Annotated in this window: 51 protein-coding genes (2 of these 51 cut by a window edge); 26 read left to right on the top strand and 25 right to left on the bottom strand. The window is 40.5% G+C overall.

Translation table 11 applies throughout. The features are described 5' to 3' along the window. The 4 genes from N477_RS16615 to N477_RS16600 all read left to right on the top strand — a co-directional run. Nucleotides 1-29, top strand: partial view of an ABC transporter ATP-binding protein gene (locus N477_RS16615; protein WP_063362591.1) — the 3' end only. It extends 679 nt beyond the left edge of the window; 29 of the gene's 708 nt are visible here — the last part of the coding sequence; its start codon lies off the left edge, out of view; the stop codon is at nucleotides 27-29. Beyond that, nucleotides 26-2476, top strand: coding sequence for an ABC transporter permease (locus N477_RS16610; RefSeq protein WP_063362592.1), 2451 nt, complete (start codon nucleotides 26-28; stop codon nucleotides 2474-2476). The genes N477_RS16615 and N477_RS16610 overlap by 4 nt, the downstream gene beginning before the upstream one ends. 264 nt (nucleotides 2477-2740) lie before the next feature. Further along, nucleotides 2741-3442 carry a hypothetical protein gene (locus tag N477_RS16605; protein ID WP_155731934.1) on the top strand — a complete coding sequence of 234 codons (702 nt, stop codon included), beginning with the start codon at nucleotides 2741-2743 and terminating at the stop codon, nucleotides 3440-3442. Between the two features lie 236 nt (nucleotides 3443-3678). Continuing rightward, nucleotides 3679-4920 carry a PLP-dependent aminotransferase family protein gene (locus N477_RS16600; protein WP_063362594.1) on the top strand — a complete coding sequence of 414 codons (1242 nt, stop codon included), beginning with the start codon at nucleotides 3679-3681 and terminating at the stop codon, nucleotides 4918-4920. Between the two features lie 428 nt (nucleotides 4921-5348). On the opposite strand, the gene N477_RS16595 is transcribed toward N477_RS16600, so the two are convergent. Then, nucleotides 5349-6374 (bottom strand): TauD/TfdA family dioxygenase, encoded by a 1026-nt coding sequence (locus tag N477_RS16595; RefSeq protein WP_231098121.1) that lies wholly within the window; start codon nucleotides 6372-6374, stop codon nucleotides 5349-5351. 778 nt (nucleotides 6375-7152) lie between these two features. On the opposite strand from N477_RS16595, the gene N477_RS16590 reads away from it, so the two are divergent. Continuing rightward, complete coding sequence (locus tag N477_RS16590) at nucleotides 7153-8058, top strand: DUF1444 family protein (protein ID WP_063362595.1); 906 nt, start codon at nucleotides 7153-7155, stop codon at nucleotides 8056-8058. A 555-nt stretch (nucleotides 8059-8613) separates the two neighbouring features. Here the strand turns inward: N477_RS16590 and N477_RS16585 are convergent. Continuing rightward, nucleotides 8614-9366: a hypothetical protein gene (locus N477_RS16585; protein ID WP_063362596.1), complete on the bottom strand. Its 753-nt coding sequence runs from the start codon at nucleotides 9364-9366 to the stop codon at nucleotides 8614-8616. Between the two features lie 334 nt (nucleotides 9367-9700). Beyond that, on the bottom strand, nucleotides 9701-9973 hold the full coding sequence (locus N477_RS16580) for a helix-turn-helix transcriptional regulator (RefSeq protein ID WP_063362597.1): 273 nt from the start codon (nucleotides 9971-9973) through the stop codon (nucleotides 9701-9703). A gap of 234 nt (nucleotides 9974-10207) precedes the next feature. On the opposite strand from N477_RS16580, the gene N477_RS16575 reads away from it, so the two are divergent. From N477_RS16575 to N477_RS16565, 3 genes are all read left to right on the top strand, one after another. Further along, nucleotides 10208-10471, top strand: coding sequence for a helix-turn-helix domain-containing protein (locus N477_RS16575; RefSeq protein ID WP_063362598.1), 264 nt, complete (start codon nucleotides 10208-10210; stop codon nucleotides 10469-10471). A gap of 380 nt (nucleotides 10472-10851) precedes the next feature. Next, nucleotides 10852-11109 carry a hypothetical protein gene (locus tag N477_RS16570; RefSeq protein WP_063362599.1) on the top strand — a complete coding sequence of 86 codons (258 nt, stop codon included), beginning with the start codon at nucleotides 10852-10854 and terminating at the stop codon, nucleotides 11107-11109. Between the two features lie 179 nt (nucleotides 11110-11288). Further along, nucleotides 11289-11519 carry a hypothetical protein gene (locus N477_RS16565; RefSeq protein ID WP_063362600.1) on the top strand — a complete coding sequence of 77 codons (231 nt, stop codon included), beginning with the start codon at nucleotides 11289-11291 and terminating at the stop codon, nucleotides 11517-11519. A 55-nt stretch (nucleotides 11520-11574) separates the two neighbouring features. On the opposite strand, the gene N477_RS16560 is transcribed toward N477_RS16565, so the two are convergent. Then, nucleotides 11575-15483, bottom strand: coding sequence for a response regulator (locus N477_RS16560; protein WP_196760640.1), 3909 nt, complete (start codon nucleotides 15481-15483; stop codon nucleotides 11575-11577). Nucleotides 15484-15854: 371 nt separating this feature from the next. Between N477_RS16560 and N477_RS16555 the strand changes: the two genes are divergently transcribed. The 3 genes from N477_RS16555 to N477_RS16545 all read left to right on the top strand — a co-directional run bounded on the left by N477_RS16555 (nucleotide 15855) and on the right by N477_RS16545 (nucleotide 19341). After that, entirely contained in the window at nucleotides 15855-17423 is a 1569-nt protein-coding gene (locus N477_RS16555; protein ID WP_063362602.1) for a hypothetical protein, read from the top strand. 1046 nt (nucleotides 17424-18469) lie between these two features. Beyond that, entirely contained in the window at nucleotides 18470-18751 is a 282-nt protein-coding gene (locus N477_RS16550; protein ID WP_155731933.1) for a helix-turn-helix domain-containing protein, read from the top strand. Nucleotides 18752-18771: 20 nt separating this feature from the next. Further along, a complete protein-coding gene (locus N477_RS16545; protein ID WP_063362604.1) occupies nucleotides 18772-19341 on the top strand; it encodes a hypothetical protein in 570 nt (189 codons plus the stop codon). A 434-nt stretch (nucleotides 19342-19775) separates the two neighbouring features. Here N477_RS16545 and N477_RS16540 read toward each other — a convergent pair whose 3' ends face one another. Continuing rightward, a complete protein-coding gene (locus tag N477_RS16540) occupies nucleotides 19776-20600 on the bottom strand; it encodes a substrate-binding periplasmic protein (protein ID WP_063379454.1) in 825 nt (274 codons plus the stop codon). Between the two features lie 42 nt (nucleotides 20601-20642). Continuing rightward, a complete protein-coding gene (locus tag N477_RS16535; RefSeq protein ID WP_063362606.1) occupies nucleotides 20643-22145 on the bottom strand; it encodes a DUF3612 domain-containing protein in 1503 nt (500 codons plus the stop codon). A 265-nt stretch (nucleotides 22146-22410) separates the two neighbouring features. On the opposite strand from N477_RS16535, the gene N477_RS16530 reads away from it, so the two are divergent. Then, a complete protein-coding gene (locus N477_RS16530) occupies nucleotides 22411-22896 on the top strand; it encodes a malate synthase (protein ID WP_063362607.1) in 486 nt (161 codons plus the stop codon). A 247-nt stretch (nucleotides 22897-23143) separates the two neighbouring features. Continuing rightward, nucleotides 23144-25261, top strand: coding sequence for a cation:dicarboxylate symporter family transporter (locus tag N477_RS16525; RefSeq protein ID WP_419555245.1), 2118 nt, complete (start codon nucleotides 23144-23146; stop codon nucleotides 25259-25261). 94 nt (nucleotides 25262-25355) lie between these two features. Here N477_RS16525 and N477_RS16520 read toward each other — a convergent pair whose 3' ends face one another. From N477_RS16520 to norR, 9 genes are all read right to left on the bottom strand, one after another. Beyond that, a complete protein-coding gene (locus N477_RS16520; protein WP_155731932.1) occupies nucleotides 25356-25733 on the bottom strand; it encodes a DUF1294 domain-containing protein in 378 nt (125 codons plus the stop codon). A 49-nt stretch (nucleotides 25734-25782) separates the two neighbouring features. Next, nucleotides 25783-27951 carry an exonuclease domain-containing protein gene (locus tag N477_RS16515; protein ID WP_081216506.1) on the bottom strand — a complete coding sequence of 723 codons (2169 nt, stop codon included), beginning with the start codon at nucleotides 27949-27951 and terminating at the stop codon, nucleotides 25783-25785. Nucleotides 27952-28018: 67 nt separating this feature from the next. Further along, entirely contained in the window at nucleotides 28019-31309 is a 3291-nt protein-coding gene (locus N477_RS16510) for a response regulator (protein WP_231098122.1), read from the bottom strand. A 26-nt stretch (nucleotides 31310-31335) separates the two neighbouring features. Continuing rightward, the gene (locus N477_RS16505) at nucleotides 31336-32553 is read right to left on the bottom strand and encodes an ABC transporter substrate-binding protein (RefSeq protein WP_063362612.1); all 1218 of its coding nucleotides are present in this window, start codon (nucleotides 32551-32553) and stop codon (nucleotides 31336-31338) included. A gap of 74 nt (nucleotides 32554-32627) precedes the next feature. After that, on the bottom strand, nucleotides 32628-33470 hold the full coding sequence (locus N477_RS16500; RefSeq protein ID WP_063362613.1) for an alpha/beta hydrolase family protein: 843 nt from the start codon (nucleotides 33468-33470) through the stop codon (nucleotides 32628-32630). After that, a complete protein-coding gene (locus N477_RS16495) occupies nucleotides 33460-34059 on the bottom strand; it encodes a TetR/AcrR family transcriptional regulator (protein ID WP_063362614.1) in 600 nt (199 codons plus the stop codon). The genes N477_RS16500 and N477_RS16495 overlap by 11 nt, the downstream gene beginning before the upstream one ends. A gap of 191 nt (nucleotides 34060-34250) precedes the next feature. After that, entirely contained in the window at nucleotides 34251-34742 is a 492-nt protein-coding gene (bfr, locus tag N477_RS16490; protein WP_063362615.1) for a bacterioferritin, read from the bottom strand. 3 nt (nucleotides 34743-34745) lie between these two features. Beyond that, nucleotides 34746-35216, bottom strand: coding sequence for a bacterioferritin (bfr, locus tag N477_RS16485; protein WP_063362616.1), 471 nt, complete (start codon nucleotides 35214-35216; stop codon nucleotides 34746-34748). Nucleotides 35217-35429: 213 nt separating this feature from the next. Beyond that, nucleotides 35430-37001 (bottom strand): nitric oxide reductase transcriptional regulator NorR, encoded by a 1572-nt coding sequence (gene norR, locus N477_RS16480; RefSeq protein WP_063362617.1) that lies wholly within the window; start codon nucleotides 36999-37001, stop codon nucleotides 35430-35432. Between the two features lie 162 nt (nucleotides 37002-37163). Here norR and N477_RS16475 point away from each other — a divergent pair, with 162 nt between their 5' ends. The 6 genes from N477_RS16475 (at nucleotide 37164) to N477_RS16450 (ending at nucleotide 42389) form a co-directional block, all read left to right on the top strand. Further along, complete coding sequence (locus N477_RS16475) at nucleotides 37164-37412, top strand: hypothetical protein (protein ID WP_063362618.1); 249 nt, start codon at nucleotides 37164-37166, stop codon at nucleotides 37410-37412. A gap of 5 nt (nucleotides 37413-37417) precedes the next feature. Further along, entirely contained in the window at nucleotides 37418-38626 is a 1209-nt protein-coding gene (locus N477_RS16470; RefSeq protein ID WP_063362680.1) for an NnrS family protein, read from the top strand. A 13-nt stretch (nucleotides 38627-38639) separates the two neighbouring features. Then, nucleotides 38640-39803, top strand: a complete 1164-nt coding sequence (gene hmpA / locus N477_RS16465; protein ID WP_063362619.1) for an NO-inducible flavohemoprotein — start codon at nucleotides 38640-38642, stop codon at nucleotides 39801-39803. Between the two features lie 98 nt (nucleotides 39804-39901). Further along, a complete protein-coding gene (locus N477_RS16460) occupies nucleotides 39902-40333 on the top strand; it encodes a hypothetical protein (protein ID WP_155731931.1) in 432 nt (143 codons plus the stop codon). A 254-nt stretch (nucleotides 40334-40587) separates the two neighbouring features. Beyond that, on the top strand, nucleotides 40588-41505 hold the full coding sequence (locus tag N477_RS16455) for an esterase/lipase family protein (RefSeq protein ID WP_063362621.1): 918 nt from the start codon (nucleotides 40588-40590) through the stop codon (nucleotides 41503-41505). Beyond that, nucleotides 41502-42389, top strand: a complete 888-nt coding sequence (locus N477_RS16450) for a lipase chaperone family protein (RefSeq protein WP_063362622.1) — start codon at nucleotides 41502-41504, stop codon at nucleotides 42387-42389. Before N477_RS16455 ends, N477_RS16450 begins: the two co-directional genes overlap by 4 nt. A 26-nt stretch (nucleotides 42390-42415) precedes the next feature. Here the strand turns inward: N477_RS16450 and N477_RS16445 are convergent, their stop codons facing one another. The 4 genes from N477_RS16445 to N477_RS16430 all read right to left on the bottom strand — a co-directional run bounded on the left by N477_RS16445 (nucleotide 42416) and on the right by N477_RS16430 (nucleotide 46243). Further along, the gene (locus tag N477_RS16445) at nucleotides 42416-42877 is read right to left on the bottom strand and encodes a hypothetical protein (RefSeq protein WP_155731930.1); all 462 of its coding nucleotides are present in this window, start codon (nucleotides 42875-42877) and stop codon (nucleotides 42416-42418) included. 66 nt (nucleotides 42878-42943) lie between these two features. Next, nucleotides 42944-44071 (bottom strand): YHYH protein, encoded by a 1128-nt coding sequence (locus tag N477_RS16440; RefSeq protein WP_063362624.1) that lies wholly within the window; start codon nucleotides 44069-44071, stop codon nucleotides 42944-42946. Nucleotides 44072-44193: 122 nt separating this feature from the next. After that, entirely contained in the window at nucleotides 44194-44628 is a 435-nt protein-coding gene (locus N477_RS16435; RefSeq protein WP_063362625.1) for a nucleotide triphosphate diphosphatase NUDT15, read from the bottom strand. 130 nt (nucleotides 44629-44758) lie between these two features. After that, nucleotides 44759-46243, bottom strand: a complete 1485-nt coding sequence (locus tag N477_RS16430; protein WP_063362626.1) for a bifunctional 2-methylcitrate dehydratase/aconitate hydratase — start codon at nucleotides 46241-46243, stop codon at nucleotides 44759-44761. Nucleotides 46244-46460: 217 nt separating this feature from the next. On the opposite strand from N477_RS16430, the gene N477_RS16425 reads away from it, so the two are divergent. Beyond that, nucleotides 46461-46934, top strand: coding sequence for a hypothetical protein (locus N477_RS16425; protein WP_063362627.1), 474 nt, complete (start codon nucleotides 46461-46463; stop codon nucleotides 46932-46934). 47 nt (nucleotides 46935-46981) lie between these two features. Here the strand turns inward: N477_RS16425 and N477_RS16420 are convergent, their stop codons facing one another. After that, the gene (locus N477_RS16420; RefSeq protein ID WP_155731929.1) at nucleotides 46982-47461 is read right to left on the bottom strand and encodes a hypothetical protein; all 480 of its coding nucleotides are present in this window, start codon (nucleotides 47459-47461) and stop codon (nucleotides 46982-46984) included. 152 nt (nucleotides 47462-47613) lie between these two features. Further along, nucleotides 47614-48531, bottom strand: coding sequence for a LysR family transcriptional regulator (locus tag N477_RS16415; RefSeq protein ID WP_063362629.1), 918 nt, complete (start codon nucleotides 48529-48531; stop codon nucleotides 47614-47616). Nucleotides 48532-48616: 85 nt separating this feature from the next. Here N477_RS16415 and N477_RS16410 point away from each other — a divergent pair, with 85 nt between their 5' ends. After that, nucleotides 48617-49390 carry an SDR family NAD(P)-dependent oxidoreductase gene (locus N477_RS16410; protein WP_063362630.1) on the top strand — a complete coding sequence of 258 codons (774 nt, stop codon included), beginning with the start codon at nucleotides 48617-48619 and terminating at the stop codon, nucleotides 49388-49390. 12 nt (nucleotides 49391-49402) lie between these two features. Continuing rightward, nucleotides 49403-50143, top strand: coding sequence for a carboxymuconolactone decarboxylase family protein (locus N477_RS16405; RefSeq protein WP_063362631.1), 741 nt, complete (start codon nucleotides 49403-49405; stop codon nucleotides 50141-50143). Nucleotides 50144-50195: 52 nt separating this feature from the next. Here N477_RS16405 and N477_RS16400 read toward each other — a convergent pair whose 3' ends face one another. Continuing rightward, nucleotides 50196-51059 carry a serine hydrolase domain-containing protein gene (locus tag N477_RS16400; RefSeq protein ID WP_063362632.1) on the bottom strand — a complete coding sequence of 288 codons (864 nt, stop codon included), beginning with the start codon at nucleotides 51057-51059 and terminating at the stop codon, nucleotides 50196-50198. Between the two features lie 266 nt (nucleotides 51060-51325). Between N477_RS16400 and N477_RS16395 the strand changes: the two genes are divergently transcribed. The 4 genes from N477_RS16395 (at nucleotide 51326) to N477_RS16380 (ending at nucleotide 53859) form a co-directional block, all read left to right on the top strand. Next, entirely contained in the window at nucleotides 51326-51802 is a 477-nt protein-coding gene (locus N477_RS16395) for a low molecular weight protein-tyrosine-phosphatase (RefSeq protein WP_063362633.1), read from the top strand. Between the two features lie 134 nt (nucleotides 51803-51936). Further along, nucleotides 51937-52638 carry a CTP synthase gene (locus tag N477_RS16390; protein WP_063362634.1) on the top strand — a complete coding sequence of 234 codons (702 nt, stop codon included), beginning with the start codon at nucleotides 51937-51939 and terminating at the stop codon, nucleotides 52636-52638. A 74-nt stretch (nucleotides 52639-52712) separates the two neighbouring features. Further along, entirely contained in the window at nucleotides 52713-53357 is a 645-nt protein-coding gene (locus N477_RS16385) for a 2OG-Fe(II) oxygenase (protein ID WP_063362635.1), read from the top strand. Nucleotides 53358-53535: 178 nt separating this feature from the next. Next, nucleotides 53536-53859, top strand: coding sequence for a hypothetical protein (locus N477_RS16380; RefSeq protein WP_063362636.1), 324 nt, complete (start codon nucleotides 53536-53538; stop codon nucleotides 53857-53859). Here the strand turns inward: N477_RS16380 and N477_RS16375 are convergent. The 3 genes in view from N477_RS16375 to N477_RS16365 are tightly spaced (at most 60 nt apart) and all read right to left on the bottom strand, a layout consistent with a single transcriptional unit that may run on beyond the window. After that, entirely contained in the window at nucleotides 53856-55148 is a 1293-nt protein-coding gene (locus N477_RS16375; RefSeq protein WP_063362637.1) for a sensor histidine kinase, read from the bottom strand. The genes N477_RS16380 and N477_RS16375 overlap by 4 nt on opposite strands. Then, nucleotides 55148-56479, bottom strand: a complete 1332-nt coding sequence (locus N477_RS16370) for a sigma-54-dependent transcriptional regulator (protein WP_063362638.1) — start codon at nucleotides 56477-56479, stop codon at nucleotides 55148-55150. The genes N477_RS16375 and N477_RS16370 overlap by 1 nt, the downstream gene beginning before the upstream one ends. 60 nt (nucleotides 56480-56539) lie before the next feature. After that, a protein-coding gene (locus tag N477_RS16365) for an ABC transporter permease (protein WP_063362639.1) crosses the window boundary here: on the bottom strand, nucleotides 56540-57671 show its 3' portion. 71 nt of this gene lie beyond the right edge of the window; only the last 1132 of its 1203 coding nucleotides appear in the window; its start codon lies beyond the right edge, outside the window; the stop codon is at nucleotides 56540-56542.

Genomic DNA, 57671 nt, shown 5'->3' with positions numbered 1-57671 from the left:
CACCTATAGTAGAGCAGGTTGTTGCATGAGCATATTCAGGGAATTTCGACTCGCCCTGAGCTCGTTATCTCAGGTAAAAGGCTACAGTTCCGCTATCATTTTAACTTTAGGGGTAACTCTTGGTGCTTTAGTTGCTATTTTTATGGTTAATTACCAGTTACTTTCGGCACCCTTACCTTATGATAATCAGGATAGATTGTTCATCTCCAAGGGTAATTCACTTAAGGATGGCGAAATAAGATTCAGCGACTCTTCACCATACCCGGCACTTATGAATGCTTATAGCTTTAGCGATTCGGACTTCGAACAAAAAGCCTTAATTAATTTTAATGTCGATATTATTCGCAACCTTCCAGCCTCTCCCAGAGTTAATCTGAGCTATATCACACCGGAATACCTAGATATGCTCCAAACCCCTTTTGCCCTTGGCCGGAATTTCAATGCCCGGGAAGGACTGGAAGCAAAAGCGCCGGTTGCCATCATCAGCTATGACGCATGGGATAAATTATTTGGTAAACGCCAAGACGCTGTTGGCAAAACTTTGCGCTTTGGTGAGACCAATTTCAAAATAATCGGTATCACCGCAAAAGAGTTTGTTGAACCCGAGCTTGTGTCCATTGGTCGGTTAACCGATGTATGGCTATCTTGGGATTTTAACTTGACCGAAGAAGGCTGGCGCCACTCCTGGGGTGGGCAACTATCAAACCATCACCTAATCGGACTATTAAAGCCGGGAGTCAATCCTCAGCAAGTATCCCATAAATTAACCAGCCGATTAAACAACCAATATCGTAAAGAGTTGGCCGGACGCTCATTTTTTAAATCATCAAGCATAGAATTCAAGTTAACTTCTTTTCGGGAAAAAATTATTGGTGACAGTTATCAGCAAACCCTACTGCTTTTTACCGGTGTATTTCTATTGCTGATGATCGCTGTCGCAAATACCATGAATCTTATCCTAGCAAGAACGGCAAACAGGCAGCGGATCATGGCCATTCAAGCCGCTTTAGGCGCACAAAAAAGCGATTTATTTCGCTCAACTTTAATTGAAATGTCCTTGTTAATGACTGCCACCGTTTTATTTTCCTTGGCTTTTTCTTATATGGGCATAGATTATATTAAACAGCTGCAACTTGATTGGCTGCCCAGAGCCAATGAGCTAAGCTTTAATTGGCTTTCCGTTGCCTTTTCGGCTTTAGTCTCGAGTCTCATCGCATTACTAACTTCTCTATTGGTTAACAGGCAAATTGATTATCGTAAGCTGAGCCAGATGATGTTAAGCGGTGGTAAAGGCACAGCCTTACAGGTGTCGAAAAAAGTGCGTAACATCTTAATTTTAAGTCAAGTGGCCCTTACTGCGACTATGCTTTGCGTCAGTATCCAGGTTTTTCATCAGTCAATGAGCAATATCATTCAGCCTTCCGGACTAGCGACAAATAACGTCTATCAGGTTAAAGTTGATATTGGCATCGCCAGGCTTGCTTCCACCAAAGTCCTAGGAGAGAATTTAAAAGCCCTTCGCAACCAGTTTACCGAAAACCCAAAAATTAAAAATGCCAGTATCGCCATGGGCTTCCCACTTTCGGAATCAACCGATGAACATTTTTTCAGCTATTTATCTGAAGATGCTGAATTCCAAAAGCAACAGCAAGGCGTGGTTTCGTTAGTCGATGAAAACTACCTGGATATTTTGAAATTTGAGCTGATTAAAGGCAAAACCTTTTCTGCCAGTGATTATGATAATGCCAAAAACGTTATCATTATCAACGAGACTTTCGCCGACAAACTGGCGCTCGAAGAAGAGATAATAAACAAGCGCTATTTTTGGATCAATGCCCCGGGAGATAGCCCTTATGAAGTGGTTGGTGTCGTCAGAGATCTGACTTTACCCGGCAAAGAAGAACTGCCGCGAGTGTTTATTCCTTATATGGCATTTGATTTTCCGGAGATCTTAATAGAAGTAATGCCCAATCAGAACTTATCAGCCATTGAGTTAAATCAAATGATGGCGCGGGTTAATAAGGAATTTAAAGTATCAAAATTAATTGATATTACAGATGCCCATGACAGGCTTGTTCATCATGATAAGTTTCTCGCAGGTGCTGCGGCGGTATTAACTTTGCTAACACTATTTTTAGCCTCTGTTGGAGTTTACGGCATATTAGCATACAGTATCCAGCTGCGTCGCTCTGAGTTAGGTATTCGTATGGCAATTGGTGCCACGCCAGCAACTATTTATCTGGAAATCATTCGTGAGAATTTTACCACCGTTTTAGCCGGATTTGTTGCAGCAGGCGTCATAGTTACCGGGCTCTGGTTATGGCTGGAAAACACTTCGTTTGTTGACGAAATAAGTCTCTGGGGCGCACTATTTCCCGTGCTGCTCATCGTGATATTAACGGCTCTGGCGAGCTTATTTTCAGCCTGGCGAATAATTAGTAAACCTGCTATTCATTCATTACAAAATGCACAATAGCAGGTTGATGACGTAGCCAGGTACTCTGGTTACTCTTTCGCTACCATAGAGGTCGTGACAAACGCCGATAATAAAGGAGATTTCGGGACAGGTAAATTAACTGTACATATATCTTTGACCCTGACCCGATTTTAAACATATTAAATAAAACTATATTTGCATAAATTAATCCGATAACATTTATTTAAAATAATCACAGCCTATCGGTTGTTTTATTTTTAATAGGACAAACACAAGAGTTTTTTTGAAGGAAGAAATATCATTATGCCGAAGATTTTGATGAAATTTCACGCATTTTTTTTCATATTAGTTTTAACTGGTTGCGCCCCTAGCACCGTTCACCTTCATAGTTATAAAGTGCCTGAAGCAGAGAAAAATGAAATAGTGACTGCTTTAGAAGCAACAGGCCTGAAAGTCTTAATAAGCGAACGTAAGCCGCCGTTGGTGAATATGGGCAGCTTCATTATTTACCCTAAAGATGATGGCGATAATGATGATTTAGTTAAAATTCTTAATATTATAAATGAAAAAGGTTACACGACAGGATTAATTGCCAAAAACCGAGTAAAAAATCACGAATATAGGAATAGTAACAATATTGGTCTTTATCTGGTAAATTCCGACGGTCTGATGTCCATGCGAGAACAATTAGCTGCAGAGTTTGCTGTCGATATTACTGAAGTCGAATTTAGCAGCACTAATTGTACCGAAGCCTACAAACTCTCTTTTGATAAAGACGGAAGTGCAAGAATTAATGATATATCTCTGCTTTGGTCAAAAAACGAGGATACGGTTGTCCTTTCACACCAAAACCAAAGTCAAAAATTTACCTATTCGAACAAATATGAAAGAAATGGCGCCACAAGAGAGCTCGTTATGCAATTGGTGCCTTATAGAAACAACACACTTGACAGTATTAAATACTTTAATTGCAAATATCAAAGCCGCACACCGCTGATTGAATAAGGGGCAACAAGCCCCGACTTTACACTATAAGATTGCCAGCCCCCAATTCAGGTAAAGGCACTATCAAAAAGAAGGTAAGCAAACGATTAACTGACAGCAGCCGGTTTTCAGACCAATTGCCTACTGCATGAACCGTCAAAGTTTCGGGCCTGGGAGATTACAGTAGCTTTAAAAGCAAACCCCAATATTTTGACAATTTTTAATATACACATGTTTTTCAACTGTAAGGAAGTGGTATGTCCCAAGCTCAAGTCATGAACTTTTTGAATGAAGTTGCCATGCAATTCCCCGACGCGATATCTTTTGCCTCGGGCAGACCCCATGCAAAATTTTTAAATCACTCCAACTGGGAAAGGCATCAGGCCGTTTTCACTGAATATTTTGCTGAACAAAGGGGAATTAATACCACAAAAGCAGCTAATCAAATTTGTCATTATGGGCCAAGCACAGGGATCATTAACGGTATTTTACAAAAATATCTGGCAACCGATGAAAACATTCACGTGGACACTGCTAACATAGTCATCACTAATGGCTGCCAAGAAGCCTTGCTATTAGCTTGTCTGAATGAACTTAAAGAGCCTTCGGATTGCGCCCTGACAATAGACCCAAGTTATGTGGGTTTCTCCGGTATGGTGAATACCCTAGGCAAGCGTGTAGAGCCTGTAGAACTGCACAGATTGACCGACATTGAGCAAAAGACTTATCAATTTAACTGGGACTATTTGAGAGAGAAAGTTGAGCAGTTAAAACATCAAAATATTAACGCAAAGATCATTTATATCAATCCTGATTTTAATAATCCCCTCGCCTACCAGTTATCGATAAATGAACGCCAGGAGCTACTCAAGATCTGCCAGGAATTGAACTTACGTATCATAGAAGATGACCCCTATTCTAGGTTCAAGTTCACCGACAGTGAACAACCGTCTTTAAAAGCCCTGGATAAATTTGGCCTTGTATACCATATAGGATCTTTTTCCAAAACCTTCTGCCCAGGGGTACGTGTCGGTTATATTGTGGCTCCTAATGGAGCCATAGCACATGCATTGGGGACCATAAAAAGCTTGACCTCCGTAAATACCAGTTCGATATCACAAAGTGTGATCGGTGGCTGGCTGATAGAGCAACAATATTCCCTGAACAATTGGATGGAGCCAATAAACCAACAATATTTAAGTCAATGCCATGCCATGAATAATGCCCTAACAGAAAACTTCCAACATAAAGAAGGAGTTCAGTGGAATAACCCTAACGGTGGCTTCTTTTATGTCATTAAAGTGCCGTTTAACTTTACCAAAGAACATATCACAGCTTGTGCTAATGAAAATAAGGTCATCTGCATGCCAGTCAGTTTCTTTTCCCTATCCCCACAGATTTGGGCTCGCTATGTACGGCTTTCATTTAGTTACTATGAGCCAGAAAAAATTCATGAGGGAGTCAAGAGCTTCAGCCAGTATATAGTAAGGAATAGCTAAAGCCTCAAAACACAGGAGTGCTAGGTAACAACAAAAGGCCTGACACTCTGAGCGATCACCACTTCCAAGCGAATAAAGAGCCTGAAGGAAGTTGCTCGACGTAAGTAAAGCCGGTGCTCGAAACAGCGCCTTTAAGAGAGCTTGAGTTTAGCCTAATTGCATAATAAACAAGATCAGCACAACAAAAATGCTAATCCCTCACCTTTTTAATCTACAAATACCCCTAACTTTACACGAAAGGTATTAACGGTTGTGGAACTAAGTGAGATGCAATATTCTTCAAAAAAACGTTACTTTAATCGTATCAATTACCTTACAAGTATTATTTAAAAATGAACTGGCATGCCAAGCAACGTTTAATTGAGATATATTACTATTTCAGCAATTGTGCATTTCCATGTTGGTAAAAACATACCAGCCATGTAGCTTTATGCTGGCATTGACAGTTTAACTTCAGCTAAAAGACAAGGCTCAGACATACCTGTGAGTACTAAGCGTTCTCCCGAAAAAGACTCTCGGCCATGAGCAACGAGCATGTTATCCACCATCAGGACATCTCCAACTTGCCACTGAAAAGTTACTTTTTCAGCTTCATAAGCTTGGATTAAAGTTTCAATGACTTCTGGCTCTATCTGTGAACCGTCTCCATAAAAAGTATGATTGGGCAACTCTTGATTACTATAAGACTCTCGTAGGAAATTTTGCATTTCAGTATCTAACGTGGCCAAATTAAAAAAGGTGCAATGGTTAAACCAGCAATTTTCATTGGTTGCAGGGTGCTTAGATACCATTGGCCTTACCTGACGAGTAGTTAAGGTAATATCATCATCTCCCCATAAAAAATCAATTTTATTATTACGACAGTAATTCTCGACTTGCTCTTTGTCTTCAGTTTGATAGCAATTCTGCCAGCTAACATACATATATTTCATAAAGTTTCGCTGGTATAAATAGCCTTTCTCAATAAACTTATTTCTGATATCTTCGGGAATACGCTGGAAAATTTTCCGAGTGTCGGCTAATGGAGTACAGCCACCAGATTCGGCCTCAATGTGGCAATTAAAATAGATATGTAACGGGAAGGTTAAATTAAATGATTGTTCTGTATGAAGAAAAATTTCATTTTCCTTAGGCTGCGAAGTCGATGTATAAATATTTCCAGAAACAGTATCCCTTGGTGAAGAACGCTCCATGTACTTAATCGCTTGTGAGCTGGTAGCTTTAATAACCTGCTCAAATACTTCTGCCGAGTCGACATCAAAGCCTCGAAATAACACAGCGCCATATTGTTCTTTTTTTGCTGTTATATAGGTTTTGTTTTTTTCAGCCCACTCTACCAAGTTTATAGAAGTATTTTTTGCTGTAATAACAAGTGGTAAGCTTTGCTCCGGTGAAATAAAGCTTGTTGTTATGGAACGCTCGGCTTCTTCTGCAATAACGTTGTTTATGTTCAAAATATTTTTCCTTAACAAATTAAAAAACTTTTAGTAATTGAATCCTACCAATATATTGGGTGGAAAATTTATTGAAGTTATAATGCTTTATCATCAAACAGTTGAATATTTTTCCCATATTCGACTGACAACATATTGGTTCGACACAGACTGGCTAGACTATCACTGTGCAGCTGCTTTTAGAGCTTCTACCTAGGCTAAGGCATCTAAATATCGTAGTTATTCATTTTTGGTCACGAATCCCCTTGGTATCAAGTTATATATTAACCTTACAACAAGCAAATTTAGCCCCTTCACGTTTTAGTTGCTCAAACTCCACAAAATCGGTGGCTTTCTTACCAAACACGCTTAATTTCAGGCTTAATCTTTTTATCAATGTGATACCAATTACTGCGAAGTTTCATATTCTTCTCAAGTGTTTTATAACGATAAAACTTTGATGGTGCAATGTATTTTTCTTCTCCTAGTAAAATTACCTCAAATACTCTAGGGAGCTATCACCTATATTAATAAACGTCGCTTTTCTACTGATTTTTTTAAATTATCGACTCCAAAACCGAACAAATCATAAAGTTGAGCTGTTTCTTTAAGGAGTTGCGTTATAGTATTTAGATTGAATCCACTTTCTCTACCCTACTCCGCAGTCTTATTTTTTCGCTCACTCATGAGCTTGATTTTCTTGCTAAATTGTTAAAAATATAATAAAAACAATAACTAAAGATATAGAAGATAATTACCGTTATTATGTGCTAGAAGTATTTTTATATGGATTTAAATAATGAAAAAAGCCCTGCTTTTCTCTGTGGTGATGGGATTATCGTCTTCGTTTTATGCGCTCTCGTCACCAAGCTCTAATTCTCTACTATCTGAACAGGCATTTACACAGGCCTACTTGAAAGAGACACAAAAACACTTTAAAGATACAAAACTCGAAGTAACCGGTGACTTATTACTTGAGATCACTTATGACAAAGGCATCGCCCTTTCTACAGATTTAACCAATGCGTATTTGAGGTACTCTCAGGAGAAAGATTTACTTACAGATATATTTGCAGATCATATCAATTCAAGTAAAAGTGTTAACTTATTAACTGATGAGTCTAAATTACAAATTAGTCAATTAAAGCCTGTCACAAAGCCGACCTCTTATATTGAAGGACTCACCGCTAAAATTAATCAATCCGGTGATAAAAATGTTCCTTTTCCTTTTTACTATGAGCCCATTAATGATGAGATCGTACTAATGTTAGCCATAGATACCCCCACAAGTATTCAGTATGTTGGTAAGGAAAAGTTAGATGAATTCAACTTACCCCCAGAGCAATTAAAGCAGATTGCTCAAGCTAATTTGGATTCATACTTAGAAAAGATAGGTGCAAAATTTCAAAAGATTGATCAAAAAGACGAAAGCTGCAATTTATATATGTTTGTTGCAGATGAAATCTACGAAGCAAGTGCCGTGTTTACTGATTACTTTAAGCAACAAGTTAAAGCGACCTTTAAGGGACCTATCGCAGTTGTATTACCCAATAGAAGCAGTGTTCTAGTTGTTCCAATGGATGACGAAGCTGGTCTTTATCAAATTGCTATGCTCGCTTACTCTGAGTGTCCAAACCTATCATACAACGTGTCACCATTTGCTTATGAATATCATGATGGTGAGCTGAAACGCATCCTGTTTTAAGCTTATCGATGGCGTGCCTGTAATGATACAGGTAACGCCATTCGCTTTTTTACAAAGTCAATGCAACTCCTCTCATTGGTGGTGGTGGCTACACAACAAATTCGGCCCAATGTGATCAAGGAGATTTGCCAACTCATTTTAATGTGTGTCACCCTCAAACTCACACCATTACTTGCTAGTCGATAAAACTGAAAGAGCCTATTAGATCCTCTTTTTTAACACTTTGAACACCATCTAATACACTAATCAATTCACCATCACTGTTGTTTGGTATCTGATTAAGAAGCATACCCAGAGTGCTAATATGCTCTCTGTTACCTCGCATGGATACTTGCGTCTGTACCTTATTTGAACTGCAGCGATATGGCACACCAACGCTGAGTATTAGTATTGTGGTTATTACCGAGCAGATCCCCCAACCCCTTTAGTCATCGCCAAAAAAACTTATGGAATTTTTTTAATTCGATACACCACAAAGACCTGAAGGATTTCAGTCTGAATTAGAATAAGTAGAGGCTTTATAAAAACCTCTACATACCATCTAAAACTTAGTGGTTAGTATGAATACACTGTATAATCTCTATCTGGCGCTGGGCTATGATCATAACCTAAGTCCCAAGCTTCCACAGCACGTGTCGTACCACCTGCATTTTTGCAAATAATTTCAGATACAACGTATCTATATACATATTGTCCATCCGCCAAGGCTGCGCCTTCTGTACTAAAATGCGCACTGTTAAAAGCCAGCCCTTGTTTGCTTTCAATAACATTTGGGGCTTGCCCGACTAAATTCGAAAAAGTGCACTGGCCATCTGGTGCATTATTATTTACGAAGGCAGCTGATACATAATTTATATTTTCATAATACCCTGCATGACTACCATTTACCCAATCTGATACTGTCACCTGACTCTCCCAATTAATGGCTGGTGCAGCGGGGATTTTGTGATATACCGTAGAGGTTTTTCTACCACTATGACAAGTGATTTGCAAAGACTTCGGCGTGCTCTCAACACCACTGGGTAATGTGCCAGTAATAGCAGTATTCCCTTGTACAGGTAACTCTGCCAACACTTGCCATGTATTTTCATTTATTACCTGCGCATTGGAGCAGTTTACACCAGCATCCGTAACAAAAAACCGCGCGGAGAAGTGCAATGCACTGCGGCTTTGTACTTCAATTTCAGTAATTGGACCATGTGTATATTGCGTAGTAATACCAGCTTGTGCATCTGTATCGTAGATCACTTCATTAGAAACGGCTGACATAGAGACTACAGCACATATTACAGCTATTTTATTAATCATAATAATTCCTTTTTAATTTTGGGTGGAAGCGGCGCCAAAACTGCCTATAAAATAGACGCTGCGTTCCTACTATATTTCCAAGTCATCGCCTGTCAATATAGGCAGTATTGATAATTTCAATTTCTGCCAATAGATGCTATGCAATGAAACACAAATTGGCTTTATACCACCCGTAGTAGCACCTGTTGCCATCTGTAAACTGTATGTATATGTTAAAAGTTATTACTGCGAAGCGCATACAGCTTGCTCAATCATAAATTACTCATGCGAGGTATTAGCCTTAATACACATCACTTTCATAAACGCCACGCAAGCTCGCTGAAAACAATGTCCGCTATTTATCACCTAAGTACCTGATACAAGGCAACGAAAAATCATCACCAAATATTAAGTACATTTCATAAACCAGCTCTATGGTCATATAGGTTTTTCCGTTCTCAAAGTTACTGATTGTCGCCTGATCTACACAAAGCTTATCGCCTAGCTGCTTTTGCGTTAAGTTATTGCGTTTCCTAATGAACTTTAAGTTATGCTGCATCTCTAACATTAACTTATTAACGACTAATCTGCGTCTCACAGCGTCATGTCTCATAAATCTACTAACCATACATTTTCCCTATAGAATTGGTTGTCGATATCAAGCAAAATTTGATTCTTAGTACTTACAATTTCTAATCCCTACTGTTTAGACGATTTACAAATAGCTTTTGCTTTTGTGTCAAAGCTATGTTTAAGTCGATAAAACATTCAAATGTTTACTTATGAAAAATCAATGTTAATATTATGAAACTTAGTATGCGGAAAAATCTCCGAAAAAATAAAATGGAAGAGGATAAGGAAAGTGATAAGTGGTGATGACCTAAAAAGCATGAGAGTCAATGCAGGTTTAACCCAAAAAGAGATGGCTGATAAGCTCGGTATCTCGAGAGAAACCGTTAGTAACTATGAGTTAGACGTGGGTCAACCCAAAATGAGGGACTTCTTGAAATGGCTTTTATTTTGCAAAATCGATACTCGCTCTTTAGTGAATCAGATCGATCAAATTCAAAATCAAGTAAATGGAAGTGTTAAAAGAGCTCACCACACGAAGAAAAAAGTAAAGTAGCGGCAAAACCTTATAAATTGAGTTATTAAAGTTACAAAGTGCCGCCATTTTATTTTAAAAAACATGTAATTACTTTTTTTAGATAAAATATTCACTATTCTGCACTACCGCCAAACCTTAACTGTTGCCTTTAAAACTTAGCGAATATGAAACGTTTTATTTTTAAGCAATACCTTACAAGCAACTCTATTAACATCTCATCTCTTGTGCAGTATAAGCTATAAAAATCACAAGTTAATTAATACAAACCGTTTAACTAAAATAGTTTAGGATAGCTAGTTTATAAGTAACTCGTGGTACTTTTATTGCTCATTTTGATGTTTTTTTATACCTGACACTCGTTGTATATAGGATAGTTAATCAACATTAAGGAAAATAATATGAAGTTATCTTATTTCGTAATAGGCGCAGCGCTAGCAATATCTACTGCATACTCAAACACAGCAAAGTCCAATGGGCTAACAACTACACCTATAAAAGGGTATTTGATCACATGCTATATTGCTGGGGGCATAGATAACCCAGGCATAGTGTTGTGGCGTGGTTTGGCAGTCGGCGAAGCTCAACTTAGTTATATGAAGCAAAGTTGCTATATGAATAGAGGCACTCCTGACGTAACAGAACTCCCTTTACGCTAATATTTTGAATTATTGATATTTAGCTTTGTGTCGGGTATTGCTTACTCAACCAGCTTGGTAAAACACACTCACAATGCTGTTTTAAATGAAAAATCTCATTTCAGGTACAAACTACTTATTTTTTTCTTGTTAATAACGTCGTAAAGAGGAAATAAACGCTAATCAATAAGGAATGTAAAATGAAATTAGCATCTATTATCTCGGGAACCGTCATGGCTTTTACATGTGTAGTATCTTTGAGTAATCAAGCAAATGCCGCTAACTCGCCAGTAATCATGTTTACCTGTGAAGATCCGTACTCTTCTCTTCACCCGATTTGGCAAGAAATTGTATACAATGAGAGAGATGTCAGAACACTATATTATGAATGTCGTATGGAAGGCGGGATTTCTAATATCAGATACTTGTAAAAGTAGCTGAACCGAGCAAAAAGAGGTGTATACACCTCTTTTAAAAGCTATCTCATTATATGACCGTTTTATGCTTCTCTCTTTGCTTTTGGACATACGTTTTAGCTGTCATCCCGTAGTGCTTTTTAAAGCAGGCACTAAAATAAGACGAAGAGTTAAACCCTGCTAAATCCGCGACCTCAGCAACACTTTTACCATGTAGCAATGGCGTAATAGACTGATACAAACGATAGGTTCGTAGATATTCATTGGCTCCCATCGATAGTACCGCTGTTAACTTACGATGCAGCTGACGCTCACTCAAAGCCATTTCTTTTGCAATCTGAGTAACCGTTGTATCTGGTTGTTGATAACACTGATGAATCACTTTATCTAACTTATCTAAAAAGTCATAAATATGCGGCTCATCTTTAAACTTAAGCTTCGGTAGCATGGGTAAATCTATACTTTTGATATCTTTGTTATCAATACGAGCATGCCACTTAGCTAAATTAGCGGCTTGATGTAAAAAGACATTACGCACTTTTAATTCTAAAGCCTGAATACTGAACGGCTTGGTAATGTAGTCATCCGCTTGGCGGCTCAAACCTTCGAGCTCTTTTTGCTCATTGAGGTTTGCAGTCAATAAAATTACTGGAATATGCGCTGTTAGCGCATCACGCTTTACTCTGCTTAACAAACCAAATCCATCTAAGTTTGGCATCATCACATCTGAGATAATCAAATCAGGTAGTATTTCAGTTGCTATATCAACGCCTTGCAAACCATCCTCTGCTTGTACCACTTTATAATGAGACTCAAATACGCTGTTTAAAAGCACTAACATGTCCGGAGTATCATCGACAATCAGCAGCGTTTTCTCGCTCGTTTGTTCTGGCGTATTTGTGGCTGATATTGGTGGGGCTAAATCTTCTTTATTAGGTAAAGTATCGAAAATAATGCAAAATTCACTGCCTTTTCCTAATGCTGACTTTACATTGATAACACCACCCAATTCATCTACTACCGCTTTAACCACACTTAAACCAATGCCTAGACCGACACCTGTTTCGCGCCCGCTTCTCGTTCGATATTCAGGTGTAAAAATCGCTTTGTGCTCTGTTTCATCAATGCCAATTCCTTGATCTTTAACTCGCAAGCAACACTTTTGATCAGACTTAGTTTCCAAAACTTGGAGCTCAACCAGAACTTCACTGCCCATATGGCTATATTTAATGGCGTTACTGATAAGATTGCTGACGCATTTTTCGAGCTGATCGGCGAGTGCTTCAACTGCAATGTCTTTATCAATATTAGCAACAAGTGTTATTTGTTTTTTTTCCGCCAAAGGAGTAAACGCGGCAACCTGCTCGGCACATATTTGAGACAAGCCAAAACACATTGTTGGTAACTCAGCTCGCTTGTCTATCTGAGAAAGCGGTTTTTCGGAATTAGACACCTGCATCAACTGCTCAATCAATATTTTAAGTCTCTTGGCGTTGCTGATCACAATATTAGCCATCTGACTACGCTCATCAGCATGTTGAAGCCTCACCAGTTGCTCTGCTGGGCCTTGAATGAGTGAAACCGGTGTCATGAGTTCGTGTGACAATGTTCGTAAAAGTGTAGTTCGCTGCGCTTGTGCCAACGCCAATGCATCACTCTTTTGTGTAAGTAATGTATTTTGCTGGCTGATCTCTTTAGTTTGGGCGGCAACTTCAGCTTCCAACGCCAACTGAATGCGTCTAAGTGCATTAATTCTGGCTCGATAAATCGCTAATAAACCCAGCACAATCAGACACAAATACGCACAATATGCCCAATAAGTTGCATACCAAGGTGTTTGAATAACAAATGAAAACTGCGTCGTATTTGTTGACCAATTACCATTACTATCTGTGCTTTGTAGTAATAATTTATATGTACCGTGTTTAAGCTTGGGGATCATCAAGATACGGCCCTTGCCTAGCTCAATCCAAGTATTTGAAACCCCCTCGAGCTTGTACTTAAATCTCTGTTTAGATGGACTTGAGAAATTTGTATTTGCTAATACAAACCGCATACTGGCATGGTCATAAGGTAAGTCTGTTAAGCTAGACTGATTAAAATACTTTAATGTCTTTCCATCGGGTAGCGTCAACTCAAATTCGCTGACTTTTGGCGATGCATCCGAAAATGTTAGCTGGTCAGGGGTTAAAATGCTTAAGCCATCTGCACTTGCAAATACAACCTGCTCACTTAAACCTGCCCCAGCACTCGCTAAATAACCTTGCGCATATAACCCATCTCCCTTATCAAAATAGCGAATTTCATTTCGGTTAGTGTGAGGTGACCAGCTGAGCATGCCATGGCTATTGGCAAACCAAGCATCACCTTTATTATCAAATGCGATGCTCGTATCCGTCAGTGAACTTATTTTATCAGGCAAGGTACGCCATCGCTTTGAATTTAAATCAAACACATGTAAACCAACGTTAGTCTGCACAAACAAGTCAGCGTTTGGACTAATAATAAGGTCATACACAGCATTTTGAATATTTAGAGCATACTCTTCTTTTTCTACTAGCTTATCAGAGGCGATATCAAAAACTTGTAAGCCATTGCTTGTTGCGACCCACAAAGTGTCTTGAAAAAGTACAATATCGTGCACTTCATCACTAACCAAAGCTGAATTATCTGTATGAAAACGAGATACTTGGTATGTTTTACTATTCAATCGTGTCAAGCCATCAAAGCTATGAGCTAACCATAATGTATGATCGTTTTGAATCGCTATGGAGTATATTGCATCAGGTATTTTAGATTTTGCTAAGTCAAACTGCTGAATAACTGACATTGAAGTTGAGTCAATTTGCACAACACTTTTATACAAACTAGCCCAAACGCTTCCATCCGACGAGAACGCCAATGCCTGCGCTGATAAATCTTGTGTTTCAAGGCAAGACTTAAAATCCCCCTCAATGGAATAACGACAAACCCCAGCCAGTTGATCTGCAAGCCATAAATCACTTTTTACGGCAAGAATATCGTTTATTTCATATTGTTCAGTTTCACTAGGGTGAACAAATCGACGATTTTTTGTCGCTTGCTTATTGGCAGTATCGAGCGTTGCCCCTTCACTATAACTGCCAAACACAGTGACTTGCTTATCTTGAAATAACGTCAGTAAAGGAGGCAAGCCTTTACTTGTCTCAACCTCGCCACCTTTTAATTTGAGCAACCCCGTATTTAAAGATGCAGCCAATATTTGGCCATTCCCCTGGAGTAAATCAAATACATATCCAACGGTATCAAACTCATTTTGGTCTATATAACGTAATTTAACGATGTGGGAGTTCAAATCATAAGTCGCGAGCCCCACACCGTGCATCGCAAGCCATATAGAGCCATCGGCTAAGCGCCAAATTCTATCTGCAAAAATTATTTCTCCGCTTTCATCGGTGACATATTTTACACCTTGAGTATTCTTATCAACCAACATGATACCTGTATTGGTAGCAAGCAAGAGCTTATCATCTTCGGTATCAACAATTGATAAAACATGAGGGACTATCGCAGAACCATTAAATTTTAGTTCTACGTGAGCAAGCACTGTATTGGAGGCTTTATACAGCCCTTCTTTTGTCCCGACCCAAATCACTTTGTCATTTGATTCAAATAAACTGTATACATTAAATGCATCGCTTTTCTGGGAGGGCATGATTGGCTCAAACCGCTCACTGCGAGACTTAAGTACTTCCAAACCCTGATTGCCTGCAACCCAAAGCTGCCCACTTGAGTCAAATAATAAGTCACGGACTTTCAGAGATAAACTCAGCTCAGGTGTTTCATGTGCGGAGAAACGTATTACTTGCGTACCATCAAAACGCGCAATGCCCTGCTCTGTTGCCAACCACATATATCCAAGCTCATCGCGCTCTATATCGAATATACGATTACTGGGTAAACCATCCCCTACACCTAGTACGGGTGATAAGTTAGGCACAGCGATGCCTTTAGCACAAAAAAAGGCGCTAATAATAACTAAGTAAATAAAGAACACACGCAATAGATAATTGAAAATCATAATGACAGATTATTGTTATATATACTTATTTTTATAACTTCAGGTTGCAAACCCCTGTTCCTAGTTGACATAATAGCAACAACATAATAAATATTAAACAAGAATCTAAACACTAAATTTAGGCAGATAATCATACTTTTTTGTCTGTTTTGAGCTACCACCAACTCGCCCATATTACGTAAAATTATGCGCATTCATCAGTGCGTTGCGAACCAGATAATTTTGCAAGGCAATACTAAAAATAAATGATTAAGCAGTTACTTAATAAACCTGCGTAACAAGGAACATGCATGTTTACACCTCAATTAAAATCACTCACAGTAGCACTTTTATGTAGCTCTCTTTTCACTGCATGTGGTGGAAACGGCGGTACAAGCGGCCCATCTATACAATTAGATAGCAAGACATCAAATAACATACCAAGTAGTGATAACAAAAGCCAAGCTGATACAGGCTCTGACCAATCAAATAACAACGTAGATAATACAAAGCCGCCAGTCACAACTGAAGAAAATCGATATGCTAGACGCGGCAGAGTTATTGATGGCTACGTTTCGGGGGCTACGGTATGGCTAGACTTAAATAGCAACGCACAACAAGATAAAGATGAGCCATTCGCAATCTCCACAGATAAAGGGAGTTATCAGCTTGAATTAACACAGGAGCAAGAAAAGTGTGCAGCGTACGTACCAACGTATGTGGACGTTCCAGTAGGTGCGATTGATGAAGATTTAGGCGAGGTCACTAAAGCGTATAAAATGGTATTACCTCCAACGCTAAACAGTATTGAAAACTCAGAGATGCTGCACATCACGCCGCTCACGACTGTACTTTGGCAATCGCTGGATAAAACAGATGAATTTAATAATTCAACTTGTGCCGAAATCATTGCAAACAATCAACTTAAAGAGCAACTACAAATAGTTATGCAAGAAAGTACTGCTCAAGTTATCGAGCATTACAATATCTCTGAAGAGCAGCTGTTTAGCGATTACATTGAAAATGGTGATGAAAGCTTACAAAAATTAGCCGAGGATATCGTAAAAGGGTTACAAGCTAGCATCGAAAAACACTTGGCGTTAGCAAAAGAATATCTAGACGCCCATGAGATACGTGTACTTCATTATCAAGATACGCCATCAGAACAATCACAAAGCAACCAACTAGTTTGGTATCGACGTGTGCTTATTTTTGGCGAGGGCGATCAAACCATAGTGGATGAAACTGTACGCATGGATGACGATTTAGAGGATGTTTTGTTTGTCCATTACGATCGTAAAATTGAGCAAAGCCCGTGGGGAGAAGGCCATTCATACAGTCGAACGGTTGATATGGTCAAAAATAGTTCTGAAGACCTCGGTCTTTGCCATTACTCAGAAAAGCTCAGTTTCACAATTGATGGAATTACCTATTCACTAGATAACTACAAATCTGTTGATCGGACTTCACAGCAACAACTTTGTGATAACGATGTCGACTTTAGTGATGCCGTGTATCGAGGCTTGTCGGTCGACTACAGCAAAGGTTCTATCAACTATTTAGCTGAGTTTACACAAGACAGTAATACAAAAACTGATTTAGATGACTGGATCAACTTAGGTGACAAACCCAATATATTAGATATATTAATTCTAGTGCTGTACTTTGCACAATCCGGCTTTGAATTTGACAATGATGTCACTATCCCATTTTTCTCTTGGCATAAGCGTATCACAGATGATTCTGGCGACAATCGCGTCACAACATCTAAACACAGTGATGGCACATGGACTCGTCATACATATGAAGATGACGGCACATATGTCATGCACTGCAGTACCGATGGTGAGACTTGGAAGAGCTGTGAAAAACAAAATTAAGTAAAACTAAAATATATAGCCTCCCTTTAAACGGTGTAAAACATAGCGTGTTACACCGTTTTATACTTATATAAAACATTCAGGTTATTTCGTTCCCACCTTTCCTCGCTCTATCACATACTAAGCTTTACTTTCGTCAATTAAAATGCTCAACTGCCATAGTATTTAAAATAAAAAATGTAGGGAAATACAATATGGTAGAATTAAATGCAAATGATTTACTTAAAGTAGCGGGTGGCATATCTGGTGGAATAGAAAGGCCTGTAGTTATTCCTAGATAGCTCGATACTTTTGTCACCTAAACCAAACACTAGGGTTTTAAATTCTTTTTATTGCTCTAGTTTACGCTTTACGCGAACACAACTATTTGGTTACGCTACAAACCCCAAAACTTATCATTACACAATGCTTTTGCCATATAAACTCATTCTCAAATTTGCGTTTAAAAACAGGGCCATTCTAAAGAAAAGTTTATTGTTGAGGCACTGACTCTGCATCAGAAAACAAGTTTACAGACACATGGAGACGTGAAACAGCATCAAAAAATCAACAAAACTAATACCTATATGTGTGAGCAAAGAATCAACAACACCGCTATTTAGCCTACTTTTTCTTGAAATTAAAACCAGTTAAGGCTCTGAACTAAGCTATGAAGTCTAATTACCCCCCATTACTGCAACACTCTGACCAATTAAGTAAATAGCGCCTTTTAAATAAAGAAAAAACTATCCACAACCCCAATTCCCATAACAAAAAATAAGACCTGGAGGGAAGGTATCACGACTTTTTCATTACCAAGAAGCTATAAAATATTTAATTAATTTCATCCGCAAGGTTTATTTATAAAAAACACCTTGATATGATAAGAGAAGTAAATGAAAATTTTAATATAACAAACACATCAAAATCTAAGGAAATCTTTAATTTAAAAGTCAAAACATGATTATATTAATATAGGCTATTAGTCGTCTCTAAATGCTTGCAATAACAGTGTTTTAAGTGATAGCTTTTGTTAAATTTGTTATGAAAAGGTAATGTTGGGACGTATGAAATTTAAGATTCGACAACTAGGATTGTTTAATGGCTTATGGGGAGAGGCAGCCAAGTCGATAAGATCGATGAGAAAAGATGCAGGCCTCACCCAAAGTCAGTTAGGGCAAAAACTTATTCCAGCAGTAGATCAGGCAACTATATCTAATTGGGAAACAGGCAAAACCCCTGTACCATTAACGAGCTACTTTTTAATATGCTTTATATGTGGTTTTAGTCCAGAAGAAAAAACGAAGCAACTACTCGATAGTCAACAACCTGAAAATAAAAGAAGCTAGAGAGATTAAGGATATACCTGATGTTTGCCTACGAAAATTTTTCTGAAATATATGATGCGATAGCATACATGCTAGTACCTTTATATATCATCGCGCTTGTATTGGCATGGAAAAGTATAAATGTCCGTTATTTAATAAGCGTGATCTTGGTCATTGAAACACTAGATGCATTAACCATAGACTTCGCCTTCAGCTTAGGTAACTACTATTATTTATGGGTGACGTTTGTAAGTATTTTATTCCTAATACCTGTACTAGGAAGAAGGCTAATAGCGGCTAGTTTAAGTTCAAGAATTAAAGTGTTTAAAAAAATACAGTCTCAGTATGTCTTTACGAGACAAGAAGGAGGACTCATATTTCTTTATGCCTTGGCAACTTTAATTAGCTTTATCGCTTTTATAGAAGCATCTCTATATACAGCTGCAATAATACAATCACCCCCGATTATAAATAATGTTTATGGTCCTACACTATCGTTAATTCATCTTTTGGAAGCTTTTTTGGTATTGAGTTTAGCAGCTAAAGGCAACTGGGTGTTTACAGTTAATAAATCAAAAAAGGCAAAGAAAAGCAGAAGCTATTCAACTTAAGAAAGATTAAATCGCTCAAAAAAATGAACAGCCCTTACTCCATTTAAAGTTTTCTTAGATTAAATAGTTACTGTAATCATTAAAATTTAATTTATAGACCTAAAAAGGCAACATACAGTCATCGTTTAAGACTAACTTTACAATAGAGGAATAGTATGAAACTTGTTGTTAAAAAGCTTAAAGAGCTTTCACTTTCTGATGCTAAAAGAGTTGTAGGGGCAGCCGGTGGTGGGACGAGTGGACCGCAACCGGAAGAACCAAAATAATCGGTGTTGGTACTCCATAAAAATTAAGTGCTAGGTATATCAACTACCTAGCACTCAAAGACTCCCGAATATAAGTTTGTATCCTGTAAAGGATGCAATTTATGAACTTGAAGTCACCAAATTTGTTTTTCCACATGCACCTTTTTACTCAAACCTCTGAATGCGTTATCACTTTAATCCATATTGGTTTTGATAGTCATCAATGAGGAGTTCAATTTGTTCAATGCTTTTTATAATTGCTAAATTGAGACGTTGGAGTTGTTTTTCATTCAACATGCCTGGCCGCAACATATAATGGATGGGGTTTTCGTATATTCGTATCGAAGTGGACTTAACCATGCCTTCGTATTCAGGTTTTTGTAGTAAATACGCCCCCGTTAAATAATCTTCCACAGCATACTCAACGCGCTCTTTTTTAACTAGATTAAAGCGCTCATCCGCAAAATTCGTTTCAACAACGCAGTCTTCACATAACCGACGAAAATTAGCAAAGTGCTCTCCATACACACTGCCTCGACTTACAGCAATGAGGTTATCACCAAAGTTCAAAAGCAAAGCGGGCGTACTTACATTTTTTGAAGTATTAAATTCACGTTTATTTTTGGTATGCGCGAACAATTGCATCACTTCCTGTCGGTAAGGAAGGCTGAACTCAGCATATTTACGCCTAGGCTGCGTAAAGCTTGCGGCAGGAATAATATCTACTAGGTTCTCTTGAAACTGTTTAAATGCGCGACTTGAGGAGGGTAATTCCACATATTGCCAACAAAAACCAGCCTCACGTAATACAAGCTCGACAATCTCAACTTCAAGACCAACATATTGCCCATCAATGCGCTGAGAGTATGGCGGCCAATTACCGCTGGTGCTCACTCGTAGCGTCTTATCACATTCTGATTGCGCATAGCTTATACTGCTTATCATTAAAGTATGTAAATACATACATACAATATGAAACTTAATACCACGTTTATTCAGTGATGTTCTGTTCAATCTTTTATTGCTCTATTATCGCTTTCAATAACAGTATATACATTAATTAGTCTCATAACAGCTTGGCTGCCTTGGACATGCTGTCCCTCGTGTGCAAATTACCCTTACATCATTATTAATGCCACGCTCTATCCAGTTAATATTGAGGATTTTTGCCACGCTCATAAGTTGTTTTTTCAAATGCCATGGCACCACACTCGCCCCTCCTTGCTTGATACACAACGCCTGAAGTTCTTGAACAACCTCGTCAGCATTCATACCTTGCGCGTCTATCGCGGGGTTCAAATCTATACCTGCACACAACACATGTGCATTTTCAACCAGATCATTGACCTTGAGAGACTCGCAGCAATATAAGTGAGGCTTACCATTAACGTTTAGAATTGATAATTGTGCACTTGAGTGATGAGATTGCGCTACAAACTTTCTAAACACAGCCCAGTGTTGACAGGGGTCTTCCACACTGCGCATATTCCCCCAAGGCAATGGAATACCGTTTCCTCGATACACAGCCTTTAACTTGCCTGGTAAGTAAGCATCAAAATAATGCCAGTGTGGATAAGGTGACACCACTGTCATGCGACGCATGGCGACTGATGGCGATATATTCAATTGCTGATGAATATCAATTTCATAACCATAAGAATCTAATAACTGTCGATACGCAACCTTCGGGCAAAGCAGCGCCCCAGCAAAGAAACTAGATTCAAAGTCATGCCAAGCCGTCAAAATATCTTGTGCGTTTGGCGTGGTGTCAGTAGCTGGTAATACTGCCGTATTAAACCCACCTGTACGTAAAACGCAGCGCAAGCCTTCCAGCTCGTGCAATACACTATGTCCTATATGCACGGCTAAGTCGTATTTTAATCGGGCCGGATTTTTCTCTAACGCTCTATTCAGATGAACCACATTCGGTTCGCTAAAATAAGATGTAATGAGGTGATTGAATACATGGCCGCTATCATCCATCACTTCGTTAGGTACTTTATCAAACCATTTAATCTCTAGACCGTGTTTTTTTATCAATTGCAAAAGGTCATCAACCGTTAAATATAGATTTTTACCACCCACTTCATCTGCTGCACGCTCAAGGTCCGGAAAGTGATTTTGATGATGTTCTTGATGCGCTCGGATTAATAAATGCGCAAACTGTCTGCCACTGATCCCTGTCTGAGATAACATCTCTGGTATCGCTATTTGTAAAATATCATTAGAAAATAAGAAATTAGGCTCTAGTGCCATCCCCTCAATTCCACCAGAACGTCCTTTTTGTGGGGTAATTGCGTCAGGCTCAGGGTCCGTATCTAAAAACCAAGCTAGCGGCTTTTGAAAGACTTCAGCAAAATTCTCTAACATCTCACTACTTGGCGTACGTTTCCCTCTCTCAATCATGGATAAATATGAAACTGAAGGCGCGGTCTGAGGGTCTACACGAATACAACGAGCAGAGAGATCCTCAAGCGTCAAATGATTACGCTTTCGTAAGTTGCGGATCTTGGTACCAAGAAAGTGAGACTTACGCATCAGTTCTGATGTTTTTTTCATTTAATACCAACCCTTCTAATTTAAGCGACTTTCATCAATATTTACGACTGTTTTTGAACATGTGCATGATATAAAAGAGCATAAACTCGGCCATTTTACAACAAGAGGTCAGACCAGATTTTGTAAAATTTACACTGTAAAATTCTTTTTGTGAAATTTATTGATAATTTTTTATACACTGAAATTGTAGTCAATTAATCAGCGCACGTTATGAGACAACCATAACGTTCACAACAATTTAATTTCGGTAACTGGGGATACATCAATGAAAGCACAACTTCAAACAACACCACCACTAAGTGAAGAATGTCAAAAGCTCGTAATTGCAAAGCAATTTTTAGATCAACACTGTCCGCTTGAGTTTGGTTCACATACACAAGTTAGTGCTTATGTTGTTTATTACAATCACCTAATGGTCTTTTTTGAAGATGGGCAACACTGTGGATTAAAAAATACCAAGCAATTTGTAGCGCTGTGTGGTCATAAAGAAGAGCCCACGACTATTTTGCTGCAAAAAAACGATGGCCTGCACATCGAACTCAGCTTTAACATCGCGGGAGAAAATGGCAAGTACGACAAAGCTCATATTAATGATGTACAGTACGAAACACCGTTTAGCTCCATTGATACGCAAAACCGTCAGCACACCAAGTTATGGATGAGCTTTATCGATGGCGTTCAGCACACTTTACTCGATGAATCTCGCTGCAAATGCTATCGCAGCAAAAATGGGGAAGATTACGAAATCTAAAACCTTCCGTAAATTTCACAATTTATTTTTCATGCATTTTTACCCTGGCCGCGGCGAAAATTTGCGGCCTTTTGTGAATACTTACTCACATCAAATCTATATTTTTTCATAGCTTACAAAGCATTTGTTTTATTTCATTTCATGCATTCAGATTAATTTCAGCTAACCTCAATATAATCGCGCACCTATTTAACTGCGGCGGGTAACAATGAATAGAGTATTCGATTGGATTAAAAGCATGAACTGGATGCTGTGGGCATTGATCCTCGGTATTGCCACTGGGCTCATTTTTGGTGAACGTGTAGCATTTTTAAAACCCATTGGCGAAGGCTTTGTCAGCCTAATGCAAATCACCATATTTCCTTATATCGTAGTCAGTCTTGTTGTCGGACTCGGTAAATTCAGTTCTGATCAGGTCAAAACGGTCTTAGCCAAAGCCGCTATTACTATGGTTGCACTTTGGGTTATTGGCCTTGCCGTTATTTGGTGCTTTACCTTAACTTTACCAAGCCATGACGCGGGTACTTTCTTCTCCCCCGCCCTCGTCGCACAAGCGCCCGAAGTAAATTTTGTACAGCAATATATTCCATCAAACCCCTTTGCTTCAATGGCAGATGGCAACGTGCCTGCATTGGTCATATTTTGCATCGCATTAGGTTTAGCGCTCATACCTAATGGCAGAAAAAATCAATTATTAGATGTACTTGAGGTGGTCGGTCAAGGCTTGACTGTGATGTCGAAAAAGGTCATCAAATTTTTTCCAATCGGGATCTTCTCTATGACTGCCAGCACTGCGGGTACTATCGGTCAAGAAGAGCTTAGCAACTTGCAAATATACTTAGTGTTGGTCATTTGCTTGGGCTTTTATCTCATGTTTGCTCTGCTTCCTATGCTGGTCGCAGCGCTCACACCCGTGAAATATCGAGATCTGATAAAAGTCATGCGCAATGCGTGGATAACGGCATTTAGTACAGGTAACGTGTTTATTGTACTGCCAGTGATCACTGAAGGTATTAAAGCACACTTACAAAAAATAAAACGCAGTGATGAAGAGTCTGATCATATTGCCGAGGTCTTAGTGCCTATTGCGTACACCTTCCCAAGTTTAGGTAAACTCACAACCTTAATGTTTGTCACCTTTGCCGCATGGTTGACCGGGAATCCTATTTCGTTAGAGCAAATTCCAAATGTCACACTCTCAGCAATGCTGAGCTACTTTGCAAACGTCCACATTGCGATTCCTTATATGCTTGATAGTTTAAAAATCCCAGCGGACAGCTATCAATTGTATTTATCAATGTCCGTTTTAACGGCTAAAGTGGTCTCTCCAACTACTGTTGTGTATATTTTCGCGGTTACCTTGCTGTGTATTTTTTACAACAAAAAACAGTTACACCTCAAACGCATCCGCTCTTTATACTATCTAGCGCTGCTTTCAGTGTTCCTGCCTGCATTTATGGTATTGAGTTTTACCGCCAATAACTATTTGGCAAAAAGTAGCAAAGGCGCAGACGATGTGATTGCAAACATGGTGGTGTCAGATCAAGTACCTAGCGATGTATTAAATCATGTGCCAAAGGCATATCAGAGCGGTGAACTCTCACTCACCAATATTGATATTATCCAAAAACGCAATTTATTGCGGGTTGGCTACCTAGTCGACAATGTGCCGTTTAGTTATTTCAATCAAAAAGGTGAGCTGGTTGGTTTCGATATTGGCTTAGCACATAAGCTGGCGTCTGACTTACAAGTTAAGGTTGAGTTTATTCCTTTTAAAAAGCATCAACTGGCTGAGTATCTCAACAAAGGCTACTTTGACATCGCTATGTCAGGCCTTGAAATGAGCGTTTTGGACTTAAGCCGTGTTCGCTTTACAAATCCGGTTATGGAGCTGCAATTGGCCTTGGTTGCCAAAGATCACAGGCTCAAAGAATTTGCGTCAAAAGACCAGCTACTGAATAAAGACGGTCTTAGCCTTGCTCATGTCGAGTATCAACCACTGATGCGCGATGTGGCAAGACAATATCAGCATATTAAGGTCAAACAACTTGGTAATCACCAATCCTTTTTTGAACAAAGTGGTGATTTTGATGCCTTAGTGATTAGTGCTGAAGCCGGCTTCGCATGGAGCATGTTCTATCCTGAATACGGTGTGGTTGTGCCAAATGGTGCGGAGCTTAAATACCCTGTTGGCTTTGCGGTAGCGAAACGCAATGTAGATATTCTTAATTACGTCAATACCTGGCTGTCTATTCAACAAAGCAAAGGCACCATAAAAAGCAATTATGATTACTGGATCTTAGGTAAAGGCACGCAAGTTAAAGAGCACCGCTGGTCATTGCTTGACGAGCTGACCGAACAGTAAAGTCCCCATAATAAACAACGCCAGTAAGTTACGTTTATCACCTTACTGGCGTTTTATTGCATGATTGAATACAAGTTAAACAGGTCACTTAGCTTCATACATACATGTGCACAAAACCAATTACACTCAGCGTAAATTGAATAGCAATCGCCATTAGCAGTTTAACTTGAAACGACACTTTATTGGTTTTATGTCGGGTAAAATGCATCACTAAATGCGTTGTACTGTGTAGCGCTAAAGCAGACAACAAAATGAGTGTTTTTTCTGATACCCTTTGCGCCTCTTTCTTAGCACTTGATTTATCTTTATAAAAAACCACACACATTAGTATGTTTAACAAAAAAAGCGCACCAATCACAATCAATAGCAAGGTCATGTTATTCCCAAGTATTGGCATAAATAGCATAACAAGTGCAATTAAAGACACCGCAACCCCACACTTGCTGATAAACATCACTAAAGTATTAAACAATGTATCCCTCTCTTTGCTGACACAAGCTAAAGTCAAATAGTGACATTTATTAACCGCCTTTTATCTCTTGTGGATTATCACTGAGTCGTTTTTGATTAATTAAGTTAAACAACTCAACGGTTGCCATTGCGTCGTTTAAAGCGCGGTGATGACCGTTTAATGCAATCCCTAAATCCTGACAGATTTTACCCAGCGAGTAAGAGGCATGGCCAGGAAGCCACTTGCGGCCCAATTGGACTGTGCATAACTTCGCACGTTTAAAGTATCTTTCTTGACGGGCAAATTCCGCTTTTATAAAGCCAAAATCAAAGTTCACATTGTGCGCAACAAAAATGGCCTGCTGGCTGAAAGCATCAATGTCATCAATCACTTCACTAAAAATAGGGGCATCACTCACCATGTCATTGTCTATACCTGTAAGCTCAGTGATGTAACGCGGTATTCGTCGTTGTGGGTTAATCAGGCTATGCCACTGTCCAATAATTTCGCCATTGAGCACTTTAACCATGGCAATTTCGGTGATTTTATCATGCTCTTTTTTACCTCCTGTTGTCTCTATATCTACAATGACATAAGGTTGATCTGGCTGAACTTGCCACTGAACGGTTTGAACGGATACATCAAATCCAGACTCAATCAGTTTTTTAATCGTGATCAGCTGGTTACGACGAAGACTATCGCCAGGCGCTTTCACTTCAACAAACTTAACTGAATTTTGGCAAAGCATAAGGTCGGGGTAGCCGTCTTTGAGTCCATTGAAATCTTTACTCATAGCGCGAAGATGCTTACATACAGCATCAAGAGGCGCGTGTTTTGCAAATTCAAAAAGCTGAGCAAGCCCATCAGGATGCCAATGCATCAAACGATTGTGAGAACCAAACGTTTCAGACGCTTGTTTAACTAACCAATTTAATAACTGTGAATTACTCGAAAACGTACTTAAACGCTGCTCTATTTCCACCTCAAACACTTGATAAAAAGAGTTATCTTTAATGCACTTGGGTGTGCGCTCAAACTCATTTGAAAACGCATTTCTTGAATCTTCAAACAACTCATGCCAAAAACTTAAACAAAATAAGGTGCGCCAAAGCCTATTTTCACAGTGATAAGCTTGTACCTCTGAGCGACCATAATACTCAACTAAGCCTTGTTCAACGTATCCGACATAAGCTTCATCCAGTGCGATCGGCGCACCACTGCCTCTTAGCATATCTGTCAGCAATGAAGTACGGGATTGGGTAAATTTAAGTCGGTAGAAATCCTCAGCAAAAAACAACAGTTGCTCGTCACCGGGCGCGTCAAGTAATTGCTCAATCAACTCTTTACACTTGTCATGCTGACCTTTTGCGTACAGTTGGCGGATATATTTCTCTTGCGCCTTAGGATGAGCACTTAACGTCAGTAAAGCGTCGCTTAAATCTGTATCTTCACTGGCAACTAAATTTGCTAACTTATAACAGAGATGGTCGTATTTTACCTTTGCTAATTGGCCCTCTGGGTGAGTATATTCCCCTGACACTAATTTACGTGCATTCTCTATCAAAGAAGTAGACGGCAATAATTTTAGCTCGCTGTATAAATTACAATATTGGTAAGCACTGAGTGCTTCATCTCGGTGCTCAAAATGTGCATTGCCCTGTTCTCTTTGACTTTGCGTTTGCATTACCCCCAAATCTCGCATCGAAAACTGCGACAGTGCACCACCTAACTTTCCAAAAAATAAAAACAAAAAATAGGAAAAATCAGCTTTGAAAGGTGAAAAAAAGTATTCTTGAAGGATAGCTGATGCAGGGTTGATACTTTCCAGCTGAGATAACGTATAGTCAAGCCACTGTGCTTTTTTTGCTGATTTTACAGGTGGTTCATCAAAAATATGGGTTTTCACAAGTGCAATGAGCTGCGTTTTATTCAGTTCTGAAATTAAGCCTTCAAGCTCTGAATTGGATGTTGCATGACTTATCCAGCCACATGTTTTTAGCGTTTGATAAGCCTGATCATAGTCTGTGATTTCTTCGTAAACGAGATCAGTGTCGCACACAAAATCACGCTTTCGATTGATCACCCGAACTAATAAACACTGCGCATCTTGCGAAAGGCGCTTAAACTCATTAATTTTCTCTCGCTGCTTATCACTTAACAAATCCCAGCTGGTTTGCGTTAAGTAATCAAGCAGCTCAAAAAAGTGCGTGAGATAATATTTTTCGGGCAGTGTTTTCAAAATTAGAGCCTGTATATTTAAACAGTACTCAAATATGCCAAATTTCCTGCGATATGGCTATTAATTTTTACTCAGTCACATCAGAGCGCGCGTTTTGTGCACTCAAATGCGCTTTCAGACACTGTAACAAGGTCCCAGGTTGAATTGGCTTTGTTAAATAATCATCCATTCCGGCATCTCGGCACTTTTTCTCATCGCCACTCATTGCGTTTGCAGTAAGCGCAATAATTTTGATCTCTTGGTTGCTATACCCTGCTTGGCCTTGTCTAATTAAACCTGTTGCTTCATACCCATCCATTTCAGGCATTTGACAGTCCATAAGCACCAAGTCATAAGGTTTCGAATGTTGGCAGTGACGCAATGTATTAATCGCTTCTTGGCCATTAGTCACGACGTCGACAAACTCAATACCCAGCTTTTTCAGCATGCTTGTTGTGACTATTTGATTTACGTGGTTATCTTCAGCAAGCAATAAACGGGGTTTTGGATCCCAAACAACGGGCTCAGACGCATCATTGTCTTTAAACGATTTCAAATAATGGGAAGTAACAATCGGCTTTGCATTGGCAAGCGCTTCACCATCTTCTCCAACTACCGATAATGCATTGTGTAAGTCCGTTGTGGTCGCAGGTTTAGGGAAATACCCAGAGAAGCCTCGTTTTGCAAAATATGCCGCATCTCCTTGATGTCCCATGGATGTCATCATAATCAACTTAATACTGCTCAGCCTAGGATCAGCCTGCATCTCGGCACCAAGTTTTGCGCCATCCATCACAGGCATTTGCATGTCTAATAAGGCGATATCAAATAAGGTTTTACTCGGGTCTTTTAGTCGTGTTTCGCATTGAGAAAGCGCTTCTATGGCAGACGAAGCCTCTGTAACAGAGGCGCCCCAAATTTCCAATTGTTCTCGAAGTACAGTACGATTTGTTTGATTATCATCGACGATTAACAATTCTAATTTGCTGATATCAAATTTTGGCATTGGGCGGTTATTTTGCTCACCTATTCCTAAGCTAATAGAGAAGTAAAACTCGCTACCACAACCCTCTTCACTTTTAACGCCAATACTACCGCCCATCAATTCACAGAGCTTTTTAACAATCGATAAACCTAAGCCCGTCCCGCCATATTTTCTTGTAGTAGATGAGTCTACTTGTGAGAAGGTTTCAAATAATTTATGTTGCTTTGATAACGGTATGCCTATACCAGAGTCAATAATAGAACAGTCTAAACGCAGCTTATCGTCTACTTTATTGAGCTCAGCGCGAATAATAATTTCGCCTTCATCTGTAAATTTAATCGCATTACCTACAAGGTTAGATAATACCTGTCGCAAACGGCTTGGGTCGCCTTTCACTACTGAGCTGTCGACCTTTACAATATCTAAAATGAGCTCAATGCCTTTGCTTTGAGCTTGCAATGCAGCGGATTCTGAAAAATCACCAAACAGCTCTCGTAAATCAAAATCAAGCAACTCAAGTTCTAGCTTCCCAGCATCTACTTTGGAGAAATCTAATATGTCATTGATTAGGTTGAGTAACGAATTAGCACTATTCATCGCAAGCCGTGCACGATGCTTTTGCTCATCATCTAGTGGACTATTCATCATTAAATTAAGCATACCCAACACCCCATTCATCGGAGTGCGGATCTCGTGACTCATCGATGCCAAGAAAGCACTCTTCGCTTCACTCGCTTGCTCGGCTTGCACCTTCGCATCCGCCAATGCTTTTTGTTGACGAATTTGCTCGGTCACATCTTGCAAAATGCCCACATATGCGATCAGTTTTTTATTTTCATCCAACACAGGACCGATGTGCATATTGTTCCAAAATGGCTCACCGTCTTTGCGATAATTCAGTATTTTTTCTCTGTGCGGTTGCTGTAGTTTTATCGCTTCACGGATTGCCTCTACTGCAGAATTCGATGTTTGCTCACCTTGTAAGAAACGGCAGTTTTTACCAATAACTGATTCATCATACCCAGTAATTCGCTTGAAGGCTGAGTTTATAAAGCTCAAAGGCATATCTTTCTTATAAGCATCAGTGATCACAATACCGACATCACATGATTCAATCGCATAAGCCAATAAATCATTATGCTCTTTCGCTTTTTTAAGCGCTTCTTGATACATTTTTTGATCAGTTATGTCCGTCAGAGAGCCTGACATACGCACTGCTTTATTTTGCTCATTACGAAGTGCCAAACCTTTTGAGCGATAAAATCTATAGTCGCCGTTGTGGTTACGCATTCTAAACTCAACGTCAAACACATCTCCGCTTTCCAAATGCGTATTCAACGCCCCAAATGTATGGGTTTTATCTTTTGGGTGAATAGCTCGCTCTAAACTATCAAACACGTCAGGAAAACCATTCATATCATTAGCACCATAGCCCAACAACTCTCGAAATCTGGGTGAGTAAAACATGCTGCCCTTTTCTATGTCCCAATCCCAAATCCCGTCGTTACTGCCTTTAATTGCTAATTTAAATCGTTCTTCACTTTTTTGAGTCTCTTTCTGGGACAGCTGTAATTGCTTAAATGGATTTAGCAATAATTGGCGACCAAAGAAAAACAGTAAAAGGAAAGACAATAACAAACTAATCACAACCGCTTTTGCGATAGCTAAAATGAAGGTGTTTACGCTATTTTGAATGATCTGTTGGTCAATAAAGAATTTTATCTCTATATCTGTGTCTGGTAAACGGCTTTCGAACAGCTGCAAGTACTCTAGACCCTCCTCCGCATTGCTGTACTCAACCCATTGACCAGCAAGCTCAACCACTAATTCACTTTGCCTCATGTCGATGGCCAAAAGCGAGGCTAGGTCGGTTTTAAATTCAGAGATCAGTACCCCTTCCGTAAAACCGTTGTATTCTATAGGCACAGCCAAAATAAACTTAAACTGTTGTTCTTCTTGTTTTAAGACTACCGCTTGCCCAAGCTCACCCAATAGCATCTGATCCAGCCACGGTTCACGACTAAATTTTCCACTGTATAGAGGGGAATTTGTAAAAACCGGCTCAGAAAGCACATTGTAAAGGTGCAAAGGTACATGCCCGCCCAACACCTTATAATCTTTTAAAAAATCAGACAGTGAAGCGCGCGATATATCACTGCCCATCACGGCATTTGAAAGCATGGGGATTTTGGCTAAATCCTTTAATAGGATAAGACGCGTTGACACAAACTGACCAAGGTTACTGACCGCCAACTTTGCTTCGGTTTGTCTTGCTTGTAGCTGAAGCTCTTTCACCGAGCTATCTGCTCGAGTACCAACCAAAGACAAACTAATAACAATTGATAGGACTAAGCTACATAACAAAAAGGCATAAAAAGCCCTGTCTGAGGACATGCTAAATACCTTATTCAGCCAGCGGATCATGGATTACCGACCAGCACTTTGGTACTGCCGTTAGACTCAAAGTATGCCATGCATAAATCGCCTATTCCCAAGGCCTCATGGGCGTCTGGGTTTTGTTTACTCCACTTGGAATAAGGGTTTTGGTAAGTTTTGATAAGCCCTTTAACAGGCTTATCAAGCTGCTCAAGGGCACGTCTAAATTCAGCTCTGTCTTTGGACATATCACCGGTTAGCTTTATTTGCTCGATGGCCGCCAACGCAACTTTTGCTAAGTCATAACCATGGATGAATCCAGTAGGCGCAAATAAAAAGTCACGCTCTGCAAATTCATCAGGAAACATGCGTTTAGCATTGTTCCACACTTTAACTGCTTGCCCAGATAATGGGCGCCGCTGAAATGAGAAACAGCTTTGAATAAAGTGCAAATCTATGCCTGATGCAAGATCTACTTTCGCCTGCTGAAAAAAGTCCCCGCCCGTGATACCCCAGTGACTAATAATTGGAATTCGTTGTTCCTCTGGATAGTCAGCCATCGCTGAGACCAGCTGCTTGCCTTCAATGGCATTACCAACAAACAAAATACAACCACTGTCTTTTGCGAGCATTTCTCTAATATGAATTTTTGCGCTGCTTTCCTTCATGCCCCAATCAAACCAAGTTACCGTTGCCTCTGGGTTACCCAAAGCTTTACCAATTGATTTGTAATTAGATTTGCCCCAAGGCGTTCTTTCTAAGAAAAGGTGAGGATTTTTGCACGCACGTTGATTAGCAAACTCCACGAGCTTGATACCCGCTTTGGTGTCATCCACAGACAGGCGAAATACCCAGTTTTCACCCTCATCATACCGTGTAATGGGACCACCTGCTGCCCAAGGCACCAACAATGGAATTTGATTAGTATTGATAAACTCACGGTATTTTATGTAAGGGGGGGAATGTAATCCACCGAGCACAAACAGCCCCGATGGATCTTTCAAAAAGCGCTTAAAGTTCAAAAAGCTGCGATTACTGTTACCACGATGGTCTCGAGATAACAGCTTAATTTTATAACCTTGCGCTTGGTTGTCTACTTCATCTAACGCAGTCAAAAAACCCATTTTTATCGCAACAGCTGACTGTCGATGGGTACTATAGTCTGAATCATGATAAATATGTAATTCAGGTAAACTTTTTTCTTTTGCAAATAAGCAAGTCGACAACACGACAAAGAGCACGGCGCAACAGTATTTGAACATAAGCACTAATCAATTATTTTTAGCTACTATAAAGTTAGTCTATCTTGCCTATGAATTACAATTCCATCAAAGTATTAAATATCAATTAATTGTCTAATCGCTTGCCAAGTCTGTGGACTGTTTATAACCCTACCATGGCCTTGACCTTGTGTACTATGTAAACTGGCATGATTGTGTTTCTCAACCTGCGCCAAAGTATGCTGGTATGGCGCGTATTTATCTTCTTTGTCATGAACCATTAAAAGCTGAGACTGCTTAGCCAAGTGGTTTTCTGCTTGTAGAGACTTAAATACCATATCATGCTCTGTCTCTACTTCATTAAGTAGCCGATCAACCAGTTTATCGGTGATCCCAGTCGAGTAAATGCGCTCCTGAAATGAATTGTAAAAATCAAATGTAGGCGCAATCATGACGTGTTTGGCATCACAAGTTGCATTTACTGCGCTAATTGTGCCCATGGAATGACTCACAATGCCCCTAATTTGTTCATCTTCATACTCAGCCAAAACATGTTTGAGCCCTTTAATGAACAGAGGTAAATTTGCAAACTTGCCAGCACTTTTTCCATGTCCAAAATGGTCAAAGCCAACCACAGAAAACCCTTCATCAATGACTTTTTGCATCAATGGATAAAATTGACTCACGCCGCCAGACCAACCATGAGTGAAAACAAGTTTTGGACCTTCTCCACCTTCTACCAAGTTTAGGGCACCATAGGGTGTTTCAAGTTCACGGCAACTCATCTCCTGTGGTACTGCGACCTCTTTTCGCCCTGCTGCAGGTGTTAACAGTAGTTTTCGAGTCGCGTTTAAGCTCATTTTAGGTGCGACTTTGGCCATGAAACTCGACACCCCCCTAGTCACATGGAAGCTCATAGATTTTTTATTCTGGTCAGAAAAGTATATTTTACTGCTCATGCGTTTTGGCTCCATATTTATCTAACAAAGCATTAAACCCAGTTTTAAAACGACTACGCTCATCATCTTCAAGTGATAACCAGCGCAGGTTTTGACTTCCGAGATATAAAGAATACAGTTCGAACACAAACTGTTTTGGACAAGTGTCTGAATTAAAGTCTCCATCTTGAATGGCTTGTGAGACTATATGTTGTAAGTAGCTTAGCCAGTTTTTTAAAGTGGCTTGGATGTGCTCCCTAAGCGCGCCAGGTTGGTCATCAAACTCAACCGCAGCATTGATAAAAATACAAGTCGCCGCATCTGGCTTATACCAATTAAGCCAGTTTTGGCAAAGCTGATTTAACTTTGCCAAGCCCCTCGTATCTTTATCACACGCTAAAATGACATGTTCTTTAAATAAGTCAGATGCATATTCAAGAACATTTAACTGCATGGTTTCTTTAGAGTTAAAATGACCAAACAGCCCAGATTTAGACATGCCTGATGCAGTAGCCAACATGCCAATTGTCAGATCATTTAGGCCAGTTTCAGACGCCAATGCCAAGCCTTTGGCTAAAATTTGCTGTTTAGTTTGTTTACCTTTGCCCATAACACGCCAAAAAAAAGAACGAACGTTCGTTTTATATTAATCAATACTCTAGGTAGATCAAGGTTTATTTAATGTGGTCTTGTTTCAGTTTAGAGGGATTATTCTAAAACTACTTAAAAAACAGAAAATTAATAACACAAAAAAAGAGCGCATATAGCGCTCTTTTACTTTGCTTAACATGCTAACCCACGTTAGCTGCCAGATCCTGCATCCCCACTCATTTGGCTTTGGATGTAGTTTTGAATACCGATTAAATCTATCAGGCCAAGGTGCTGCTCTAGCCAGTAAATGTGATCCATTTCTGTGTCATCAAGCAAGGCTTCTAAAATTTCTCTTGTTACATAATCTTGCTCTTCTTCACATACGGCAATGACCTTTTTCAGATGATCTTTCACCACCACTTCGGCGGCTAAATCATTTTCGAGCATTTCTTTTACGTTACTGCCTACATTGATAGGCGCACGTGAAGCCGTATCAGGTGTTCCCTCTAAAAATAAAATCCGCTCAGTAATACGTTTAGCATGATCCAACTCTTCTTCATATTCATGAGACAATTTGTCATGCAAACGCGCCATTCCCCAATCTTCATACATTTTGGAGTGTGCTAAATATTGATCCATTGAACTGAGTTCAAGGGTGAGTTGCTTATTTAGCAAGTCGATAACTTTTTTGGAACCTTGCATAATTTAATCCTCTATCTGTGATTGAAGATAGTTTTCAATACCCGTATTCTTAATTAAGAAGTCTTGAGTTTCGAGCCAGTCCACGTACTCTTCTTCATACTCTAAGATTTCTTCGAGTAACTCTCTACTGACGTAATCTTGCTCTTTCTCACACAAGTCAATGGCTTCGCGTAGTGCTGGTAACTGCTCATGCTCAAAAGCAAGGTCGCAGCTGAGCATTTCTTCGGTGTGCTCACCAATACGTAACTTTTCGAGATGCTGTAAATTCGGTAAGCCTTCTAAAAATAAAATGCGCTCAATCAAATCATCTGCTTGCTTCATATCCTTGATTGATTTTTTGTAGGCTTTTTCGTTTAACTCTTCAAGTCCCCAATTTTTGTACATACGAGCATGTAAAAAATATTGGTTAATCGACGTGAGTTCGAGTGTCAAAATTTTATTCAAAGTGACAATTACTTGCTTACTACCCTTCATAGGGCCCCCTAGTGGCAAAATCAGTTAGACGCTATTTAACACTAGTCCAATATTCGTACTTGGCAAGACTAAATGAAAATAACAAAAAAGTTTTAATATCCTTTTAAAATAAATAACTTATAAAAGAATTAAGAACAATTTTCATTGCCAATAACAATTGAATTAAGGTCTCGATTAACACTTTAAACACGCCGTTGCGATTACCTAACTTGGCTACTTAACTTTCTTTACAGTTTCGACCCCTAAGCGCTTAGCTAAACGGACTAAATTTGCTCGGTCGATATCAAGTGCTCTGGCCGCCGCAGCCCAGTTGAGTTGATGGGTGTTAAGCGCTTTTAAAATAAGATTGCGTTGAAATTCTTCTGTGGCCTCTTTTATTGGCTGTAACATTACCGCCTGCTCACCACGTGTATGTGTTTCCAGCTCCCCCTTTGGAGATTCAAAACTGAGTTCACAGTGGCTAGGCATAATTTTAATAATGTCTTTTTGCCAATTTGAATGCTTTGCTTTAAGTGCCGCGCGACTTAATACATGCTCCAATTCTCGAACGTTACCCGGCCAGTCATGGGCTTTTAAACTTGCAAGCAAATCATCATCCAGTAAAAGCTGAGACACCCCTAGCTTCTTGCGAAGCTGCTCTACAAAATAGCCAGCGAGTGGGACGATATCTGTGCTGCGGTGTTTAAGGGCTGGAACCTGGAGCGGAAAAACTCTTAAGCGATGATACAGATCTGATCGAAACCGCCCCTCATCCACTTCTTTTTGTAAATCTCTATTTGTCGCTGCCACAATCCGAACATTCACAAAGTGCGGCTTATCGCTGCCTACAGGCTGGATCTCCCCGCTTTGCAATGCCCGCAGTAATTTACTTTGAATATGCAGCGGTAATTCACCAATTTCATCTAAAAACAACGTGCCCTGATCGGCTACCAAAAACTTGCCTTCACGGTGTTTATCTGCACCTGTGAACGCCCCTTTACGATGACCAAAAAACTCACTTTCTGCCAGATTGTCAGGTAACGACGCACAGTTTACTTGCACAAATGGCCCGGTACTGCGATTAGATTGCGCATGCAATTGCCGTGCTACCAACTCTTTACCTGTGCCAGTTTCTCCTTGAATAAGCACACTCAGATCAGAGTTTGCAACTAGGCTAATGTCCGACTTAAGCTTTTGCATCGGCACAGACTCACCAACCATGGTGTATTGTTGATGGCTCAGCTCATTTAACATCGCAATCCCGGATTTGGCACGCTTTGACAATCTATGCATATTGTCTACTGCGCTAAAGTGGCTGGACACCGATGCTTGCACCATAGCAAGTAAAGAAGCGCCATAACCGTCAAAAGCATACGGGCTTAAACTATCAAATGTGATCACGCCCAATAACTTATCTTGCTCGTACATTGCAAAGCCCATACAAGCATGCACAGGTAAATCCCCCGTTTCCGCAATCAACATGCCATCATAGGGGTCGCTCAGTGGACAGTCAGCAGGAAAAATCACCGGTACCGTTGCGCTGTGCGCTATTTCTCTGAGCCTTGGGTGCTCTGATAATTGAAATCGTCTCCCCATGACTTCTGGCGCCAATCCTGTTGCAGCCAGCGGAACCAAGGCCCCTTGCTCGTGACCAAGTACTGCTATCGCATCTGCACCGATGAAGGCTTTAAGCGCATGCATCACCGCACCACAATATGACACCAAATCAACCTCATTATCTTTTGGCAACGCCTCAGCAAGTGATTGATTAAATGTAATTAGTTGGGATAACTCTCTTTTATCCATGTCATATTGACCTATAAAGCATGAAAAGACTCCATTTAGAGTATGTCAAATTGACTCTAATGTAAATTACAAAAATCATAACTATATGTTTTTATTGCAATTAAAAGTTGGCACATCTTGTGCGATGTATATGACACGAAATCAACCTAAGTAGGTGTACATATGCAAATACAACAAGAGAACTTTACGGGCGTTTTTACTCGTTTACTTAGCGCTTCGAATTGGCTACTTGTCGCCAGTATAGTCGGCTTTGGCTTCGCTATCATCGCCAGTTACCCGCTTTCTCACCTGCTATCTATACCCATACAGATCAGTGCGCATATTGGCAGTTTGTTGTTCGCCACTCTATTAAAAATTAGCTATGTAGTGCGGTGCTTGTGCCAGTACAGCTTAGGCTTGGAGGTGCGCTAGTGACAATGTTGCCAATTGAAGAGCCTCTACCAAAACTCATTCTGTTAAAGCCATCTACTTGGCCCTTTTTGATGTTGGGATTTAGACCTTTATTCTGGCTATCAGCGACTTGGGCTGTTGTCAGTATGCTCATTTGGGGAAGTGTGTTATCTGGCATTTTATCTTGGCAAAGCCCCGTACCCGCGACACTTTGGCACGCCCATGAAATGTTATTTGGCTTTGCCAGTGCCGTCGCTATCGGTTTTTTGTTCACCGCTTCAAAAAACTGGACGGAGATCCCAACGATAAATGGCGTTCAGCTGCTATTGCTGTGCAGCTTGTGGTTAGCCGCAAGATTAATTTTTGTATTCTCCGATAGCCCTTACATTTGGCTCGCTATCTGCCAAGGCTTATTTTGGTTACTGAGCATCACACATCTGACCAATACACTGGTGCAAGCTAAGAGCAAAAATAACTATCAATTTATCGTAATTTTATCGCTTATGGCGAGTGTCAATTTGACCTTTATCTGGTTGGTTGCCACCCACAACTACCTGTTTGCACTTACTTTGTCACATATTGGTGTACTTGGTTTTACTGTTTTAATCAGCATCATTGCAGGGCGCGTATTACCGTTTTTTATTGCAAGAGGGCTAAACCTGCAATCGCAAACGACAACGCCTTTGCTCAACACAGCATTGTTTTGGAGTGCTTTATTAGGGCTTATCGGTTTCTTTGCTCACCATGTATTTAATAGCCCTATAAACCCAGGCTACCTACTCATAGTAACAGGCCTGTTGCATATCGCTCGAAGCGTGTACTGGTTCAAATTCGCAATCTGGCAAGTCCCCTTACTTTGGTCGCTCTATATCGCATATTGCTTGATGGCCATAGGCTTGATCGGATTTGGCGGTGCCTATTTGAACTTTGCATGGCAAGCCAAAGACGCTTTGCACTTGATCACCATAGGTGCAATGGGTCTGATGATTTTATCAATTATGTCGAGAGTGTCATTAGGACATACCGCAAGACCACTCAAGGCACACCCGCTTCTGAGTGTGGCATTTGCACTGTGTTTTCTATCAGCCCTGATCAGAAGTCTATTTCCTTTATTTATCAATCCGCACGATGCATGGCTTGCCAGCGCTATTTTATGGTCTGGTGCATTTACCATTTTCGTTGCGATTTACACCCCTATTTTAATGAAACATCGCCTCGACGGGCGTCGTGGTTAATTGGAGAATACCTATGTTATCAACTCAAACAATTAAACTGGTTAAGGACACCATTCCTCTGCTCGCTAATGCAGGACCTGCGGTCACTGATCACTTTTACAAACGTATGTTTAGTCATAACCCTGAGTTATTAGATGTTTTTAATATCAGTAATCAAAAAACCGGCAAGCAACAGTTTGCGCTATTTAATGCACTGGCGGCTTATGCAACCCACATAGATAATCCCGCGGTATTAGCGCAGGCTATTGAGCGCATCAATCATAAACACGCCAGTTTAAACATTTTACCTGAGCATTATCCCATTGTAGGTACCCATCTATTGGCCACATTACAGGAAATGTTTCCCAATGAATGTACACCAGAGATCATTGATGCTTGGGCCCAAGCTTATGGTGCTTTGGCTGACTTATTCATCACTCAAGAAGAAGCAATTTATCAAAATAATGAACATAAATCTGGAGGCTGGCGCGGCCGTCGTCGCTTTGAAATTACCAAGATTGTACAAGAGTCAGAAGTTATCAAGAGTTTTTATCTAACACCGCTAGATAAACGACCTGTGGCTAGCTATCAAGCGGGGCAATACCTTGCCGTAGATTGTGAGATTCAAGGGTCTGAAAATCGCCAGATCAGACAGTACTCATTGTCGCAATCAAGTCAAAGTGATCATTATCGTATTTCAGTTAAAAAAGAGGGGTTAGTTTCAAACTATTTGCACACACTTGAGCAAGGCGACGAAATAGATGCATACCCACCTGCTGGTGATTTTGTACTGTTAGCGTCAGATGCACCTAAGGTATTTATCAGTGCAGGCGTCGGGATCACACCAATGATGGCGATGCTGCAAACAATCAAATCAAACGCATCAAACACACCATGCTGGTTCTTGCATGCGGCACGTACGCATGCTGAGCACGCATTTTATGACAATGTAGAAGCTTTCAAACCACAAGTTTCCTCTTTGCAAAGCCATTATTGGATAGAGAATAATGCCATCGGGCACCGCGAGGGGAGAATGTACCTAGCTGAAATATCTTCTGAATTACCAATAGAAACCGGTGAATTTTACCTTTGTGGACCAAGCGCATTCATGGCGTTTATAAAAACCCAATTAATTGATTTGGGTGTTGACGATAGCCGTATTCTTTACGAGGTGTTTGGCCCTCACCAAGCTCTATAACCTTTTAAAAAAGAGCCAATCGGCTCTTTTTTATTCACCGCATATTGTTGGAATGCAGATTGCTTAAATTTAAAGCAAAGCAAATACAAGGACAGAATATGCAAATTCAAAATACAGCGCACACATATGCGCCAACACGGCAAAGTACGTTAACAACGCCTGCACAAAATACCGACCAAATAACGCAATCAACACGTACAAACCGCCCTGAACGCGCATTTGATTTCACCAACATGACCTTAAAAGAGCAAAGTGAGGCGGCAACTACACTTTATGAATCAGGTTATTTGACCATGGGTGAAATGGCATTTTTAACCGGTCGTTATGGCCTTATTAAACATGATGGTCAACTGGGCGGTACAACGTTAAATGACGCTAACACCAAACCATTTAACGTGATAGAGCAAATGCGTGAGGACCTCGCTTATGTAAAATCACAGCACCCGGCCAATTCTGATGTGGTAAACAATCACGAAGCATTGCTTAAGAAAATTGAACACTATCAGTATGGTATCAATACACATACTTAATCATGCAGACAGGCAAATTGTTATCAAGACAATTTGCCCCAGTTCAAAACTCATCACTATCTATAACTATAATTGCATGTACTGAAAATCAAGATTTTATTAATTGATTTTGTATCAAAAAGTTAAATAAAAACTCGTTTATATAAGCAATCAATCCACTCAACACTCTGTCTATTTTTCAACCTTTTCACTTGATATCTGAAGTACTTGCTCTAGTTTTAATGTTACTAAACTGTAACAATTGGAGCATATACATGAAAAGGTTCATTCTGATTCTCATTTTAGGCTTTACGTCTTGCTTTACACACTTAGCTTATAGCCGAGACACCCTCGAATACCCAGTGGTTCTGGTACATGGCTTATTTGGATTCGATAACTTGCTCGGTGTTGATTACTTTTATCGAGTCCCCTCAATCATTCAACAAGAAGGTGGCAATGTTTTCGTCGCAGAAGTCTCCTCTGCACATAACTCAGAATTGAGAGGTGAGCAACTGCTTGAGCAAGTCGCTTTGATCAGGGCAATAACGGGTAAAGACAAGGTGAATTTAATCGGTCATAGCCAAGGTGCACAAACGATCCGCTATGTGGCATCAGTAAAACCACAGTGGGTTGCATCGGTAACCAGTATTGGCGGTGTAAACTGGGGGAGTCGATTTGCCGATGTCGTTAGAGGCGGTGTTGACCGAGGTTCTTTTTCTGAGCAGTTTTTGGCATCGCTGGCAAATGCATTGGCAGGGTTAATTGATTTACTTTCGGGAAAGGCCACTGCACCTAAAGATGCTTTACAAGCACTTGAAGCATTAACCACAGAAGGCACCCTTGCATTTAACCAAAAATACCCTGAAGGCGTACCAGACCAATATTGTGGTCAAGGCAACATGCTTGAGCAAAATGGTGTTTATTATTTTTCTTGGAGTGGCGCTAAAGCATGGACCAATGTGTTTGACCCCGCCGATACACCTTTGGCATTTATCTCACAGGTTTTTGACGAGCCTAATGATGGACTGGTGTCAGCCTGCTCGAGCAATTTAGGGCAAGTCATAGGCAATGATTTTAAGATGAACCATTTAGATCAAGTCAATCAAACCATAGGGATCCACCATCTATTTGAAACTGATCCGTTAACTTTATACAGACAACATATCATTCGCTTAAAAGGGCTCAACCTGTGAAAGGAAAACATCTGTTAACGTTGACGATTGCTGGGGCGCTATGCGCCTTAGTTATGTGGCATTTCAATACCAACACACAAAGCGCTGAGCAAATCGTACTGCACTATCCTACTGTTCAAAAGCTTAATGTTCAAAAACCTAAAACACGTGCAACAACCAAGGTTCCTATTAGCTCCAACCCCACACCAATATGCAGCACTGTGACAAAGTCACACAAAACATACATCGACGATTGGTTAGTTAAACTTCAGCATAAACAGCAAGTTGAAAGCTGGCCTCAGTGTATTGAACAGCTGCCAATTTGCTTACGGTCACTCGCCCATGATTACATGAGTTATAAAATGGCACTCACTAAAGTGGACCCTTTTTTAAACATACATGAACGCTTTGAAGCTTTAACGGCCTTGCAACGACAATACTTTTCCCAGCAGGTTATCAATGCATGGTTTGAAGATGAAAACAGCTGGCACACGCACACCCTGACACGTTGGCAAATTCTCTCTGACAAAACACTCAGTGAAGACATGCGCAAATCACTACTCGATGCACATATCTCTCAACTGCCAGACGCGCAGCGACAGGTTATTGAATCATCGCAGCGCTTTTTAACACTAAAAAACAACTGGCATTCTATGGACTATAACCAACTTAGTACAAACTTTGGCGGTGAAGCTGCCGAGCGACTTATTGCACTGCAATTGAAGCAAAAGCAATGGCAACACAGAATTAGACACTACAAGCAAGCGTATCAAGCGATTGTGGCGCAAGGTGCTCTCGAACAGCAAGACGCAAGAATAAGTGCGCTCAAACATAACTTGTTCGACAGCAATGAGTTAAAGCGTCTAGATGTTATTTTGGCTCGTGAGCAAGCTCAATCACCCTAATTGCAGCTGCTCACCATTAAGTTAGGCTAAAATACTCTCTCACCTTGTTTTTTCGAGGTCAGAACAAATGCTTTTTTCAGTCCTAACCGTTTATATTTCGCGGTTATTTCTACAGAGCTATGCGCCTTATCACCGTAAAAAACATTATGGAATGACAGGTTCTTCGTGTGATCCACATTCATGAACTTACCCATAACAATAATTTGGTCTATCTCACGGCCATTGCCATGGTGAGACGCTTGAGGAGACAACATCAATCCCTCCAAATACTGGATTTGTTCACCCTGTTGCATATAGATGCCAGCCAATACTTGCTTGAAAATAGCCTCTTTTCCCTGCTTAAACTCAGTGAAAGACAGGTGTCTATCTTTATCTGTATCCGCCGCTAAAAAGTTAGATGCCGATAGCGATATCACGGTATAAACACCTGTTTCATCGAAGTTAAGCGTACCACGCTCAGCGACCATAAGGTGTGCATTAGCAGACACGCTGAACACCAAAAAACAAATACACCAAAAGTGATTTTTAAAGTAAGTCATTACATCTACCTCTTTTTATATTTCACCTTTCACACAACGCTGAAAATATGGATAACTGTCCGTTGCATAGTAATGATAAATGCCTTCAGGAAATTCAGGTGTTACCCCAAAACGCCCATTACACTCGTCTAGATCTCCACTACCCGCTACGTATTCCCAATCCTGTGCAAAGGTGCCTAACGCATAGACTAAGGTAGATGGTCGATTGCTGCTGACATTTTCAACCAGTTGATAGCTACCTGTGATCACTTTGAGCGCGGACTGTGCATCATCAGAATCGCTATAACCATATCGCGCATAAATTGGAAAGCCATCTGCCGCCCAACCAATTAATGTCATGGTTGTGTCTGAGCCACCGCGAAGCGCTATAAACCCTTCTGGCATGCCATGGTAATGATATGATCCATCCGGTTGCACATGAGCGTTATTATCATCGGTACCAAAATCAAAGCTCGTTTGACCCAACGCTTCAATGCTCCAGTTTCCTGTATTCCCCACAAGCGAACAATCATTGCCAGAGTCATCACAGGAGCCAGCTGTATTGGCATCAATTTTTACACCATTCAAAACATAACCCGTTGCACCTCTTGGGCCACCGAGCGTTGAAGTGGTCTCAGTTTTTGTTGGTGTTAGCGAGTAGCTGATTGACACTGACGTTTCACTGATCGTATTTGGATTGCCTGGATTTGGGAAAGTACCTGTTTGGTGGTCAGGAATACCATTTGCTGTTAATGTTCTCGCACTGCCTGTGCAATTCCAATCTGCATTACTTGTCGCTTGGACCGATGCAGAGTCATTAAACTCATTATAGAAATAATCACATAACACACCGTCAGTTGAACCTGATGTCGCAGCAGTTCCATTATCAACACCATCTGAGCTATCCGTGCTGTCACTCGTATCGCCTGAATTGTCAGTGCTGGTACCACTCGTCGTGTCTGATGTTGAAGTGTTGCTGCTGGTATCTGAAGTGCTATTCGAGCTACTAGATGTACTGGTATCTGCTGTGTTATCTACACTTTGCTGTGTAGTTGACTCAGTTTGTGTGTTATCACTACTACTGGAGCCACACCCTGCCAACATCAACATAGTCGCACTTGCTGTAAGTACAGATATATTATGAACAATTGAACATTGCTTCATATCAAACACTCCCATAGAAAAAGAAACTGTCGTCACCAAATATGGTTAACTATTGCTGTTTTTTTGACTATAAGAGCTGATTGTGCAAACAGTGTGCAATAAAATAAATAATCTAAACTTCTTTATTTAAGGGAAATATACTCACTTTTTGATGTCGAAAGTTCAGTGTTTTCTTTGATTAAATTCACCATAGGAATAAATAACGGTTTTGGTAAGTTATCCCAAGTAAACCACTGCCATTGCTTGCATTTATGCGGTTCTAAAATTTGTGCCTCTCCTTCATCACATCGCGCCTCAACAAATATAGTGATGTAATGCTTATCTTCACGCTCAAAAATATCATTAGTGAAACCAACTTGTTTGACATCCACAACCGTTAATCCGGTCTCCTCAAGTACCTCACGGACTGCACAAGACTCAATACTTTCGCCAAATTCCAAATGACCACCTGGTGTTGCCCAAGTGTTTGCGCCATGGGCCCCAATGCGTTCACCCAATAAAACTTGATTGCCTCGCTTGATAATAACTCCAACCCCGACTCGAACTACTTTACTCATGGGATTTCCTTTTATAAATGAGTGGAGCTGGATTTTAACTCTCTAAAAGACATAGGCAAGCAAATATTGCGTTGTAACTCAGTTAAAATCAATTCCAACTGAGTTATGGTTCAATTGAGCAAACCGCCGCTTAGATCACCCACAAATCCATGAATCGGTTTACCGGTGTTTTTAACAGTCGATGTTTATCAGCAAACAAATCAATAATTTGATTGCACTGGCGTTTCGGAAAACGAGTTTCCAAGTTTCGTTTGAATTTAGCTTTTAATACCGGAATGCCTTCTTCGCGGCGGCAGCGGTGGCCAATTGGGTACTCCACCTCAATTTTGTCAGTGCAACTTCCATCATGAAAATAGATTTGAATCGCATTGGCAATTGAGCGCTTGTCAGGATCATGATACTCCTCACTGTAACGCTTATCTTCGTTAATCACCATTTTACTTCTAAGTATATCGATTTTAGGGTGCTGCAAATGAAACTCGTCTTCATAATTTTCAGCACTCAATGTGCCAAACAATAAAGGGACTGCGACCATATATTGCAAGCAGTGATCTCTGTCAGCTGGGTTTGCCAACTCACCTACTTTAGAAATAATTCGAATCGCAGATTCATGAGTTGTTATTTCTATACGTTTTATTTCATCAACTCGGTTTAAGACTTGCTTATGAAGTATGACAGCTGCTTCACAAGCAGTTTGCGAGTGAAACTCTGCGGGGAAACTCAGTTTAAAAAGAATGTTTTCCATCACATAAGCACCATAGTCCCTTTGGAAGCTAAACTTTCGCTGTGCTTGGGGCTTCAAAGCGAGATCTTTATTCGTTTGACTAAAAGATACATCATAAAACCCCCACTGCGGCGCACTCAAAACCCCCGGGATGCCCATTTCTCCCTTAATCGACATATCAGCTAACCTTACCCCTCGAGAGGTCGCATCCCCTGCCGCCCAAGATTTCCGTGAGCCAGCATTAGGCGCGTGTCGATACGTTCGAAGTGATGATCCATCTACCCACGCTTGAGAGATAGCAGCCATGACTTGCTCTCTATCGCCACCCATAAGATCAGTTACAACCGCAGCTGTAGCAACACGCACAAGTAATACATGACACAAACCAACGCGATTAAAACTATTCTCTAACGCCAGTACACCTTGCACTTCATGTGCTTTAATCATGGCAACAACAACATCTTTGATAGTCAACGGAGTAAGCCCAATACTCATCTTTTGCTGAGATAAGAAATCTGCAACTGCCAAGACCCCCCCTATGTTATCCGAAGGATGCCCCCACTCAGCCGCTAACCATGTATCATTGAAATCCAGCCAACGGATAATACACCCGATATCCCAAGCCGCTTTTACAGGGTCTAAAGTAAACTGGGTGCCCGGAACTCTTGCACCGTTTGGTACCAAAGTCCCTTTTACCAATGGCCCCAGATGCTTTGTACACTCTGGAAAACTCAAGGCTAGTATTCCACAACCTAATGTATCCATTAAACAGTAGATAGCCGTATCAACCGCTTCTTGAGACTCAACTTTATAATTTATAACGTAATCGGCTATGTCCTGAATTTCCTGATCGTAACTTGGGCGGTTTGCCAAATCGACATTTGCACTCATAGTGCCACTCCTGTGGTTCGCTGTTAGATGATTTTCATGCCAAAAAGTAATGCATTGCATAACTCAATCGCAAAACGAAAGGCTGAGGTATACTTTTAGTTAGTGTAAGGATATGCACCACAACCTTTGCAAATGATATTTATTTTCATTATCATTTGCAAACAGCGATACAGCAGTGATTTAAATGCTTTGATGTATTATTAGAAAAAGGATAAACATGTCAGCCCAACTACTTACATTGGTGTCGTCCACTAACTCAGATTCTTTGACGATAAAATACAATCGATTGATAGACAGTGCACAAACTGCATACCTGTTTGGTCATCAAGAAAAAGCAGCTAACTGCTATCAAGAGGCATTTAAAATTAGTCTCAAAATTTTACAGCAACCAAGTGCAAATAGAGTGTCGATTAACCGAATAGTTGAGGTGTGCAATTACTGCTTTGATTATTGTCCAATTTTTAATGAATCAGATAATTTTTGCTTCTTAGAAGCCGCTGCAGATACGCTAAGCAAATTGGTGCGAAGCCAAAGGGAATTAAAAATAAGAAAAAAAGCCTTAGATGGGTTGAAGAGTATTGCTTGCTTGGCATGTGAGCTTGTCCGCTTTAACCAAAGTATTCGCTGTCAGGTTATTATCGATCAATATGTGAAATTAGAATCAACACATGCTAGATATTTATCTCATTGAGTAAAACATTAAAATGGCTGTGCCAGAATCGAGCACAGCCTATATAATTAACTAAAATTAACCGTATACGCACCTATATAAGTTTGTTGATTACCCACTTTTTTACTTAAACGACATTCTAAACTGTAAGCTGTGCCCACATCTCTACTACTGTCACCAATCGTACTTGCAGAGACAGACTGATATAAAAACCCTGGATAGCTAGATAGGGTAAAATCTTTCTTTAATAAAGTGGGCTTAATTGCATAATGTGACCAATGTCTACGAACTAAACTACAATACACAGTACGGTGAGGTTGGTGCCAAATATCTAACCCCTGAAATTTTAAACCGACTTGGTTGCGAATAGGACATCGGATCATTAAATCATGAGTCAAGGAGGCGTTTGTCACACCCGCCTCTTCAAAAGCAATCTCTCCATACCCCCCAACCTGCTGACACTCTGTTGGATCAACAGACACTCTTACTTGCGCACTTGCTGCAAAAGACAGTAATAATCCTGATACTAATAATATATGCTTCATCATGTTTCCTTCATTTCAACCTTCACAAGAAAACACAATGATTACATAAAAATTACAGTTAATTTATATTTATTATAAATAAAAAACGCACCAGCCATTCATACAAGCTATTAATGGCTTGTTCTCTACTCCTCTAAATTTGAAAGAGACTTCACTCAAAGCATCAGTGCTGCTGAAATTTTTTGCGCAAAGAAATCTATAAATACGCGTGATTTTTGTGCGAGAAACCCTGTGTTTGGGTAAACGGCATAAATATCAGATTGATTTAATTTCCACTGCGGTAACACTTCAACGAGCGTCCCTTTTTGTAAATGGGAATAGGTAATAAAATCTGCCAGCAGCGCGATACCAGAACCATCTAACGCCGCAGCCAATAATGCTGACGCATCATCACACATGAGTGTGGGTGTAATCTCGACTTTTCTCGTGACCTTGTCCTTCGTTAATTGCCACTTTTTGCCTTGAGATAAATGCGAGAAATGTAAACATTGATGGTTTTGTATATCGGCAGGCCACTGAGGAACACCTGCCTGTGCTAAATAATCAGGCGAGGCTACCAAGCGTCGTATATTGGGGGCGATCCGTTTAGCGCGTAAGCTTGAGTTACTTAAGGTTCCAATCCTTATTGCAACATCAATATTCTGCTGCATTAAGTCCTCAAAGTTATCCTTTTGAATAAGCTCTAATTTAAGTTTGGGATAACAACGTAAAAATTCTCCCAAATATGGACTGATATGCAAACGCCCAAATGTATTGGGAATACTGACTCGTAAAGTGCCTCTTGGCTCACTATTTTCGCTCGCCATATCTTGCTCGATAGAGTCCAATTGAGACAGCACGCCAGAGTAAGCCTCTAAATATCGCTGTCCAGCTTCTGTGATATTGACTTGTCTTGTTGTACGCGTGAATAGTTGCGTTTTTAATACTGATTCGAGCTTTTTTATCCTGCGTCCAAGAGTCGATGGCGATAACTCTAAAACCTGAGCAGCAGCAACAAAGCTATCAGCTTGCGCTGTGGTCACAAATGTACTGTAAAGGCCCAGTAAACCTTCATCTTTATTATAGCGTGTCATGCAATTCAGTTCCTTATAACACGATGATTATCCTCACACCAATCTATTGTAAAGTGCATACAACTTCAAACAAACAGGTAAAAACATGCTAGAAGGAATTAAAGAACATGCATTTTTAGTTACTGGCGCAAGCGCAGGTATTGGACAAGCAACGGCGGTTTTGCTTGCCAAGCTGGGCGCCAAAGTGACTATTTTGGCAAGACGTGAAAATGAGCTATTGCAAACGTTAGAGATGCTCAAACCCTATACGAATAACGCAAGTTATCTCGTCGCCGATATTAATCAGCACAACGTACACCACCAAGCAATCGAGCAAACGGTTGCAAATTATGGCCGGTTTGACGGTGCTTTTAATAATGTAGGCACTATCGGAAATTTCGCTCCGTTACTAGAACAATCAGAAGCCGACTTTGAGCGCACTTTAACCACAAATACCAAATCTATATGGCTCGCTGTACAAGCTCAAGCTCGCTACTTTAAAGAGCAGCAAAGTGGTGGCGTTATCGTCAATACCTCTTCTTGGCTTGCAAATGGTGGGCTGATCGGGTCAACCAGCTACTCAGCAAGTAAAGGCGCGCTAGATGCTTTTATTCGCCCAGCGGCTCTTGAGTTAAGTCAATACGGAATACGGATCAATAATATCAACCCTGGAGGTATTGATACTCAAATGACACGAAAAGCATTTAATCATGACGAGACAGTACTTCAGCAGTTTGCAAATCAGCACCCCAGAGGTTGCTTAGGCTCCTGTCTGGACGTTGCTAATACTGTCGCATTTTTACTGAGTGATGCGGCTGTGAACATCACGGGTCAATCCATTACTGTCGATGGCGGTTATGCCATTGCAGGTCAACGTTAAAGGAATATTTTAATGACAAAACCACTGTTAATGACGCTTTTTTTCCTATTCATGACAACCAGTGCACAAGCACAAAACATTAATAATCTCAGCCAACGCGCGTATCGAGATGTCTTTGAACATACGCAATTGTCAAAAAAAGAGCAGTCTCTTGCTTCTATCGCACTATTAATCGGCGCTAATCAAGAGCAACTCGCTGTGACAACAATTCAAGAGGCACTAAATGCCAAAACATTGACCCCTCAACAAATAATTTCATTGCTTGCCCAGCTAACCAGTTATGTGGGGTTTCCAAAAATAGCGGCGATCACAGAAGATTTACCGAAGAAAATACAAAAAGCGCAGATAAAGTTGCCAAAAGATACATTGAACATACGCCATGCGGTGGGTAAAAAATATTATGAAAAGCTTGATCCAAAAGGATATCAAGTCATAAACGCGGCGTTTGGAGATACTGCACCTCAGCTAATCGCCACAACATACCCTTTATTTGGTGATGCTTTTTCCCACCAAGCACTTACAATTAGAGAAAAGCAGTTAGTGACTGTCAGCTGCCTCACTGCACTTGGCAATGCCCAGCCACAATTGGGTTTTCATGTTGGTACATCGTTGCACGTTGGTTTAACCGTGAATACGCTCTATGATATCGCGACTATCAGCCAATATTACTCTGGCATGCCAAGTGCTTACAATCTTGCTCTTGCGATTAAACAACATACCGAGTCACAAAAGCAAAACCCATATGCAGAATAAAAACCATGTGTCGCACTAATTTACTGCGGCACATATTACTTGAGTGACTCACTTAGAACCCATTTATAGCAAGCTGCACAGCTTTATTTTCAACCTCTGCTTGGTCTTGCCCTTGAATAAACACGGCTATGGTTTTAGGACTCTGCTGTTTAAAATGATGCACCGCAATGACACTCCCCGGTCCCATTCCTGTATGCCCTACAGTATGGAGACTATTATCATCATTGCACATTAGCCCCAACCCAATTGCCGGATGAGTCCAAGGACGCTCGCCCACATCGACATTCAATGGCAGCATAGACTGCATTTGCGCAAGCGCTTGATTACTCACAACATCTCCATTGAGTAAGTAATGTAAAAACAATGCCGCATCTTTCACAGTACCGGCTATCAAACCATGATAGCACCAGCTGGGCTCGTAACCATCAACACTGCCTTCTAGCAGCTCAAAAGCCTGCTTATCTGTTACTAAGTGCGCACTACTTAAACCCAGCTCTTTAACTAAAACATCATTAATTAATATTGCAAACTCAGTATCATAAAGTCGCTCTAATTGCTGTCGTAAGAATAAATATCCAACATTCGAATAACACCAGCCGTCTCCAGGCGAATACCGTAGTGCATCTACATCGACTTTTTCTAAAAGCAGCTCTATCGGCCAAGGCTTGTCATTATTAGCAACTGCATTATGATACTCAGGCAAAAAAGAGTAATCTCCCAAGCCAGAACTATGGTTCAATAATTGTTTATATGTGAAAGGCTTACCCGGATAAAAGTCATCCAATTTTATTTGCCCAGTCGCAGTTAAACGCATTACTAGTGTGGCAATGACACTTTTAGTAAAGCTCCACCAAGGCACCATGCCAGCTCCACGCTCCAAGGCGGACCCATTTTCATCTATAACACAGTAAATCATCCAAGCTTTTCTCTATTAATAAACAACATATTATTATGTATGACTTCTTTAAGATAAATAAATTAAGTGTGCTAGATTTAGTTTTATGCAAGGGTAAAAGCATAAAAACCAACCATCAACTCGCAATAATTTAATACAAACCCATAATTATATTAAATATTTAGTATTATGATGAATTTATCTCACACCTACTTTTATTGCTCAGTTGAGAATGTTAGTTTATTAGTCTGTTTAAAGTGATAGCTCAATATTGATAGGCAAATACCATGACCACACATAGTACTATTCAAAATATCCTAGTTGTTTGTATGGGAAATATTTGCCGCTCTCCAACAATGGAAGCCGTCTTAAAAGCCAAAGCGGATACACATAATCTCAATATTGAAATTGACTCTGCTGGAACCATCAATTACCACCAAGGCAATGCGCCAGATAAACGCAGTGTGCAAGCAGGTAAAAAACGCGGCTATAGTTTTGCTAACATGCACTCTAGACAAGTTACACAAAACGACTTTGCAGCATTCGATCTTATCTTGTGCGCCGACAAGCAAAACTTATCAGATTTAAAAGCCGTTTGCCCCTCTGAGCATGCAAACAAACTCCATTTATTTTTAGAGTATGCGGGCGCAGAGCAACAAGAAGTGCCCGACCCTTACTATGGCCAAGGTGATGGATTCGAGTTAGTACTCGATTTGATAGAAAATGCCAGCGAGCGCATAGTAGAGCGTCTATTAAGATCATAATACTGACTGCATATATAACAAACTTTACAACTAATAGACTGTATTACCCAAAATATCAGTAGGCAAAACTGGATGATTTTGCCTATACACAAAAATAAAAATACCAAAAATAAGCCCAAGCTTAAGGAAAAGAGATGAAAGAACTATCCCTCGTTTTAATTGGAGATTTTGACCCTTCTGTACCTGCCCATCAAGGGATCCCACTCTCTTTAGATATCGCAGCTGAGGACCTCAAGCTCAAAGTAACAGCCACTTGGCTTGGTACTGATAAAGTTAAAGACACGGATCTATCGCAATTTGATGGCATTTGGTGCGTTCCTAAAACCCCATACGCCGATCCAGATGGCGCACTGATGGCTATACGCTATGCAAGAGAAAACTTACTGCCATTCCTTGGTACATGCGGTGGCTTTCAACACGTGGTTGTCGAATACGCGAGAAATGTCATCGGTTGGTCGGATGCTGCACATGGTGAGTCGGAACCAGATGCGAGCAGGCAAGTCATCTCGCCACTTAGCTGTGCGTTAGTCGAAACAACTGAGCAAATCAATCTATTTGAGCACAGTCAATTGGCAGGTATTTATGGCACACCAAGTATTCATGAAGGATATCGCTGTCGCTACGGTTTAAATACAGCTTTTCGTGAAGCCCTACTTCAAGGCCCTTTAGTTGCATCAGCAGACGACGATACAACTGAAATTCGCGCTGTAGAATTGACAATACACCCGTTTTTTATTGCCACACTTTTCCAGCCTGAGCGCGCTGCATTGAGTGACAAACGCTCTCCTCTTATTGCTGCATTTGTTAATGCCTGTGCGCAAAATCAAGGTTTATAAGCCTAATGGTAAGATACGCTTGCCTTTTTAAGCTTGATTAGGTAAAAAGCCACCTCATTATCTGGAGGTGTGAATTGTCTGACTTTGACATTGAAAACATATATGCGCAAATAGCCGATGATTTGCGCTCAACTGGCTTAAGCATTATAGAAAATGCCGTTGATCCCAAAATTATCCAAGCGCTCAACGAACGCATTGCAAGTTTAGAAGAAGATACTTTTCAAACTGCAGGGATTGGTCGTCAAAGTGACCACGAAAAAAATGCCCAGATCAGACGAGATAAAATTCGTTGGCTTGAAAAAGGCAATGCGCAAGAGGCCGGCTACCTAGATGCGATGGATGAATTAAAAAGCTACTTAAACCGCCGTTTATTCATGGGGCTATTCAGCTATGAAAGTCATTTTGCACATTATCAGCAAGGTGCCTTTTACAAGAAGCATCTCGATGCATTTAAAGGCAAAGCTAACCGAGTTCTCACAACGGTCTTTTATCTTAATGAAGACTGGTGTACTGAAGACGGTGGCGAACTGGTCATTTATCAGGCTGAAGATCATGACAAAGAACTGTGCCGCGTTTTGCCAAAGCAAGGTACATTGGTGACTTTTTTAAGTGACGAATTCCCTCATGAAGTGTTAGCGGCCAATAAATCCAGATATTCAATTGCGGGGTGGTTTAGAGTTAATGCCAGTACCGCTGCGCATATCGACCCGCCACGTTAATTTGTTATAAGTAAAAAAACTACCCTCTTATCGTGTGCAAAGATAGTAACCACTATCTCTGTACACTATATGTGTACGATATCTAGCCATATTCCATGCCTCTACGTTTCATTACAATATTTAACTTTTAAATGGCAGCTAATACAGATATCTTGGCAAAAAATTTAAGGAAAACACCATGTATAAATTGCTACTACCCATTCTGATGTTGAGTTTATTGTCAGGCTGTATATTCGTATCAAAGGAGGTGCAATATTATGACGAGCAATGCCATATTACTAAACGCAAACATGTTTTAAGCACAGAGCAAATGGCTTCGCTTGGAAATTGCTCAGGCAGAGCGTGTGCCATGGTGATGGCCGGTGCTGGCATCGTCTCCGCTGCGAGTCTTGTGGTTTCTGGTACCGTTGTTATGACTCAAAACACACTCTCTTGGCTTGAGCAAAGTAGAGGATGTGAAACATTAGATGCAACTAATCTTGAGAAAAGTACACAATCTTAGTAAGGAAAAACAACCTCAACTTTGAGTCCGCCTTTTGATCTATTGCGGATAAAGATCTGGCCGTTATGCGCATCGGTAATTTCTCTGCATAACGCCAATCCCAGCCCCGTTCCACTGGACTTGGTTGAATAAAACGGCAGCAGTGCATTGGTCAACACAGCTTCACTCATGCCTGGGCCTCTATCTGATATCGTAATTTTAATGCCTTCGTTGGTTGGATTGACACTCAGTGCTATCGCGTCAATATCAGTCCCAGACTCATGGGCATTTTTTAATAAGTTAATTAGTAATTGTTCTAGCTGCCCTTTATCTGCTGAAATCACCTCAACATCACACGACACAGTAAAGGACCACTGCATTTTCAGTGCGTCCAATAAAGGGGCGAGTACAACAGGCTTTATCTGTGGCGCAGGCAACTTTGCAAATGTGCCATAGCCTTGGATAAACTCACATAAGTGCTCAATGCGTTCATCAATCGTGCTGAACACGCGATTGAGTCGCGCTTCATCAAGCTTATTGGCAATAATTTTACCACTGTGCAGCATGGATGAAATTGGCCCCAAAGAGTTGTTCAACTCATGACTGATAACACGTATGACCTTTTTCCATACCGCTACTTCTTGACGGTTTAACTCTTTTGTTAGCTGCTTAAAAATAAATAAATTATGGGGCTGATTATTTAATAAAAGTTTACCCACTGTGCTGTGCCACATTTGCTCCTCGCCAGATGAAGGGGTGACACTCACTAACCCATCGGTCCCCTGCTCTATCGCATGAATGATTTCTCTCGGGGTCTCTGGACAAAGACTTTTTATCGACTTCCCCTCTAATGCTGTTGAACTCGCCATGAGCTTTTGAGCGCTTGGGTTAGCAAACACCACTGTTTCATTTTCATCCACTAAGAGCAGCGCTTGCGGTGCACTTTGCAGCATTTTGTCCAACATCATCTCTCGTTGATACAGCCACTGCTTTTCGTTTCGTAATTGCTTCGCGGTTTCATTGTATAAGTGACACAAGTCCCCAAAACTGTCTTTTGACTGGTAAGCTAATTGATTTGAAAAGTCACCGTCTTTAAAATTCAAAAGGCCAATCTGAAGTGCATCGAGTGCTTGCAAGAATGAGCTAAAATATAAACGTAACAATACACAGGTAAGTATCCAGCTAGACACAGAAGTCAAAAACCACATTAGCCAAGAAACAAAAAATGCCACGGGTAAGCTCGCCAATAGCGTGCTTATAGCAATGGCGATACAGGATTTTTTAGTTAACGCCTTTTGGGTATTTTCCATTAATAGTCGATTCCGTGCTTTTGCAAACGCCGATATAAAGCTTGGCGACTCATACCAAACTGTCTCGCTACCTTGGCTATCACCCCTTCGCATTGATGCATTGCCTGCTGCAATTCTTGCTTTGAAGGCTCGTGATTATGTATCTGCGTGGTCTGTGTCTGAACTTGAGTAAGCCCAAAATCTGCGGCATCTAACTCGCCTTGCGGCTTTAATACGCCTGCGCGCTTACAGGCATTTTCAAGTTCTCTCACATTACCCGGCCAGCTGTGTGCACAAAGTGCTTTTTCTGCACTTAATGACAATACTCTCTGTGGTAAAAAATGGTGCACCAAGGGAAGGATGTCATCGGTTCTTTGCTTTAAATTTGGTAAGTTAATTTCAATCACATTTAAGCGATAATATAAATCTTCACGAAAACGCCCAGCGGCAATATCATTCAATAATTGCGCATTGGTTGCCGATATAACACGTACATTTACTTTGCGTGTTTCAACCGAACCAAGTCGCTCAAACTCGCCGGTTTGCAACACACGAAGCAGTTTCATTTGGCCTGAGAGCGGTAAGTTGCCAATCTCATCTAAGAATAACGTACCGCCATCGGCCGCTTCAAATCGACCTATGCGCTGCTTATTCGCTCCCGTATAAGCGCCCGCTTCTGCGCCAAATAATTCAGCTTCAATCAGGCTATCAGGCAAAGCCCCTGCGTTTACGCGAATAAAAGGCTGATTGACTAACCGAGAGTTTGCCTGAATGATCTCGGCCACCTTTTCTTTACCACTGCCATTTGCGCCCGTAATAAGCACCGACACATCCGACTTGGCCACTTGCAGTGCCATTTCAACAGCGCGCTGCATCGCTACGCTTTTATAAATTAAGCCGCATAGTTGCGCATCTGCGTTAAAGTCTGATCGCTCTTGCTCTTGACGGTGCAGCTGTTGACTATCTTGATTAGCTTTTCCAAGTGCGATGAGGTTAGCAACGCTTATCAGCAGCTTTTCGTCATTCCAAGGCTTTGCAAGATAGTCAGCAGCGCCTGCCTTAACTAAGGAAATAGCCATCTCCAGCTCTGTCCACGCAGTTAATAGAATAATGGGCAAATTAGGGTTGATAGCGCGAAGCTGATAAAACAGCGCTTTGCCTTCTTCACCTGAGGTCGTATCCGCAGAAAAGTTCATGTCTTGAATAGCTAAATCAATGCGCTGGTAACGCACAATTTGCTCTGCTTCAAAAGGAGATGAAGCAAGCGCAACTTGATAGTCATGTAATTCAAAAAGTAGTGACAATGACTGCAAAACCGCAGGATTATCATCAATGATCAGTATTTTATCCATGTGCTTATTTTTATTATGTTACACCCCAATGAGTGTAACATAATACGCTCCGTCTTTACTCTAAATACTGCGTGTCGCGACACTAGGCGAAATGTTCGCCGCACGCTGAGCTGGTAAAAGCACAGCAATTAAGCTCATCACTATCATCGCAATTGCAGTTAATAAAATAGACATATTCTCGAGAGGTGGCACATCATAAATACCCATTAACTTTCGTCCAAGTAACAATGCCCCAATTACACCTATCAGCATACCAAGCGAAGTCACCACCATATTCTCCAATAAAAAATGCTTGAAGATGGTTGATTTTCGAGCGCCTAACGCACGCCTTGTACCTATCTGTTTGGTGCGCTTGCTGATATTAAAATGTGTTAGGCCAAAAATACCGAGTGCCGTAATGACCCCTAAAAAGACCACTATCGAGATAAGCATCTTGATCATCAACCTATCACTGGCATAGGTATCGGCTTTTGATTTATCCAGTGCTTTAACATCCATAACCACGCGTCCACGACTTAATTCCAATAGCAGAGGTTCAATCTTGTTCATGACTTCTGCACGTTGGTGCTCTGTTGTCTTAACAACAAACTTCTGATATGCCGTGCTGTCTTGCAATGGTAGAAGCACCAAATTGTCGGCAATGTTTGATTTAGGCCACTGACTTTTAATGGTATCAATAATGCCGATAACTTTAGCCGCATTGTTGCCACTATATATGGTTTCGTTTAAACCCTTGCCTTCCCCAAATAGCGCATTGGCCACAGCTCTGCTCACAATAGCAACGGTTGGATACTCTTTTTTTCTATCATACACAACGTCGTTTTCGGTAAAGTTGCGACCTTCAGTTACCTCAAGCCCCAGAGCACCGATCAAGGTATGATTGCCATAGAGGTATCCTGAGTCTACAGACTTACCTTTGAGTTCATCAGGATCCGTACTGAGCGCCCAAGCCCCGCCGCTTCGAGTCAATGGCACCGAACTCACCGCCAACGCCTCTATCACCCCAGGCAGATCTTTTAATTTTTGAATATCTTCATCAAACTGCTTTGCCTTATCAATGCGTTTATCATACGTCACAACAAGGTATGAAATAATACTTTGCTCATCGTAACCCGTTTGCTGATTCATCTTTTCCAATCTGTCGAACACAATCGACATGGCATTACTGACCAGCGCAAGGGTAATCGCAATT

This window comes from Pseudoalteromonas luteoviolacea H33-S, assembly GCF_001625695.1.
GTDB lineage: Bacteria > Pseudomonadota > Gammaproteobacteria > Enterobacterales > Alteromonadaceae > Pseudoalteromonas > Pseudoalteromonas luteoviolacea_B.
The sequence above is the reverse complement of the archived record's forward strand: the minus strand, read 5'-3'. Positions and strand labels throughout refer to the sequence as shown.

Coding starts and splice junctions, on each gene's coding strand:
- N477_RS16610 (WP_063362592.1), top strand. CDS start 26: ATGAGCATATTCAGGGAATTTCGACTCGCCCTGAGCTCGTTATCTCAG.
- N477_RS16605 (WP_155731934.1), top strand. CDS start 2,741: ATGCCGAAGATTTTGATGAAATTTCACGCATTTTTTTTCATATTAGTT.
- N477_RS16600 (WP_063362594.1), top strand. CDS start 3,679: ATGTCCCAAGCTCAAGTCATGAACTTTTTGAATGAAGTTGCCATGCAA.
- N477_RS16590 (WP_063362595.1), top strand. CDS start 7,153: ATGAAAAAAGCCCTGCTTTTCTCTGTGGTGATGGGATTATCGTCTTCG.
- N477_RS16585 (WP_063362596.1), bottom strand. CDS start 9,366: ATGATTAATAAAATAGCTGTAATATGTGCTGTAGTCTCTATGTCAGCC.
- N477_RS16580 (WP_063362597.1), bottom strand. CDS start 9,973: ATGGTTAGTAGATTTATGAGACATGACGCTGTGAGACGCAGATTAGTC.
- N477_RS16570 (WP_063362599.1), top strand. CDS start 10,852: ATGAAGTTATCTTATTTCGTAATAGGCGCAGCGCTAGCAATATCTACT.
- N477_RS16565 (WP_063362600.1), top strand. CDS start 11,289: ATGAAATTAGCATCTATTATCTCGGGAACCGTCATGGCTTTTACATGT.
- N477_RS16555 (WP_063362602.1), top strand. CDS start 15,855: ATGTTTACACCTCAATTAAAATCACTCACAGTAGCACTTTTATGTAGC.
- N477_RS16550 (WP_155731933.1), top strand. CDS start 18,470: ATGAAATTTAAGATTCGACAACTAGGATTGTTTAATGGCTTATGGGGA.
- N477_RS16545 (WP_063362604.1), top strand. CDS start 18,772: ATGTTTGCCTACGAAAATTTTTCTGAAATATATGATGCGATAGCATAC.
- N477_RS16535 (WP_063362606.1), bottom strand. CDS start 22,145: ATGAAAAAAACATCAGAACTGATGCGTAAGTCTCACTTTCTTGGTACC.
- N477_RS16530 (WP_063362607.1), top strand. CDS start 22,411: ATGAAAGCACAACTTCAAACAACACCACCACTAAGTGAAGAATGTCAA.
- N477_RS16525 (WP_419555245.1), top strand. CDS start 23,144: ATGCTGTGGGCATTGATCCTCGGTATTGCCACTGGGCTCATTTTTGGT.
- N477_RS16510 (WP_231098122.1), bottom strand. CDS start 31,309: ATGTCCTCAGACAGGGCTTTTTATGCCTTTTTGTTATGTAGCTTAGTC.
- N477_RS16505 (WP_063362612.1), bottom strand. CDS start 32,553: ATGTTCAAATACTGTTGCGCCGTGCTCTTTGTCGTGTTGTCGACTTGC.
- N477_RS16500 (WP_063362613.1), bottom strand. CDS start 33,470: ATGAGCAGTAAAATATACTTTTCTGACCAGAATAAAAAATCTATGAGC.
- N477_RS16495 (WP_063362614.1), bottom strand. CDS start 34,059: ATGGGCAAAGGTAAACAAACTAAACAGCAAATTTTAGCCAAAGGCTTG.
- bfr (WP_063362615.1), bottom strand. CDS start 34,742: ATGCAAGGTTCCAAAAAAGTTATCGACTTGCTAAATAAGCAACTCACC.
- bfr (WP_063362616.1), bottom strand. CDS start 35,216: ATGAAGGGTAGTAAGCAAGTAATTGTCACTTTGAATAAAATTTTGACA.
- norR (WP_063362617.1), bottom strand. CDS start 37,001: ATGGATAAAAGAGAGTTATCCCAACTAATTACATTTAATCAATCACTT.
- N477_RS16475 (WP_063362618.1), top strand. CDS start 37,164: ATGCAAATACAACAAGAGAACTTTACGGGCGTTTTTACTCGTTTACTT.
- N477_RS16470 (WP_063362680.1), top strand. CDS start 37,418: ATGTTGCCAATTGAAGAGCCTCTACCAAAACTCATTCTGTTAAAGCCA.
- hmpA (WP_063362619.1), top strand. CDS start 38,640: ATGTTATCAACTCAAACAATTAAACTGGTTAAGGACACCATTCCTCTG.
- N477_RS16460 (WP_155731931.1), top strand. CDS start 39,902: ATGCAAATTCAAAATACAGCGCACACATATGCGCCAACACGGCAAAGT.
- N477_RS16455 (WP_063362621.1), top strand. CDS start 40,588: ATGAAAAGGTTCATTCTGATTCTCATTTTAGGCTTTACGTCTTGCTTT.
- N477_RS16440 (WP_063362624.1), bottom strand. CDS start 44,071: ATGAAGCAATGTTCAATTGTTCATAATATATCTGTACTTACAGCAAGT.
- N477_RS16435 (WP_063362625.1), bottom strand. CDS start 44,628: ATGAGTAAAGTAGTTCGAGTCGGGGTTGGAGTTATTATCAAGCGAGGC.
- N477_RS16430 (WP_063362626.1), bottom strand. CDS start 46,243: ATGAGTGCAAATGTCGATTTGGCAAACCGCCCAAGTTACGATCAGGAA.
- N477_RS16425 (WP_063362627.1), top strand. CDS start 46,461: ATGTCAGCCCAACTACTTACATTGGTGTCGTCCACTAACTCAGATTCT.
- N477_RS16420 (WP_155731929.1), bottom strand. CDS start 47,461: ATGATGAAGCATATATTATTAGTATCAGGATTATTACTGTCTTTTGCA.
- N477_RS16415 (WP_063362629.1), bottom strand. CDS start 48,531: ATGACACGCTATAATAAAGATGAAGGTTTACTGGGCCTTTACAGTACA.
- N477_RS16410 (WP_063362630.1), top strand. CDS start 48,617: ATGCTAGAAGGAATTAAAGAACATGCATTTTTAGTTACTGGCGCAAGC.
- N477_RS16405 (WP_063362631.1), top strand. CDS start 49,403: ATGACAAAACCACTGTTAATGACGCTTTTTTTCCTATTCATGACAACC.
- N477_RS16400 (WP_063362632.1), bottom strand. CDS start 51,059: ATGATTTACTGTGTTATAGATGAAAATGGGTCCGCCTTGGAGCGTGGA.
- N477_RS16395 (WP_063362633.1), top strand. CDS start 51,326: ATGACCACACATAGTACTATTCAAAATATCCTAGTTGTTTGTATGGGA.
- N477_RS16390 (WP_063362634.1), top strand. CDS start 51,937: ATGAAAGAACTATCCCTCGTTTTAATTGGAGATTTTGACCCTTCTGTA.
- N477_RS16380 (WP_063362636.1), top strand. CDS start 53,536: ATGTATAAATTGCTACTACCCATTCTGATGTTGAGTTTATTGTCAGGC.
- N477_RS16375 (WP_063362637.1), bottom strand. CDS start 55,148: ATGGAAAATACCCAAAAGGCGTTAACTAAAAAATCCTGTATCGCCATT.
- N477_RS16370 (WP_063362638.1), bottom strand. CDS start 56,479: ATGGATAAAATACTGATCATTGATGATAATCCTGCGGTTTTGCAGTCA.